Source organism: Rhizobium sp. CB3090 (assembly GCF_029714285.1).
GTDB lineage: Bacteria > Pseudomonadota > Alphaproteobacteria > Rhizobiales > Rhizobiaceae > Rhizobium.
Map to the genome: position 1 here is coordinate 2,844,243 of NZ_CP121662.1, position 57,671 is coordinate 2,901,913.

General features: G+C 60.8%; 46 protein-coding genes and 2 pseudogenes (2 of these 48 cut by a window edge). 15 read left to right on the top strand and 33 right to left on the bottom strand.

What is annotated here, in order from left to right; translation table 11 throughout:
• Nucleotides 1-1,075: the 3' portion of an FUSC family protein gene (locus QA646_RS13705; RefSeq protein ID WP_283055979.1), read on the top strand. The gene continues 65 nt to the left of window position 1, outside the view; 1,075 of the gene's 1,140 nt are visible here — the last part of the coding sequence; its start codon lies off the left edge, out of view; the stop codon is at nucleotides 1,073-1,075.
• Nucleotides 1,076-1,345: 270 nt separating this feature from the next.
• Nucleotides 1,346-2,149: a metallophosphoesterase gene (locus tag QA646_RS13710; protein WP_283055980.1), complete on the top strand. Its 804-nt coding sequence runs from the start codon at nucleotides 1,346-1,348 to the stop codon at nucleotides 2,147-2,149.
• A 56-nt stretch (nucleotides 2,150-2,205) separates the two neighbouring features.
• On the opposite strand, the gene QA646_RS13715 is transcribed toward QA646_RS13710, so the two are convergent.
• The 7 genes from QA646_RS13715 to QA646_RS13745 all read right to left on the bottom strand — a co-directional run bounded on the left by QA646_RS13715 (nucleotide 2,206) and on the right by QA646_RS13745 (nucleotide 11,724).
• Nucleotides 2,206-5,355, bottom strand: coding sequence for an efflux RND transporter permease subunit (locus QA646_RS13715; protein WP_283055981.1), 3,150 nt, complete (start codon nucleotides 5,353-5,355; stop codon nucleotides 2,206-2,208).
• Nucleotides 5,356-5,375: 20 nt separating this feature from the next.
• Nucleotides 5,376-6,533 (bottom strand): efflux RND transporter periplasmic adaptor subunit, encoded by a 1,158-nt coding sequence (locus QA646_RS13720; protein WP_283055982.1) that lies wholly within the window; start codon nucleotides 6,531-6,533, stop codon nucleotides 5,376-5,378.
• A gap of 74 nt (nucleotides 6,534-6,607) precedes the next feature.
• The gene (locus QA646_RS13725; protein ID WP_283055983.1) at nucleotides 6,608-7,216 is read right to left on the bottom strand and encodes a TetR family transcriptional regulator; all 609 of its coding nucleotides are present in this window, start codon (nucleotides 7,214-7,216) and stop codon (nucleotides 6,608-6,610) included.
• Nucleotides 7,217-7,433: 217 nt separating this feature from the next.
• The gene (locus QA646_RS13730) at nucleotides 7,434-7,865 is read right to left on the bottom strand and encodes an OsmC family protein (protein WP_283055984.1); all 432 of its coding nucleotides are present in this window, start codon (nucleotides 7,863-7,865) and stop codon (nucleotides 7,434-7,436) included.
• A 210-nt stretch (nucleotides 7,866-8,075) separates the two neighbouring features.
• A complete protein-coding gene (araH, locus tag QA646_RS13735; RefSeq protein ID WP_037135879.1) occupies nucleotides 8,076-9,041 on the bottom strand; it encodes an L-arabinose ABC transporter permease AraH in 966 nt (321 codons plus the stop codon).
• A 125-nt stretch (nucleotides 9,042-9,166) separates the two neighbouring features.
• Complete coding sequence (gene araG, locus QA646_RS13740; RefSeq protein ID WP_283055985.1) at nucleotides 9,167-10,672, bottom strand: L-arabinose ABC transporter ATP-binding protein AraG; 1,506 nt, start codon at nucleotides 10,670-10,672, stop codon at nucleotides 9,167-9,169.
• Between the two features lie 68 nt (nucleotides 10,673-10,740).
• Entirely contained in the window at nucleotides 10,741-11,724 is a 984-nt protein-coding gene (locus tag QA646_RS13745) for an arabinose ABC transporter substrate-binding protein (protein ID WP_283055986.1), read from the bottom strand.
• A 223-nt stretch (nucleotides 11,725-11,947) separates the two neighbouring features.
• On the opposite strand from QA646_RS13745, the gene QA646_RS13750 reads away from it, so the two are divergent.
• From QA646_RS13750 to QA646_RS13760, 3 genes are all read left to right on the top strand, one after another.
• Complete coding sequence (locus QA646_RS13750; RefSeq protein ID WP_283055987.1) at nucleotides 11,948-12,715, top strand: FadR/GntR family transcriptional regulator; 768 nt, start codon at nucleotides 11,948-11,950, stop codon at nucleotides 12,713-12,715.
• Between the two features lie 64 nt (nucleotides 12,716-12,779).
• The gene (gene dgoD, locus QA646_RS13755) at nucleotides 12,780-13,928 is read left to right on the top strand and encodes a galactonate dehydratase (protein ID WP_283055988.1); all 1,149 of its coding nucleotides are present in this window, start codon (nucleotides 12,780-12,782) and stop codon (nucleotides 13,926-13,928) included.
• A gap of 280 nt (nucleotides 13,929-14,208) precedes the next feature.
• Complete coding sequence (locus QA646_RS13760) at nucleotides 14,209-15,231, top strand: IS5 family transposase (protein ID WP_283055989.1); 1,023 nt, start codon at nucleotides 14,209-14,211, stop codon at nucleotides 15,229-15,231.
• 218 nt (nucleotides 15,232-15,449) lie between these two features.
• On the opposite strand, the gene QA646_RS13765 is transcribed toward QA646_RS13760, so the two are convergent.
• The 18 genes from QA646_RS13765 to QA646_RS13850 all read right to left on the bottom strand — a co-directional run bounded on the left by QA646_RS13765 (nucleotide 15,450) and on the right by QA646_RS13850 (nucleotide 34,757).
• Nucleotides 15,450-16,213 (bottom strand): IS5 family transposase gene (locus QA646_RS13765; RefSeq protein ID WP_283055990.1). Its coding sequence is split into 2 segments (ribosomal slippage): nucleotides 15,450-15,883 and nucleotides 15,883-16,213, totalling 765 coding nucleotides; the frame shifts between segments, so codons are not numbered across the junction.
• A gap of 203 nt (nucleotides 16,214-16,416) precedes the next feature.
• Nucleotides 16,417-18,072 (bottom strand): GMC family oxidoreductase N-terminal domain-containing protein, encoded by a 1,656-nt coding sequence (locus QA646_RS13770; RefSeq protein WP_283055991.1) that lies wholly within the window; start codon nucleotides 18,070-18,072, stop codon nucleotides 16,417-16,419.
• A 197-nt stretch (nucleotides 18,073-18,269) separates the two neighbouring features.
• Nucleotides 18,270-19,040, bottom strand: coding sequence for a 3-ketoacyl-ACP reductase (locus QA646_RS13775; RefSeq protein ID WP_283055992.1), 771 nt, complete (start codon nucleotides 19,038-19,040; stop codon nucleotides 18,270-18,272).
• On the bottom strand, nucleotides 19,037-20,554 hold the full coding sequence (locus QA646_RS13780) for a GMC family oxidoreductase (RefSeq protein WP_283055993.1): 1,518 nt from the start codon (nucleotides 20,552-20,554) through the stop codon (nucleotides 19,037-19,039). Before QA646_RS13780 ends, QA646_RS13775 begins: the two co-directional genes overlap by 4 nt.
• Nucleotides 20,551-21,669 carry a sn-glycerol-3-phosphate ABC transporter ATP-binding protein UgpC gene (ugpC, locus tag QA646_RS13785; RefSeq protein WP_283055994.1) on the bottom strand — a complete coding sequence of 373 codons (1,119 nt, stop codon included), beginning with the start codon at nucleotides 21,667-21,669 and terminating at the stop codon, nucleotides 20,551-20,553. Before ugpC ends, QA646_RS13780 begins: the two co-directional genes overlap by 4 nt.
• Nucleotides 21,670-21,673: 4 nt before the next feature.
• Complete coding sequence (locus QA646_RS13790) at nucleotides 21,674-22,555, bottom strand: carbohydrate ABC transporter permease (protein ID WP_283055995.1); 882 nt, start codon at nucleotides 22,553-22,555, stop codon at nucleotides 21,674-21,676.
• On the bottom strand, nucleotides 22,552-23,433 hold the full coding sequence (locus tag QA646_RS13795; protein ID WP_283055996.1) for a sugar ABC transporter permease: 882 nt from the start codon (nucleotides 23,431-23,433) through the stop codon (nucleotides 22,552-22,554). Before QA646_RS13795 ends, QA646_RS13790 begins: the two co-directional genes overlap by 4 nt.
• Nucleotides 23,434-23,662: 229 nt before the next feature.
• Nucleotides 23,663-24,913 (bottom strand): ABC transporter substrate-binding protein, encoded by a 1,251-nt coding sequence (locus tag QA646_RS13800; protein WP_283055997.1) that lies wholly within the window; start codon nucleotides 24,911-24,913, stop codon nucleotides 23,663-23,665.
• Between the two features lie 189 nt (nucleotides 24,914-25,102).
• Entirely contained in the window at nucleotides 25,103-26,611 is a 1,509-nt protein-coding gene (locus QA646_RS13805) for an aldehyde dehydrogenase family protein (RefSeq protein WP_283055998.1), read from the bottom strand.
• Nucleotides 26,611-27,384 carry an enoyl-CoA hydratase/isomerase family protein gene (locus QA646_RS13810; protein ID WP_283055999.1) on the bottom strand — a complete coding sequence of 258 codons (774 nt, stop codon included), beginning with the start codon at nucleotides 27,382-27,384 and terminating at the stop codon, nucleotides 26,611-26,613. The genes QA646_RS13805 and QA646_RS13810 overlap by 1 nt, the downstream gene beginning before the upstream one ends.
• Nucleotides 27,377-28,990 carry an acyl CoA:acetate/3-ketoacid CoA transferase gene (locus QA646_RS13815; RefSeq protein ID WP_283056000.1) on the bottom strand — a complete coding sequence of 538 codons (1,614 nt, stop codon included), beginning with the start codon at nucleotides 28,988-28,990 and terminating at the stop codon, nucleotides 27,377-27,379. Before QA646_RS13815 ends, QA646_RS13810 begins: the two co-directional genes overlap by 8 nt.
• A gap of 8 nt (nucleotides 28,991-28,998) precedes the next feature.
• Nucleotides 28,999-30,009 (bottom strand): Gfo/Idh/MocA family oxidoreductase, encoded by a 1,011-nt coding sequence (locus tag QA646_RS13820; RefSeq protein WP_283056001.1) that lies wholly within the window; start codon nucleotides 30,007-30,009, stop codon nucleotides 28,999-29,001.
• Complete coding sequence (locus QA646_RS13825) at nucleotides 30,006-31,049, bottom strand: LacI family DNA-binding transcriptional regulator (RefSeq protein WP_283056002.1); 1,044 nt, start codon at nucleotides 31,047-31,049, stop codon at nucleotides 30,006-30,008. Before QA646_RS13825 ends, QA646_RS13820 begins: the two co-directional genes overlap by 4 nt.
• Before the next feature lie 432 nt (nucleotides 31,050-31,481).
• Complete coding sequence (locus QA646_RS13830; RefSeq protein ID WP_283056003.1) at nucleotides 31,482-32,198, bottom strand: Bax inhibitor-1/YccA family protein; 717 nt, start codon at nucleotides 32,196-32,198, stop codon at nucleotides 31,482-31,484.
• A gap of 30 nt (nucleotides 32,199-32,228) precedes the next feature.
• Nucleotides 32,229-32,999 carry an anti-sigma factor gene (locus QA646_RS13835; RefSeq protein WP_283056004.1) on the bottom strand — a complete coding sequence of 257 codons (771 nt, stop codon included), beginning with the start codon at nucleotides 32,997-32,999 and terminating at the stop codon, nucleotides 32,229-32,231.
• Nucleotides 32,986-33,525 (bottom strand): sigma-70 family RNA polymerase sigma factor, encoded by a 540-nt coding sequence (locus tag QA646_RS13840; RefSeq protein ID WP_283056005.1) that lies wholly within the window; start codon nucleotides 33,523-33,525, stop codon nucleotides 32,986-32,988. The genes QA646_RS13835 and QA646_RS13840 overlap by 14 nt, the downstream gene beginning before the upstream one ends.
• Nucleotides 33,526-33,632: 107 nt before the next feature.
• Entirely contained in the window at nucleotides 33,633-34,385 is a 753-nt protein-coding gene (gene msrA, locus QA646_RS13845) for a peptide-methionine (S)-S-oxide reductase MsrA (protein ID WP_283056006.1), read from the bottom strand.
• 162 nt (nucleotides 34,386-34,547) lie between these two features.
• A complete protein-coding gene (locus QA646_RS13850) occupies nucleotides 34,548-34,757 on the bottom strand; it encodes a SlyX family protein (RefSeq protein WP_107109365.1) in 210 nt (69 codons plus the stop codon).
• Nucleotides 34,758-34,994: 237 nt separating this feature from the next.
• On the opposite strand from QA646_RS13850, the gene QA646_RS13855 reads away from it, so the two are divergent.
• From QA646_RS13855 to QA646_RS13875, 5 genes are read left to right on the top strand one after another with little or no spacing between them, the layout of a single operon-like run.
• Nucleotides 34,995-35,831 (top strand): metallophosphoesterase, encoded by an 837-nt coding sequence (locus tag QA646_RS13855; RefSeq protein ID WP_283056007.1) that lies wholly within the window; start codon nucleotides 34,995-34,997, stop codon nucleotides 35,829-35,831.
• Nucleotides 35,828-36,991: an ABC transporter ATP-binding protein gene (locus QA646_RS13860; RefSeq protein ID WP_283056008.1), complete on the top strand. Its 1,164-nt coding sequence runs from the start codon at nucleotides 35,828-35,830 to the stop codon at nucleotides 36,989-36,991. The genes QA646_RS13855 and QA646_RS13860 overlap by 4 nt, the downstream gene beginning before the upstream one ends.
• A complete protein-coding gene (locus tag QA646_RS13865) occupies nucleotides 36,984-37,907 on the top strand; it encodes a sugar ABC transporter permease (protein WP_283056009.1) in 924 nt (307 codons plus the stop codon). The genes QA646_RS13860 and QA646_RS13865 overlap by 8 nt, the downstream gene beginning before the upstream one ends.
• Nucleotides 37,904-38,740 carry a carbohydrate ABC transporter permease gene (locus QA646_RS13870; RefSeq protein ID WP_283056010.1) on the top strand — a complete coding sequence of 279 codons (837 nt, stop codon included), beginning with the start codon at nucleotides 37,904-37,906 and terminating at the stop codon, nucleotides 38,738-38,740. Before QA646_RS13865 ends, QA646_RS13870 begins: the two co-directional genes overlap by 4 nt.
• Nucleotides 38,741-38,772: 32 nt before the next feature.
• On the top strand, nucleotides 38,773-40,038 hold the full coding sequence (locus QA646_RS13875; RefSeq protein WP_283056011.1) for an ABC transporter substrate-binding protein: 1,266 nt from the start codon (nucleotides 38,773-38,775) through the stop codon (nucleotides 40,036-40,038).
• Between the two features lie 52 nt (nucleotides 40,039-40,090).
• On the opposite strand, the gene QA646_RS13880 is transcribed toward QA646_RS13875, so the two are convergent.
• From QA646_RS13880 to QA646_RS13900, 5 genes are all read right to left on the bottom strand, one after another.
• Nucleotides 40,091-41,077 (bottom strand): substrate-binding domain-containing protein, encoded by a 987-nt coding sequence (locus QA646_RS13880; protein WP_283056012.1) that lies wholly within the window; start codon nucleotides 41,075-41,077, stop codon nucleotides 40,091-40,093.
• 299 nt (nucleotides 41,078-41,376) lie between these two features.
• A complete protein-coding gene (locus QA646_RS13885; protein ID WP_283056013.1) occupies nucleotides 41,377-42,963 on the bottom strand; it encodes an aldehyde dehydrogenase (NADP(+)) in 1,587 nt (528 codons plus the stop codon).
• A gap of 159 nt (nucleotides 42,964-43,122) precedes the next feature.
• Nucleotides 43,123-43,899, bottom strand: coding sequence for an SDR family oxidoreductase (locus QA646_RS13890; protein WP_283056014.1), 777 nt, complete (start codon nucleotides 43,897-43,899; stop codon nucleotides 43,123-43,125).
• A gap of 28 nt (nucleotides 43,900-43,927) precedes the next feature.
• Nucleotides 43,928-44,848 (bottom strand): aldose 1-epimerase, encoded by a 921-nt coding sequence (locus QA646_RS13895; protein WP_349254253.1) that lies wholly within the window; start codon nucleotides 44,846-44,848, stop codon nucleotides 43,928-43,930.
• 358 nt (nucleotides 44,849-45,206) lie between these two features.
• Complete coding sequence (locus QA646_RS13900; RefSeq protein WP_283056015.1) at nucleotides 45,207-46,736, bottom strand: carboxypeptidase; 1,530 nt, start codon at nucleotides 46,734-46,736, stop codon at nucleotides 45,207-45,209.
• A gap of 213 nt (nucleotides 46,737-46,949) precedes the next feature.
• On the opposite strand from QA646_RS13900, the pseudogene QA646_RS13905 reads away from it, so the two are divergent.
• Nucleotides 46,950-47,680 (top strand): annotated as a pseudogene (locus tag QA646_RS13905) (dienelactone hydrolase family protein).
• Nucleotides 47,681-47,714: 34 nt separating this feature from the next.
• Here the strand turns inward: QA646_RS13905 and QA646_RS13910 are convergent.
• Both QA646_RS13910 and QA646_RS13915 read right to left on the bottom strand, forming a co-directional pair.
• Entirely contained in the window at nucleotides 47,715-48,401 is a 687-nt protein-coding gene (locus QA646_RS13910) for an isochorismatase family protein (protein ID WP_283056016.1), read from the bottom strand.
• Between the two features lie 185 nt (nucleotides 48,402-48,586).
• Complete coding sequence (locus QA646_RS13915; RefSeq protein ID WP_283056017.1) at nucleotides 48,587-49,627, bottom strand: MBL fold metallo-hydrolase; 1,041 nt, start codon at nucleotides 49,625-49,627, stop codon at nucleotides 48,587-48,589.
• Nucleotides 49,628-50,576: 949 nt separating this feature from the next.
• Here QA646_RS13915 and QA646_RS13920 point away from each other — a divergent pair.
• From QA646_RS13920 to QA646_RS13935, 4 genes and pseudogenes are all read left to right on the top strand, one after another.
• A complete protein-coding gene (locus tag QA646_RS13920) occupies nucleotides 50,577-51,707 on the top strand; it encodes a calcium:proton antiporter (protein ID WP_283056018.1) in 1,131 nt (376 codons plus the stop codon).
• 32 nt (nucleotides 51,708-51,739) lie between these two features.
• Entirely contained in the window at nucleotides 51,740-52,297 is a 558-nt protein-coding gene (locus QA646_RS13925) for a DedA family protein (RefSeq protein ID WP_283056019.1), read from the top strand.
• 171 nt (nucleotides 52,298-52,468) lie between these two features.
• Nucleotides 52,469-53,644 (top strand): annotated as a pseudogene (locus tag QA646_RS13930) (efflux RND transporter periplasmic adaptor subunit); the annotation flags it as partial.
• A gap of 127 nt (nucleotides 53,645-53,771) precedes the next feature.
• Nucleotides 53,772-56,930: a multidrug efflux RND transporter permease subunit gene (locus tag QA646_RS13935; protein WP_283056021.1), complete on the top strand. Its 3,159-nt coding sequence runs from the start codon at nucleotides 53,772-53,774 to the stop codon at nucleotides 56,928-56,930.
• Between the two features lie 80 nt (nucleotides 56,931-57,010).
• On the opposite strand, the gene QA646_RS13940 is transcribed toward QA646_RS13935, so the two are convergent.
• Nucleotides 57,011-57,671, bottom strand: the 3' portion of a protein-coding gene (locus QA646_RS13940; protein ID WP_283056022.1) for a hypothetical protein. The gene runs 149 nt beyond the window's last position; the window shows 661 of its 810 coding nt (coding positions 150-810); the start codon falls outside the window, past its right edge; the stop codon is at nucleotides 57,011-57,013.

The window sequence follows — 57,671 nt, forward strand, 5'->3', positions numbered from 1 at the left end:
TGATGCGCTCGGCTCGATCCCTGCTTACAAGAATATGGTCTCATGGATCGACCGTATCGACCCTGGCGTTCACCGGCGCATCAAAGGGCTACGGCTTGTCACAGCCTACGGGATCGCGGCCCTGCTCGGCACGCTTCACGATTTGACGAATCTTGCCGGCGCCGCTTCCATCAGTGTGCTCGCCGGCGGCATCGCGCTTTGGGCAAGCGTTTCGGAAGCGCGGACATCGCGTTTCGAATCGAGCCGGGATATCGCACTTCTCACCACCTTTGCGACCATCGGCGCATTGGTTATGGCCGTAAGTGCCCCCGTTCTCAACAGAGGCGGACTTCCCGGTGTAGAACTCATATTGGCAAGTGGTGCTTTCCTGGTCGGCTATCTCAAACGCTTTGGAGTTCTTGGCGGCGGGATAGGGTCGCAGATCTATATTGGCCAACTTCTCACCTATAGCATCGGCCTCACGGCATCGGACGTGAAGGCTATCCTGGTCGCAGGCCTGATTGCGACCGTCGCGGCAATCGTCCCTCGCCTGCTGAGCGGACCTGCCGAGCGGCCAGTTCTTCCGCCCACCATAGCAATGCCGAAAAGCGCCGAGTACGGCTGGTGCTCGCCTGAACTGATGACGGGATTGCAGGCCGCCATCGCCGCGATCGTCATCGTCGCAATGAACGACACATTCGGCCTTGAGGAATCCGCATGGGCCATCACGGCTTGCACATACACCGTGACAAATTCGTTCACCGGAACAGTCGAGCGCACCCGCGGCCGCTTGATCGGCACGATGATCGGCGTTCCCCTGGGCCTTGCCTGGCTGCCGATTGCCGCAGACGTTCAAATCCTGATCTGGATCATGGCGGCGATCTCTGTGATCATCTATGCCATGGCTCTGCCGGAGCGCTACGATGTTGCATGCGCCGCCTTCGCCTTCGCGCTGGTTGTCACCTTGGCGGCTAGCGGCGAATATTCGGCGTGGGTCCTTGCGGCCCGCATGTGGGAAACCTTCATCGGCGCTGTTGTCGGACTTGCATCGGCAATCCTTCTTTTGCCGGTCCGTAAAAGGTACTTCGAAGGATAGAGCCAAGCCTCTGTCGGCATAAAAATATTTCGACAAAGATCTCATTGAATTTCTCCTCCGCTGTCGGGCTCCCAGCCCGGCGCCGGCCGCATTGAGGCGTAACCGCTGCTACCGCCTTGTTTTTCTTAATCTGGGCGCAAATCCCGCCGCCAGCGTATCTTGCGCTATGTTCCCGACTGGACTACCGTTGCGTCACTGCCCTAAAAAGGCGAGTTTCTTGGAATATTTTCAAAAGATTATGCCGTTTGAACAGGCGGTATGCGGATGTCCATGAACGGACTAATCGATCAACTTTTCGGCAGGAGAGCGGCGAAACCCACGGAGCCGCGAGCCCGCATCGATCTGACAGCGGAAGGCTACACAGCCATCTATGCGCTAAGCGACATCCATGGCTGCTACGACGCTTTGATCGAAGCGGAAAGGTGCATCGTCGCGGATGCCGGCACGATTGCCGGCCGTAAGCTCTTGATGTTTCTCGGCGACTATGTCGATCGTGGTCCGCGATCGAACGATGTGCTGCAGCATCTGTGCGAACCGCCGCCTGCGGGCTTCGACCGCTACATCCTTTGCGGCAATCACGACGATGTTTTCCTGAAATTCCTGGAGGATCCGCGCGCCAACAGCCATTGGCTCGAGTTCGGCGCCATCCAGACACTCGCCTCCTATGGGGTCGACGCGGAATATCTGCTGCTCCAAGAGGGCAGGAGCATTGAAGAACTCTGCGAAACCCTTCTCCAGGCCATCCCGCCGGCGCATGTCGAATTGCTGCGCTCTCTGCCGGTCGCCATCACCTTCGGCCCCCTCCTCTTCGTCCATGCCGGCATCCGGCCTGCGATACCGCTCGACCAGCAGACAGACGAAGACCTGATCTGGATCCGCGACCCCTTCCTTTCCGAGGGCCCGCAATTGCCCTTGCTGGTGGTCCACGGCCATACGCCGGTCGCGCAACCCGCCTTTGGCAATCATCGCATCGGCATCGACACCGCCGCCGCCATGGGTGGAAGCCTGACGGTCCTCAAGATCGCAGGCGGCGAGTACACGATCTTGACGCAGACCTACGAACGACACCGCTGAAAACAAAAAGGGCCTCGGCAAAAACCGAGACCCTTTTCACGCTTTGCCCGCGCTTTTTATTCCGCAGCCATAGCCGGTGGCAGATGATGCACGACGTCGTCGCTCTGCTGCTCCTCGACCGGCGGCTCTCCCTTCTTTTTCGGCTCGCGGCCGAAGAAGAGTGCATAGCCCGCCGGGAGCACGAAGATGGTCAGCACTGTGGCGACCAGGATGCCGCCCATCATGGCGTAGGCGAGCGGACCCCAGAAGACGCCGCGCGAGATCGGGATCAACGCCAGCACCGCCGTCAATGCCGTCAGCATGATCGGCCGGAAGCGGCGGACGGCCGAACCGATGATCGCCTCCTTCCGGTCCATGCCCGCCGCGATATCCTGGTCGATCTGGTCGACGAGAATGATCGAATTGCGGATGATGATGCCGAGCAATGCGATAACCCCGAGGATCGCCACGAAGCCGAAGGGCGCGCCGCTGATCAAGAGGGCGCCGGCCGCACCGATGATGCCGAGCGGACCGGTGGCAAGCACCAGCATCGCCTTGCCGAAGTGCTGAAGCTGCGCCATCAAGAGCACGACGATGATGACCAGCATGATCGGCGCCTTGGCTGCAATCGAAGCCTGGCTTTCGGCGCTGTCTTCGGCACCGCCCTGGATCTCGATCTTGTAGCCTGCCGGCAGGCTGTTCCTGAGATCGGCCATGTCGTTGTAGAGCTTTGCCGTGACATCGTTCGACTGAACATTGTCGGGAAGCGTCGCCCTGACCGTGATTGTCGGCAGGCGGTCGCGGCGCCACTCGATGCTTTGCTCCATCACAGGCACGACCTTTGCGACCTGCGACAGCGGCACGAAACCGCCGGAGTCGGTCGGAATATAGATCGAGTTGACCGAGGTCAGCAGATGACGGCTGGCCTCCGGCTCCCGTGCGACGATGCCCACGGTCTCCTCGCCCTCACGATAATTGTCGAGGGTGACGCCGGACATCGAGGCCTGCAGCATCTGGCGGATGCGCTGCGAGGTGACGCCGAGTGCGCGGGCGCGGTCCTGGTCGACCACCAACTTCATCGCCGGCACCGGCTCCAGCCAGTCGTCATGGACGGCGCCCAGCAGCGGGTTCTGCATGAAGCGTTGCTTTACCTCATCGGCGATATGGCGAACCTCCTGCCGGTCCGGACCCATGACGCGCAGTTGCACCGGCCAGCCGGTCGGCGGACCCAGGAACAGACGGTCGACCTTGGCGCGGACCGAGGGGAAGTCGGCGGCAAGGATGCTGCGCAGTTTGACGATCAGCCGCTCGCGTGCCGGTTCGTCTTTCGCCATAACCAGCATCTGAGCATAGTTCGGATTGGTGAGCTGCTGGTCGAGCGGCAGGAAGAAGCGCGGCGCACCCTGGCCGACATAGGTGGCAATGAACCGCTTGTCGGGATCATCAGCCATGCGGGCTTGCAAAGTCTGCGCCTGGCGTTCGACTTCCTTGATGCTGGTGCCCTCCGGCAGCCAGAGATCGACCAGAATTTCCGGACGCGAGGACTGCGGGAAGAAATTCTGCGGGATGAACTGGAAGGACCACAGGCTGCCGGCGAAGGTGGCAAGGGTCAGAAGCAGTACGATGGCGCGATGGCGCACGGCCCAGCTTACAGACGACCGCAGGCGACGATAGAAACGCGTGTCGAAGACGTCGTGATGCTCACCGGCATGATGGCGCTGCTTCAGGATCATATAGCCGAGCCAGGGCGTGAAATAGACCGCCACGAACCAGGAAATCACCAGCGCGATACCGACGACGTAGAACAGCGTGCGGACATATTCGCCGGCAGTCGATGCCGCGAACCCCACCGGGATGAAGCCCGCCGTCGTAATCAGCGTGCCGGTCAGCATCGGAAAAGCGGTCGAGGAATAGGCGAAGCTCGCCGCATCGAGCTTGACCAGTCCCTCCTCCAGCTTGCGCTCCATCAGCTCCACCACGATCATCGCATCGTCGACCAGGAGGCCGAGCGCAATGATGAGGGCGCCGAGCGAGATGCGCTGCAGGTCGATGCCGAGCTCGTACATGATGGCGAAGGTCGCCGCCAACACCAGCGGAATGGCGATGGCGATCACCAGGCCGGAGCGCCAGCCGATCGACAGGAAGGAAACGATCAGCACGATCACCAGCGCCTCGCCGAGCGCATGCATGAACTCGCTGATTGCGTCGGTCACGACTTCCGGCTGGTTGGAGATCTGATCGACCTGCACGCCGACGGGCAGCGACGCCTCGAAACGCTTGTAGGTCTCTTCCACCGCCTTACCGACGTCGGTTACCTTGTTGCCATTGGCCATGACGACGCCAAGCTGGACGCTCTCGTGACCGTTATAGAGGAACTTGGCCGTGTAAGGATCCTGCAGCCCGGCAGTAACCGTTGCGATGTCGCCGAGACGCGTCACCTGGCCGCCGGCGGTCAGCCGGAGATTCTTGATATCCTCGATCTTGTTGACGTCACCCTCGACCGAGATGCGGACAGAGCGCGTGCTGGTATCGACGGAGCCGGCCGGATCGACTTTGTTCTGGCCGACGATCGCGTTCTGCAGGGCGGTCAGCGTCAGGCCGCGCTCGGCCAATACCTTGGAGGACACATCGATATAGATCTGCTCGGGCTGGTCGCCGATGATCACAGCCTTTTCGACGCCGGGCGTCGAAAGCAGCATGTCGCGCGCCTGGATCGCGAATTTCTTCAACTCGGGATAGCTGTATCCGTCACCGCTGATCGAGTGCAGGGTGATGAAAGTATCGCCGAACTCATCGTTGAAATAGGGCCCCTGCAGGCCGGCCGGCAGCGTATTCGCGATATCGCCGACCTTCTTGCGCACCTGATAGAAGGCATCCTTCACCTGTTCGGTGTTGGTATCGCCCTTGATCTGAACGGTGGTGATGGCAAAGCCTGCGCGGGTATAGGATTTGACCCAATCGAGGTGCGGCGTTTCCTGCAGCTTGCGCTCGATCTTGTTGACCACCTGGTCTTCCATGTCCTGCAGCGAGGCGCCGGGCCAAATGGTCTGTACCACCATGACGCGGAAGGTGAAATCCGGATCTTCCTTCTGGCCCATATGCGTAAGCCCGAACGCGCCGGCGATGATGATCAGCGCAAACAGGAAGCGCGCGATACTCGGATGGGCGATCGCCCAACGCGACAGATTGAAACGCTTCTTCTCGTCGGAGGTGCTGTTGATGGTCATTGTCCCGCCCTTCGATCGGTTTAGCGCACGATATCGGCAGCCACTGCTGCGGCGCTGCCACTGGTCTCTGCCGATGCCTGCTGCGAAGTCGGCACCTTGACCTTCATATCCTCGGCCATGAATTGCGTGCCGGCGGCAACGACGACATCGCCGGCCTTGAGACCATCGGCGACACGCACGCCGTCATCAGCGAAATCGGCAACCTTGACGCTATGGGCATGCACGGTGCCGGCACTGCGATCCACGAGCCAGACGATCTGCCGACCATCCTTCTCCGCAAGCGCGCTCAGCGGAATGGCGACGTAAGGCTGGGTATTGTCGGCCTCGGCCTCGATTGTCGCCGTCATGCCGAGTAGCACGCGCGGATCGTTCGGCAGACTGACGCGGACCGCAAAAGTGCGCGACTGCGCATCAGCACTTCCGGACACCTCACGCACCTTGCCGGGAAGCACCAGCGCATCGTCGGACCAGAAGCGCGCCTTCACGTCCTTGCCGACCTTGAATTGCGCAATATCCATTTCCGGAACGGCGATCTGCACTTCCTTCTCGCCGTCGACGGCGACGGTGATGACCGGCGTGCCGGAACCAACCACTTGGCCGACATCGGCATTGATGGTCGTCACGATGCCGTTCATATCCGAGGTCAGATCGGTATAGGCAACCTGGTTCTTCGCTTCCGCCAGCGCCGACACGGCGGAATCCCGAGTCGATACGGCCTGATCATAGGAAAGCTCGGCCTGTTCGAGCTGCGATTTCGGCGCGACGTTCTTGTCGAAGAGCTGCTGGGCGCGATTGCGGGCAAGCTCCGTGGTCTGCACCTGCTTTTCGGCGGCGTCGAGATCGGCCTGCGAGCGGCGCACGGCCAAAACGTAATCGGTGGAGTCGATGCGGGCGAGCACATCGCCGGGCTTGACCTTCTCGCCGATATCCACCTTGCGCTCGACGATCTTGCCGTTGACCCGGAAGCCGAGGTTCATATCCGTCCGTGCCCTGACCGAACCTGAATAGTCGAGCTTTCGCGTCGTATCCGCCTGGGCGATCTCCACCACCTTCACCGGCCGGATCACCTCCGCCGTTTCTTCCTTCTTCTCATTGCAGCCCGAAAGCGTGAGCGCAATGGTCGCGAAGAAGGCAGCGCCGGCAACGGATCGTATGGTGGTGGTCGTCAGCGAAACCATGTCGCTCTCCTTGATGAAACGGCTTTAGTCAAACGCAATGCAGAGGCACCCGGGATCATCCGATGCGTGTACTGCTATTTCTTTAACGCCCTGATGGCAAATTCGACGAGTTCGTCGGGCTCAGCCCGGTTGGTCTTGGCGAGACATTGCGCGACCATTTGCGGATGGCACAAAATAACCGTTGCCGCGCCGAAGCATTTCGAGGCAGCGACCGGATCCTGGTCCACAAACTCGCCGGCGGCGATGCCTTCGGCAATGATTTCAGCCATGAGATCGTGGATCCGGTCGAGGTGCTTTTCGATGACATGCCAATCGCGCTCGATGGCAACGACCACCATCTCATGCACCTTCTGTTCGTCGAGCATCGTCTCGAGCGTCATCTTGTGTTGGGCAAGAGTATAGGCACGCAGCCTCTCGGAAGCGCTGATCGGCTGGTGGCGGATGTCGTAGGCCATCTTGTAACTCTGCGCGAGCATGCGCCCGCAGATCGCCTGATGGATTTCCGTCTTGGACGCGAAGAACCGATAGATATTCGCGGTCGACATGCCGAGATCGCGGGCGATGTCGGCGACCGTCGTTTTGCTGTAACCGTAGTGGCGGAACAGCTTCTCGGCGGAATCGAGGATCCGCGTCACGTTTTCCTGACGTGCAGGATCAGCGTTGGCCGCAGAAAGATCGAGCATTGCGTTGCTTCCGAATTACGAGTGACGATTTTCAATTTTCGTCATTCGTAATTCATCATGACGCAAATGTCAAGAAAGCGCCCCGCAAAGCGAGGCGGTCGAAACTTGCCGATGAGTATTTCCGCGAAAAGGTATCCGGAGCCTGAGTGCGGGATTGCACATTTACGGCGGAAAAGCGCCGCACCATCGGCGCGGCGCTCCCCGTTGAAAGACGCTCTTAGGCGGCATGCACTTCTAGAGAGATCGGAACGGAAGCGAGCGCCTTGGAGACCGGGCAACCGGCCTTGGCTTTATTGGCGAGTTCGGTGAACTTAGCTTCGTCGGCGCCGGGAACCTTGCCGGTCAGCGTCAGGTGGATAGCGGTGATGGCAAAGCCGCCTTCGACGCTTTCGAGCGTGACCTTGGCGGTCGTTTCCATGCTTTCGGCGGTGAAACCGGCCTCATTGAGGATCAGCGACAGAGCCATGGTGAAGCAACCGGCATGGGCCGCACCGATCAGCTCTTCCGGATTTGTGCCGGGAACGCCTTCGAAGCGGCTGGAAAAACCGTAGGGATAGTGATTGAGCGCACCGCTCTGGGTCGAGATCTGACCCTTGCCGTCCTTCAGACCGCCGGACCACTGGGCCGAACCTGTACGATTGATCTGCATGCCGTCCTCCTAGTCGTTGATTGAACGCCGGAAAGAGCCCCTTGCCCTCCCCGCAATGGCCGATAGGAAGCAGTACCGAAGCGCGCGCTGGGTTCGTTGAACGCATAGCCGCCTGGAATGCTCTGGAACTGCCTCGACCGGCTATATAACGCTCTATCCGCCGAAGACGACCGCACCGTAACAATTAACCTGCAGGGCAGGCGCCTACCTCTACCCCCTCCTGCGGCCAGCCGCAGCCGAGCGAATATTGTCCAACGTCACGGCGATCAGCAGGATGGAGCCGAGCACGAGATACTGATAAAAAGCCGGGATATTGAGGAGATTCATCACGTTCTGAGCGATACCCATGATCAGAACGCCGACGATGACGCCGCTCATCGACGCCCGGCCGCCCGCAAGCGAGACACCGCCGAGAACGCAGGCCGAAATGACTAGCAGCTCCAACCCGATCGCCGCGTTCGGCTGGCCTGATGTTATCCGCGACGACAGCAGAATGCCGGCGATGGCACAGATGAAACCCTGCAGCGTGAATATCCAAATTCGCATTGTGGCAACGTTGACGCCCGCGAGCCGCGACGCCTCCGGATTGCCGCCGATCGCTAGCGTGTTCTTACCGAAAGTGGTGCGGTTCAGCACGAAGCCGAACAGGATGAACAGGATCACCATGATCCAGATCGGCGTCGGAATGCCGAGAAAGGTCGAAAGCGCCAGTTGGTAGAAATTCGGGTCGTTGATGCCGACGGCGCGGCCGTCCGAGGCGATCAGCGCCAGGCCGCGGACGATCTGCATGGTGGCAAGCGTCGCAATCAGCGCATTGATGCGCACCTTGGCGATGAGCACGCCGTTGACCAGGCCGACGATCGCGCCGCAAACGAGTGCCGCCAACAGCCCGAGAATGATGGAGCCGGTAACATTCGAGGCCATGACTGCGATCATGCCGCAGAAAGCGACGGTCGAGCCGACGGAAAGATCGAAGTCGCGTGACGCCAAGCAAAACATCATGGTGCAGGCAACGATGCCGATCGTCACCACCGATTGCAGCAGGCCGATCATATTGCGTTCGGTCAGGAAATTCGGAACCGTCAGCGACACGATGACGAAGGCCACCGCGAAGATGACGACGAGCCCCTGTTCGCCGAGGAGGATTTTTTTCAAGGAGGACTTCAAGGAAGACATCGTCACGATTTCCCTAGTCAGAATGCCCTAGAGCGGGATGCCGAAAAGTGTGTGCGGTTTTCGGGCGACATCCCGCTAACTTTTTGATTTAGAGCCGGATGATTTCAGGTCGATTCGACGTGAAATCATCCGGCCCTAGCAGCGTTTTTGTCCGGCAGTGCAGCGGTCAGAATCTGGTGCTCGTTGAAATCGGACCGCGCCACATCGGCGGCGACCTTGCCGCCGCACATCACGATGATCCGGTCGGAAATGCCCATGACCTCCGGCAGCTCGCTGGAGACGACGACGATCGCCATTCCGCCGGCCGCCAGCTCATAGAGGATTTCATAGATTTCCGATTTCGCTCCGATATCGATGCCGCGCGTCGGCTCATCGATGACCAGCACCTTGACGCCCTGTTCGGACAGCCAGCGGCCGAGAATGACCTTCTGCTGGTTGCCGCCAGAGAGATTGATAATGTCCTGCTTGCGCGACGGCGTGCGCACGCGCAGCCTGGCGATGAATTGATCGGCAAGGGCCGCCTCCTTGCGCGGGTTCAACAGGCCGAACGGAGAGAAATGCCGCCGCGAGGAAATGGCGATATTCTCCTGAATCGAGCGGCCCTGGATGATCCCATCGAGCTTGCGGTCTTCCGGGCAGAGCACCATACCGGCATGGATCGCTGCCTTGGGATTGTTCGGAGCGACCGTGACCCCATCGATGGCGACCGTACCCTGATGACGATGATCCGCGCCGAACAACAGCCGCGCCATCTCACTGCGGCCGGCGCCGATCAGGCCGAAGAAACCGAGAATTTCGCCCCTGCGGACGGAGAAATTGATCGGCGTCGGAAGTCTCGACCCGGAAAGCCCCTTGACCTCCAGCCGGACGGGCCCGAGCGGCCGCTCCCGCCAGCCCCAAATATTGCTGATCTCGCGGCCGACCATTTCGGCAATGATCTGCTCACGCGTTACTTTCCTGATGTCGGGATGATGTGCCGCAAGCTTGCCGTCGCGCAGCACCGTCAGGCTGTCGCAAAGCCGGAAAATCTCGTCCAGCCGGTGCGAGACGTAGAGGATGACGGTGCCGTTCGATTTCAGCCGCCCGATCAGGGAAAACAGGATTTCGCTCTCGCGCGACGACAGCGACGAGGTCGGCTCGTCCAACGCAATGACGCGGGCATCGACCATGACGGCCTTGGCGATTTCCACCATCTGCCGTGCGCCGATTGACAGCGACGACACCTTGGCAGCCGGATCGACATCGATGCCGATCTCCCGAAGCTTGGCCCGCACAGTGTCGATGAGCGTTTTGCCGTTGATGATGCCGGCCTTGGCCGGAAAGCGGCCGAGCCACAGGTTTTCGGCAACCGTCAGTTCCGGCACCAGTTGCAGTTCCTGGTGGATGACGGTAACGCCGGCGTGAAACGCATCCCGCACCGAATGATAATGCTGCTCTTCACCGTCGATGGCGATCGTGCCCGCATCCGCCGCCTCGTCGCCGGAAAGGATGCGGATCAGCGTCGACTTACCGGCGCCGTTTTCGCCCATCAGGCCATGCACCGCGCCCTTGACGACCGGGAAAGTGATGTTCGACAGCGCCTGAACGCCCGGGTAGCTCTTGGAAATGCCGTTGAATTCGAGAAAGGCCATGTTTCTCTCGCTGCTAAAGGACCCGGCAGCAAGGTTGCCACCGGGCCGTCATCATCCGCAGGGGATGACTATTCGAGACCGAGATCCTTGCGGACCTTCTGATAATCGTCGCGCAGCGCCAGCGAGCCGGAGGTCAACGTCAGCTTCGGCGGTTCCTTGCCGTTGGCGATCCAGTCGTACATGTTGATCGCGGTTTCGTAGCCGTGACGCTTCGGCGAGATGATGACCGTGCCGAAGAAGCCCGTCGGCTGCGGCTTCTTGAACTCGTTGATCGCCGAATCCGCGCCGCCGATGCCGACACCGATGACGTTGGCAGCGGGAATGCCAACCGATTCCGTCGCCCGCACCGCGCCGAGCACGGCTTCGTCGTTGAGACCGAAGGCTACCCAATATTTCACGTCGGCATGCTTGTTGAGCACGGTGGTCGCGGCATTCAGCGCTGCTTCCGTGTCCGTCTTGGCCTGCGGCGCATCATAGATGTTTGCGGCCGGGAAGCCGGCGCCCTTCAGCACCGAGATGGCGCCTTCGACGCGGTCAACGGCGGTCGGAAGCGCATCGTAGGAAACGCGGATCGCTCCGACATTCTTCATGTCCCAGCCGCGCTTCTTGATTTCATCGACGATCGCCTGGCCGACGGCCTCGCCGATCTTGGTGGCGGAGATGCCCATATGCGGCACGTCTTCCAGCGGCTTGCCGTCGGCACTGACGAGGCGGTCATCGACGGTCATCAGCTTGAGCTGGTTGGCTGCTGCCTTGGCGACGATGCCGGGGCCGAGCTTGACATCGGGCGTGCAGATGATGAAGCCCTGAGCACCCTGGGCGCCGAGATTGTCGATCGCGGCCTGAACCTTTTCGCCATCCTGCGCGCCGATCTTGACGAGCGTGAAGCCCTTTTCCTTGGCGGCGATGTCGGCGAACTTCCATTCGTCCTGGAACCAGGGTTCTTCCGGTTGCTTGACCACAAAGCCGATTTTCACATCTGCGGCGAAGGCGGAGGTGGCGGCGATGACCGCAACCGTGCCAGCCAGAATGGCTGCTTTGAAAAAGCGCATGTCTCTCTCCCAAAAAATCCGAAACGAAGAACCTGCCCTCCCTGGCAGTGTTCTTGAATTATGATAAATCATCATACCAGTCAATTGCCAATGTATGATGATTATAATAGTGTGACTTTTGGAAGGGATGGCCCGCCAAACGCGCTGATGCTTATCGCCATGCGGAATGAATTCCGCTAAGCAGAGGCTCGGCCGCGCGGGAGAGCGACTGCGGAGAAGGCAATTGGATTCGTTTGAACGGCAAGAGCATAGGCTGAACGAGGCGCCGGAGCGGCGTCCGCGCGTGCGCAAGAACGTCACGGCGGCGATTGCCGAGGATATCTGTTCCGAACGCTATCCTTCCGGCTCGCCCCTGCCGCGCGAAAACGATCTCTGCGACATCTACGGCGTCAGCCGCACCGTCATCCGCGAATCCCTGAAAATCCTGGAATCGAAAGGCCTTGTGCGCGGCAAGCCGCGCATCGGCACCACCGTCTGCGACAAGGACGACTGGAATATCCTTGACCAGGACGTGCTGGAGTGGATGGGGCCTTATATCGCCGAATTCGATATTCTCGGCTGCATCCTCGAGGCGCGGCGCACCATTGAGCCGGTCGCTGCCGAATATGCCGCCGAGCGCGCTACCGCCCAGGAAATCGCCGATCTCGAAAAGGCCTGGCGGCAGATGCGCGATTCCGGCGACGATCCGGAACGCTTCACCGAAGCCGACGTGATGTTTCATACGGTGCTGTTGAGTGCCAGCCACAACCAGGTATTCCGCCGCCTGTCTAGCGCCATCCATGCCGGCCTGAAATATGCGCTGCATGCCTCGAATGTCGCGGTCGACAGCCGCGACGAGGCCATCGCCGTCCATGGCGACCTGGTGGAAGCGCTGCGCCTGCGCAACCGCACCGGCGCGCGTGACTGCGCCCATCGCATGCTCGACCTCGCCGCCCGTGACCTCACTGCCGCCGAAAAAGCGATCGGACGGGCGGAGAAAAACAACACCTGAATAACCCCGAAATCCGCGGCTCGCCGCCGCTGATATGATCCTAAAGCCGAAACGGAAGCTTCCCATGAAAATCACCAAATTGACGACCTATATCGTGCCGCCGCGCTGGATGTTCCTGAAGATCGAAACAGACGAGGGCATCACGGGTTGGGGCGAGCCAGTGGTCGAAGGCCGGGCCTTGACCGTCCAGGCGGCCGTGCACGAACTGGAAGACTATCTGATCGGCAAGGACCCATTCCTGATCGAGGATCACTGGAACGTCATGTACCGCGCCGGCTTCTATCGCGGCGGCGCCGTCCACATGAGCGCCATCGCCGGCATCGACCAGGCGCTGTGGGATATCAAGGGCAAGGCGCTGGGTCAGCCGATCCACTCGCTGCTGGGCGGCCAAGTGCGCGACAAGATCAAGGTTTATTCCTGGATCGGCGGCGACCGCCCTTCCGACGTCGCCAACAACGCCAAGGATGTGGTGGCCCGCGGCTTCAAGGCGATCAAGCTCAACGGCTGCGAAGAAATGCAGATCGTCGACACCTATGACAAGGTGGAGAAGGCCGTCGAGACCATCGCCACCATCCGCGAGGCGATCGGTCCATATATCGGCATCGGCGTCGATTTCCACGGCCGCGTCCATCGTCCGATGGCCAAGGTTCTCGCCAAGGAACTCGAGCCTTACAAGCTGCTCTTCATCGAAGAGCCGGTGCTCTCCGAGAATCGCGAAGCTCTGAAGGAAATTGCCAATCATTGCTCGACGCCGATTGCACTCGGCGAACGGCTCTACTCGCGCTGGGACTTCAAGTCGGTCCTGTCGGACGGCTATGTCGACATCCTGCAGCCGGACCTTTCCCATGCCGGCGGCATCACCGAATGCCGCAAGATCGCGGCAATGGCGGAAGCCTACGACGTGGCGCTCGCGCCGCATTGCCCGCTCGGCCCCATCGCGCTTGCCGCCTGCCTTCAGGTCGACGCCGTCAGCTACAACGCCTTCATCCAGGAACAGAGCCTCGGCATCCACTACAACAAGGGCAACGACATCCTCGACTACATCTCCAACAAGGAGGTCTTCAAATATGCCGACGGTTTCGTCAGCATCCCGCAAGGCCCCGGCCTTGGCGTGGAAGTGGACGAAGCCTACGTCATCGAACGCGCCAAGGAAGGTCATCGCTGGCGCAACCCGGTCTGGCGTCATGAAGATGGCAGCGTAGCTGAGTGGTAAGTATTGCCGGGCTTTGAGATAGAGGGCGTCAGAGGAGGCGAATTTCGAATATGCTGCGCCTCTGATACCTCCCTCTGTCACTGTCGTGACATCTCCCCCACAAGAGGGGAGATTGTTAACCCGCAGTATCTCTTCGCCTCAAACGAACATAGAACCTGCAGCAACTGAGGTTTTTGTTTTAGCGAGGGCGAGCCAAATTCTCCCAACGATCTCCCCCCTTGTGGGACTATTGCAAAATTGGTTGGATATGATTCCCTGTTGTTGAACGGGGACGATTAGCATGGCGATGAAACGGACTGGTCAGTTCAGTTTTGCGGATGCGTTGATGCCGGCGAGTGGTGGCAATCAGCGTCTGGATCGGTTATCGGGACTTGTAAAATGGTACCGGTTCGAGAAGGTGCTGCAGCGGCTGCGCAATGACGCGGCTGCGGGCCGCCCGGCCTATCCGCCGCTGATCATGTTCAAGGCGCTGCTTTTGCAGTCGCTGTACGGCCTATCGGACATGGAGCTGGAGGAAGCACTGTACGATCGGCTGTCGTTCCGCCGCTTTGTTGGCCTAAGCTTGGGAGAAGCTGTTCCCGATCACACGACTTTGTGCCGGTTCCGCAACCATCTGATCGAGGCGCGACTTCTGGAGGTGCTGTTTGCGGAACTCGACAGTCAATTGGACAAAGCCGGGTTGATTCTGCGGCGTGGCACGATGCTGGATGCGACCATCATCGAGACGGGAGCCGCTCGGCCGCCGAGGGAGCGCCTGCCCGGACAGCAGGTTGGCGAACCAGCAGGAGATGACGATGACGTGGACACGGCGCCGCTGGTGAAGCTGAGCGACCCGGATGCCCGTTTCACACGGCGCAAGGGCCGGCAGGGCTCGTCTTACGGCTACAAGGCCCATGTCGGTGTCGATGAGGGCTCGGGCCTGATCCGCCGGCTGATCACCACCCCGGCCAATGTCAACGACACGGTCTGCGCCGATGATCTGATCTGCGGTGACGAACAGGCGGTATTGGCCGATAGCGCCTATCATACCCATGCCCGCGAGAAGAAGCTGAAGGCCAGAGGCATCAAGGCGCGGCTGATGCGCCGGCCCAACAAACATCACCGCACACTGCCGCCGAAGCTGCAACGCTTGAATGATCTGATCGCCCGCCGGCGCGCTGCCGTCGAGACGACTTTTGCCACATGGAAGCGCCGCATGGGTCTTTCGGTCATTCGTTATCGGGGACTAATCAAGGCGCAAGCCCAGGTGCTGATGACGGCAATCGCCTTCAACATGCGTCGCTGGGTGACGCTCAGCGCCTGAGCCAGGGCTCGGACTCCGTCCGCCGCCCACTCAAACCCAAAACAGCCACCCAAAATCAGCCCGCTAACCAACATAGCGGACCCCAAAACACGACCCTATCCCTCAAGCCGTGTCCTTTCACTCTATTATGCAACGGTCCCCTTGTGGGGGAGATGTCCCGAAAGGGACAGAGGGGGGGCCGCACTTTCCGAAAACTCTAGGCTGTGGTGACGATTTAACTATTTAAGCCAGATCATGATGCTTGCGATCTTGATGAAGCCGAGGAAGTTGGCGGCGAGTTTGTCGTATCGCGTTGCGATGCGACGCCACTGTTTGAGCTTGGCAAAGAAGCTCTCGATGCCCCATCGCTGTTTATAAGCAATGCGATCATAGCCATGCTGATACTTGCGATGACGACGCGGCGGGATGACCGGCTCGCCGCCTTGGTCAAGGATGATGTCGTGCAGGCTGTCGGCATCGTAGGCGCGGTCAGCGAGCACCTGGTTGGCAGGCAATCCCCGCACGAGATCACAGGCCGGCGCCATATCGTTCTGCTGGCCTGGGCCAAGGTGGAAACGAACCGGTAGCCCGAGTGCATCCACTACTGCATGGATTTTGCTACCAAATCCGCCACGGGAACGACCGAGAGCCTGGGCTTTCGTTCCCCCCTTTTACGGCGCCCGCCAGCCGCTTGTGCCTGCGCCCGGATCACCGTGGCATCGATCGACAGCCACTCCATGTCCGGAGCGGCTGTCACCGCTTCGAAAATCCGGTCGAATACGCCCTGTTCGATCCAGCGATAGTAACGTCGTTTGACCGTCTGATAGGGGCCGAAACGATCTTCAGGCAAGTCACGCCAACGTGCACCGGATCGGGCCAGCCACAAGATCGCATCGAAGAACCGGCGCCCGTCGCTGCGGGGGCCGCGTCGACCTTTGCGCCCGCCGGGAACGAACGGCTTCAGACGCTCCCATTGATCATCTCGAAGAATTTCACCATCCATCGCCGACCTCCAAAAGTCAGCGTTGAATCTGATTTGCTCCCAAAACGGAACCCCAATTCCTTAATTCGTCACTACAGCCTAGAGCAATTCCAGGAAAAGTGCGAAGCGGTTTTCCGTCCGGAATGCGTAAAAACAAAGAGATAGAGCGGGGAAGCGATTCCGTAAAACGCTGAACCGCTCTAAACTCTGCCAGTAGCGTTCTGTCAGCGCACCTCCGCCCGCGCCCGCGGCCGCGTATCATTCCTCTCCCAAGAGAAAATCGCCGGCGGTAGCGGATCGCGATTGCGGATGATATCCGCGCCCTTCTCGCCGACCATGATCGTCGGACCGTTGGTGTTGCAGGAGGGCACGCGCGGCATGACGGAGCTGTCACAGACGCGCAAGCCCTCCAGCCCCCGCACCTTCAGCTCGAGATCGACGACCGCCATCGCGTCCGTGCCCATTTTGCAGGTGCCGACGGGATGATGGTCGGTCTTGGCGTTGGCGCAGCCATAGTCGAACAATTGCTCCTCCGTCGTCAGCTTGCCGCCTGGTAGCCGCTCCGCCAGCACGAAGGGTTTCAGCGCATCCTGGCTCATGATTTCGCGGGCAATCCGCAGGCCTTCGAGCGACATCTTCACATCATGCGGATCGCTCCAATAGTTCGGATCGATCAGCGGAGCGGCTGATGGATCGGACGAGGAGAGCCGCACCGTGCCACGTGAGCGCGGGTGCAAATAGGCCGAATTCAATGTCACGCCGGCATTCTTCAGCCGCGCGACGCCGGCCTCGATGCCGGAGCCGAGGCCGAGATGAAACTGGATGTCCGGCGAGCGGGCATCGGGATCGGCGTACCAGAAGCCGCCGGTCTCGAAGAGCGACGAGGCGACGGGGCCGGAGCGGAAGAGCAGATATTGCAGGCCGGCCCAGAGCGTACGATGCAGCTTGGCGACATTGTCATAGGTGTGGTCGCCGGTGCATTCCGAAATGACGAAAAGATCGAGGTGGTCCTGCAGATTGCCGCCGACACCGGGAAGATCATGCGCCACAGGCACACCGACCGAGGTCAGATGATCGGCCGGGCCGATGCCTGATTGCAGCAGCAGCTTTGGCGAGCCGATGGCGCCGGAGGAGACCAGCACTTCCCGCCCAGCCCTGATAATCTCGACGCCCTTGTCCGTCGCCACTTCGACGCCGACAGCGCGACGGCCTTCGAGCACGATGCGCGCCACCCGCGCGCCGGTTCGGATCGTCAGGTTCTTCCGATCCTTGATCGGCGAAAGATAGGCAAGCGAAGCCGACGACCGGCGGCGATTACGCTGCGTCAACTGATAGAAGCCCACACCCGCCTGCTGTCTGCCGTTGAAATCGTGGTTGTAGGGAATGCCGAGCTCCTGGCCGGCGCGGATATAGGCGTCGCAGATCGGCAGCGCTGAGACCGGCATGGAAACGCCGAGCGGCCCGCCATAGGAATGATAGTCATCGGCAAAACGCTGGTTGTCTTCGGCACGCTTGAAGTAGGGTAGCACGCTGCGATAGTCCCAGCCTTCGCAACCATTCTCGCACGCCCAGAGATCGTAGTCGGCCGCATTGCCGCGCGTATAAAGCTGCGCATTGATCGAGGAGCCGCCGCCGATCACCTTGGCCTGCGTATAGCGCAACACGCGACCTTTCATATGCCTCTGCGGAACCGTCTCCCAGCCCCAGCTCGCCACGCCCTTGGTCATCTTGGCAAAGCCGGCCGGCATATGAAACAACGGATTCCAGTCACCACCGCCGGCTTCCAGCAAGAGGACTTTCACCGAAGGGTCCTCGCTCAGGCGGTTGGCGAGTACGCAGCCCGCTGGTCCAGCGCCGGTGATGATGTAGTCGTAGGTCATTCCCCGTCCTCAAATTGAATAGGTTTCCCGGCACGAGGTCGCGTTCCCCCTTCTCCCCTTGGGGAGAAGGTGCCCGCCCATCGACAAGCTCAGGAGGGCGGATTAGGGAAGTGGCGCGGCATACTCATTACGGTGCAACGCCCCCTCACCCGGCGCTTACGCGCCACCCTCTCCCCGATGGGGCGAGGGTAAGTCCCTCACAATCTCCCAATACCCAGCCCGCCATCCGCGGAAATCACCGATCCCGTGGCAAAGCCGAAACCGCCTTTGGCCAGCGCCGCGACGATGCTGCCGACATCATTAGCCTCGCCCCAGCGCTTCATCGGCACCAGCCCGCTGTCTATCAATGCGTCGTATTTCTCCGACACCTGCGCCGTCATGTCGGTACGGATGATGCCGGGGCGGACCTCGAAGACGGCAATACCGGTCTCTGCCAGCCGCAGCGCCAGCCCCTGCGAGAAAGTCGAAAGGCCGGCCTTGCTGATGCAGTAATCCAGCCGCTCCGGTGAACTTAGCGCTGCCGAGACAGAGGTGATGTTGATCACCGAACGCGGCGTCGGCGACATCTTTGCTGCGAGCATCGAACGAACGACGGCCTGGGTGAAAAACACCGTACCCCGCAGATTGACATCGATGATCCGATCGAAATTCTCCGGCGCCAACTCCAGGAAATCGCCGCGCACGACAGGGCTGATGCCGGCATTGTTGACGAGGCAATCGATCTCGCCCAAAGCCGCCCCGATCGCTTCGACGGTTGCCACGTGCCCCGAGAGATCGGCAAGATCCGACGGCAAATAGATCGCCTGCCCGCCGCTCGCCTTCAATTCCGCGAGCTCCGCCAGTGGCGGCTCCGTCTCGACGCCGGTGATCGTCAGATCGAAGCCGCTCCTGGCCAGCGCCTGCGCAATGCCGAAACCAATCCCCTTGCGGCCGCCGGTGACGACGGCGACCGGGCGCCTTGCCTTCATGACCGAAGCTCCTCCCGCACGATATGATCGGCGACGCGCAGCGCTTGAGCGGCTACCGTCAGCGCCGGATTGACCGCCGCCGAAGTCGGCAGAAAGCTGGCGTCGACAACGAACAGATTGGGATGATCGAAGGCCCTGCAGAAAATATCGAGCGGCGCCTCCGAGCCATCATTGCCGATCTTGACCGTGCCGCATTGATGCGACGGCGTGCGCTTGTCGAAGGGACGCGACAGCACGATCGGGAAACCGGCCTTGCGCAGTACGCCCTTCAGCTTTCTCACCAGATCGAGATGCGCCTGCCAATTGGTGCGCACCCATTGCAGCACAATCCGGTCGCCTTCGACCATGATCCGGCTTTCCGGCGACGGCAGATCCTCGCTCATGGCATAGAAATCGATGGCATGGGCGGAAAGCCTGTGCAGCAACCATTCCGGCACGGTCGGCATGTTCGCCTTGAGGATCGTGCCGGAAACACGCCCCAAAAGCTGGACATTGCCGAGCGGCGGTCCGCCTTCGCCATCCGAAAGATAGAAGTCGTTGAAGCCGAAGGTCTTCTGATAGATCGAATCGTTCCGATACCAGGGCGAAATCGCCAGCACGGCGGAGGAATTGTGGTTCATGAAGTTGCGGCCGACCTGATCCGAGCGATTGGCAAGCCCGCGCCGATTGGCATCGTCAGCCGATCGAAGCAGCAGCACCGCCGACTGCACCGCCCCGGCGGCAAGGATGACCAGCTTCGGCCGCACGATATGCGCCTCCCCATAGGAGGAATAATGCACCGCCGCGATTGCCCGGCCGTCACCTGCGGTTTGAAGCCGGGTGACGCGTGCGCCGGTCTTTAACTTGACGTTTGGATATTGCAGAGCCTTGGCAAGCGCCACGGTCTCCGCGTCCATCTTGCCGTCGGCGCTGTTCGGATGGGCGTCCCATGGCGTGCGGCCCTTGAGCAGCCACTTGTCGATATCGACACCCAACGGCAGCGGATGCGGATGCATGCCATTTTCCTTCAGCCGTTTGCGGACACTGGCGATCGCCGGCTCGTCGGGTACCGGTGGAAACGGATAGGGCCGCGAATGCGGCGGTTCCCATGGGTCATCGCCAAGGCTGCCGCGGACCTGATAGAGCTGTTCCGCCTCGCTATACCAGGGCTCCAGCTCCTCATAGGAAAAGGGCCAGGCCGGTGATACGCCGTCCAGATGCCGCATCTCCTCGAAATCCTCGCGCCGGTAGCGGATCAGCACCGCGCCATAGAATTTCGAATTGCCACCGACATTGTAATAGTTGCCGGGATTGAACCCCTTGCCGCCCTTCTCGTACCAGGTCTCTTTCGGGCGGAAATGACCGCGCACGAAGATCGCCCGCTGGTCGCGGTTTTCCGGCCGGTCCTCCAATCTCTCGCCGGCCTCGAGGATCAGTATGTTGGCGCCCGAGGCGGCAAGGCCGGAAGCAACGGTCGAGCCGCCGATCCCCGAGCCGATGATGACGATATCCGGTTCTTCCATGCCGCTGCTCATCCTATCCGAATTTGGCTCTGCGGATCGAAGAACACCGCCTTGTCGAGGTTGAAGGCAAGGCGCGTCGTCTGGCCGGCAGCGATGCGAGCGTCGGCGCGCAGCCGCGCCACGACGGATTTGCCGCCGAGACGGATGATCGCGAAAGTGTCCGAACCCGCCGGCTCGACGACCTCGATCAGGCAGTCACCCTCGGCAAGCGAATGGGCATTGCGGTCCGCACCGTCAAGGTCGGTCAATGCCTCCGGCCGGATGCCGAAGATCACATCCCTGCCCGCATGGGCACCGAGAGCAGCGCCGCTGCCGTTGACCGGCAGCTTCAGGGGGGCGGCACCGTTCGGCCGGTCGAGCGACACCTGCAATCCCGTCGGCCCGCTCTCGACCGTCGCCGTCAGCAGGTTCATGGCGGGCGAGCCCATGAAGTCCGCGACAAACGTATTGGCGGGGTGGTTATAGATTTCCGCCGGCGTTCCGAATTGCTGCAACACACCGTCCTTCAAGACGGCGATCTTGGTCGCCAGCGTCATCGCCTCGATCTGGTCATGTGTCACGTAGACGATCGTCGTCTTCATACGCTGATGCAGGCGCTTGATCTCGGTGCGCATGTCGACGCGCAGCTTGGCATCGAGGTTGGAGAGTGGCTCATCGAAGAGGAAAACCTGCGGATCACGCACCAGCGCCCGGCCCATGGCGACGCGCTGGCGCTGGCCGCCGGAAAGCTGGCTGGGCTTGCGGTCGAGCAGATGCCCAATCTGCAGCATGTCGGCCACTTGCTTGATCGCCTTCTCGCGTTCTTCCTTCGGAACTTTGCGGATTTCCATGCCGAAGGCGATATTGCCGGCAACCGTCATGTTCGGATAGAGCGCATAGGATTGGAACACCATGGCGATGTCGCGTTGCGATGGCGGCAGGCCGTTGACCGAGCGGCCGGCAATGGCGATGTCGCCAGAAGTGATCGGCTCCAGCCCGGCGATGGTGTTGAGCAGGGTGGACTTGCCCCAGCCGGACGGGCCGACGAGCACGAGAAACCCGCCCTTTTCGATCTCGATATTGATGTCCTTCAGGATCTCGAGCGATCCGTAGGATTTGCGCAGATTGGTGATTTTCAGGAAGGACATGGTCTTATCCCTTGACGGCGCCGGACATCAGGCCGCGGACGAAAAACCGGCCGGAGACGATGTAGACGATGAGGGTTGGCAGGGCCGCGAGGATTGCGCCCGCGAAGTGGACATTGTATTCCTTGACGCCAGTCGATGAGCTGACGAGATTGTTGAGCGCAACCGTCATCGGCGTCGAATAGGGTCCGGAGAACGAAGCTCCAAACAGGAAGTCGTTCCAGATATTGGTGAACTGCCAGATGACGGAGACGACGATGATCGGCCCGGAGGACGGCAGCAGGATACGCCGGAAAATCTGGAAGAAGCTGGCCCCGTCGATCTGCGCGGCACGCACCAGCTCGGTCGGAAACGCCTCATAATAATTGCGGAAATAAAGCGTGGTGAAGCCGAGGCCGTAGACGATATGGACGAGGATCAGTCCCCAGATGGTTCCGGCAATGCCGAAGAATCCGAGGATGCGCGCCATCGGGATCAGCACGATCTGGAACGGGATGAAGCAGGAAAGCAGCAGCATGCCGAAGAAGATTTCAGCACCGCGAAAGCGCCATTTCGTCAGCACGTAGCCGTTCAGCGCGCCGACCATGGTGGAGATCGCGACGGCGGGCACGACCATCAGGATCGAGTTGATGAAAAAGGGCCTGAGCCCCGTCGGCTGCACGCCGATCTGCGCCGTCGACCAGGCCGAAATCCATGGTTGGATCGTCCAGGTCTGCGGCAGGTTCAGCATGCCGCCTTGCCGGATCTCTTCGAGCGGCTTGAAGGAATTGACCAGCATCACATAGAGCGGCAACAGGTAATAGACGGCAAATAGGATCAGTGCCGCATAGATCAGCCCGCGGGTCAGCTTGCCGTGCGAGATGGCGTTTTGCGGATTGGGTCTGCTCATGTGCGTTTCCCTCCGCCGATTTCCGAATAGAGATAGGGAATGATGATGGCGAAGATCATCGCCAGCATGATGATCGCCGACGAGGCGCCGATGCCCATCAGGTTGCGGGTGAAGGTGTAGGAATACATGAAGGTGGCCGGCAATTCGGTCGCCTGCCCCGGCCCGCCGCCGGTCAGCGCGATGATCAGGTCATAGGCCTTGATCGCGAGATGGGCGAGCACGACGAAAGCCGAAAGGAATACCGGCCGCATCAGCGGAATGATGATGCGGCGGTAGGTGGTGATCGCCGACGCGCCGTCGATCTGCGCCGCCTTGATGATCTCGTTGTCGACACCGCGAAGTCCGGCAAGGAACATCGCCATGACGAAGCCCGAGGACTGCCAAACGGCGGCGATGACGACGCAATAGATCGCCATCTTCGAATCCTTGATCCAGGTGAAGGAAAAACTCTCCCAGCCCCAGAGATGCATGGTGTTCTCAAGCCCGATGCCGGGATCGAGGAACCATTTCCATGCCGTCCCGGTGACAATGAATGACAGCGCCATCGGATAGAGATAGATCGGCCTCAGCAGCCCTTCGGCGCGAATCTTCTGATCGAGCAGGATTGCCAAAGCGAGGCCGAGCACCGAGCAGATGACGATATAGAACGAGGCGAAGATACCGAGATTGGTGATCGCCCGCCACCAGTGCGGCAGCGCCCAGAGCTTGCTGTAGTTGGCAAAGCCGATGAGGTTATAGGACGGCAGCATCTTGCTGTCGGTCAGCGACAGGTAGCCGGTATAGGCGATGAAGCCATATACGAAGATCAGAATGACGACGAAGCTCGGGGCCAGCACCAGCTTTGGCAACAGCTCCTGCATTCGGCTGCGACTGTTCATGGGTCGAACACCAGTTTTAACGCGTCCCGAATGGACGCGGTTCCAAATATGCGAACTGCGAGCGGGGCAAGCACCCCCTCACCCTAGCCCTCTCCCCGAGGGGAGAGGCACCCGTGCCCTCGAAAGAGAAAGAGATCGAGGGACGACGGGAGGTGCACCCATCCCCTTCTCCCCTCGGGGAGAAGGTGCCCGAAGGGCGGATGAGGGGGGCGGCTTGCTCCGAACTATCCTACTTCGCCGCCGCAACCGCCGAAACGAGTTCCTTGACCGCATCATCCGACGACAGATCGCCATTGAATTCGCGGGTCACGACGTCATAGATCGCGTTCTTGACGGCGGCCGGATTGGCATGGCCGTGGGCCATGGAGCCCATCAGCGTGCCGTTCTTGTTGGCTTCGGCCAGATCCTTGATCGCCTTCTTGCCGCAATCGTCGAAGGCGGTATCCGGAACGTCGGTGCGGGCCGGAACCGAGCCCTTGACGACGTTGAAGGCCGACTGGAATGTCGGGCTTTCGATCGAGGACGCCATCTGCATCTGAGCCGGGACTTTGTCGGCGGACACCTTGAACATCGCGAACTGGTCGGAGTTGAAGGTTACCGAGCCCTGCGTTCCTGGGAAGCGGATGCAGACGAAATCCTTGCCCGGCACCTTTTTCGCCTTCAGGAACTCGCCCTTGGCCCAGTCGCCCATAAACTGCAGGCCGGCCTTGCCTTCGATGACCATGCCGGAGGCAAGATTCCAGTCGCGGCCGGAGAAGTTGTCATCGACATAGGAGCGCAGCTTCGTCATGCGGTCGAAGGCCTCCTTCATCTTCGGGCTGCCGAGCGTATCGGGATCGAGGTCGATGAAGGCCTTCTTGTAGAAGTCGTTGCCGAGCGAGAGCACGACGGCGTCGAAGATCGTCGCATCCTGCCAGGCCTGGCCGCCATGGGCGATCGGCGTGATGCCCTGCTTCTTGAAATTGTCGAGAAGCGCGATCAGCTCGTCCCAATTCGCCGGTACCTTTCCCCCGGCCTTATCCAGCGCCTCCTTGTTGATCCACACCCAGTTGGTGGAGTGGACGTTCACAGGCGCCGCGATCCAGTGACCGTCATATTTGGAGAACTTCTGCAGGGCGGCCGGGACGACCTTGTCCCAGCCTTCCTTGTTGGCGACCTCATCGAGATTGCCGAGCGCACCTTCCTTGGCCCAGTCGAGGATGTCGAAGCCGAGCATCTGCACGGCGGTCGGCGGGTTACCGCCGGTGACGCGGGCGCGCAACACGGTCATGGCCTCGGTTCCGCCACCGCCTGCGACCGGCATATCGACCCAGCCTATACCCTTCGATTCCAAATCCTTCTTCAGGACTTCCAATGCCGCCGCTTCGCCGCCCGAAGTCCACCAATGCAGGACTTCGACGCTTTCGGTGGCATGCGCCACGGTCACGGCACCCGTTATCAAAAGGGCAGCCGCAGCCACTGATGTCATCAATTTACGCATAGTCTCCTCCCGGTTTTAGATAGGTCCGCAACAGGACCTCCTCCCGCTGCTTTCCCTTGCTCTGCTCTCCTCCCGAAGAGCAATTCCGCCACGGCCTCCCAGCCGCGGTTACACATCTGAGACGTCACATCCCGCACTGCGCCAGGCGTTCACGACTGCTACTGGTTAGATGCGACAGGCACATTCATCTCACCTCGGCATCCACCAGCCGGTGCGTCGGCCGATATGCATGTTAAGCGTTTTTGTCTCGGTATAATCCTCCACCGCATGCCGGCCGAGCTCGCGCCCGAGTCCCGATTGCCGATAGCCGCCGAAGGGCAATTCCGCTGCGCCATCCATGAAGGTGTTCATCCAGATCGTGCCGGCCCGCACCCGCCGCCCGATCGTCAGGCACGTATCGAAATCGCGGCTCCAGACACCGGCGGAAAGGCCATAATCGATGGAATTGGCGATGCGGATCGCATCCTCGGTCGTGTCAAAGGTCAGCACGGAAAGCACCGGTCCAAACACCTCCTCCTTCGCCACCGCCATCTCCGGTTTGACATCCGCGAGGATGGTCGGTGCCATATATTGGCCAAAGCCGAAATCGATCTGGCTGCCGCCATGCGCTACTATTGCGCCGCTCCTTGCCGCGCCGGAGACATAGCCTTGAATCTTCTGCAGATGCTGCGGCGTGATGATTGCCCCGACTTGCGTGGAAGGATCGAGCGGGTCGCCGACCTTCACCTTTTCCGACAGGCTGGCGATACGCGCCGTGACATCCTCGGCGATATCACGATGGACGATCAGCCGCGAACCGGCATTGCAGCACTCGCCGGCGTTGAAATAGGCGCCGAACACCGCGGCATCGACGAACTCGTCGAGATTGGCGTCGGGAAAGACGATCTGCGGGTTCTTGCCGCCGAGTTCGAGCGAGACTTTCTTCAGCGTCTGCGCCGCGCTCGCCATGGTCAGCCGCCCAACACCGGTCGAACCGGTGAAGGAGATCATGTCGACGTCCGGATGGCTGGTCATTGGCGCACCGACATCGGCACCCGTACCGACGAGGATATTGACGACACCGGCCGGCACGCCGGCCTCCATCAGGATTTCGCCAAGCACCAGCGTCGAACCTGACGTCAGCTCGGACGGCTTGACCACTGCCGCGCATCCCGCAGCAAGCGCAAATGGTAACTTCTGACTTACAATAAGGAATGGGAAATTCCAAGGCGTGATGATCGACACGACCCCGATCGCTTCGCGCAGCACGACGCCCATCATGCCGTCGCCAAGCGTATTGTAGCTCTCGCCATGCAGATCCCGGGCAAGCGCGGCCGCATAGCGCCAGATATCGGCCGAACCGGCGATCTCACCGCGGACCTGCGTGATCGGCTTGCCGGCCTCGATCGCATCGAGGTAGGCGAGTTCTTCAGCCCGCGCCGAAATCATATCGGCAGCTTTCAGCAGGATATTGGAGCGCTCCGCCGCCGTCATGCGCGGCCAGGGACCGTGGTCGAACGCCCTGCGTGCAGCGGCAATCGCCTGATGCGCATCGTCCTTAGTCGCGGATTTGTAGCGGCTGACGGTGACGCCATGGCTCGGCGCCACGCGCTCGATTGTACCGGTCTCGACGCCTTCGACCCATTTGCCGTCGATCAGCATCTTGAAGTCACGCACTTTGACATCGGGCAGCGCCTGCGGCTTCACAAGGACCGTCATCACCATTCTCCCTTGAATTCGGCAGCGCGTTTGCCGGCAAAGGCCGCAACGCCCTCCTTGAGGTCGCCGGTCTTGGCGACCAGGATCGATCCCAACGCCTCTACAGCCGAGCCATTATCCTCACCATTGGCGGAGGCGATCATCAGCTTCGCAATCTCCAGCGCCGCCGGCCCGCGCGCGGCGATCCGTGCTGCGTAATCCCTGGCGGCGGCGAGCACCGTTCCCGTTTCGACGACGGCATCCACGAGACCGAAGCCGCGTGCCTCCTCGGCGGAAAACATCTCTCCGCCCAGCACCATGCGCCGCACGATCTGCGCGCCAAACCGTTTGGTAAGCCGCTGCGTACCAGACCAACCGGGCACCATGCCGAGGCTTGTCTCCGGCAGGCCGATCCTGATCTGGCGTTCCGCAATGCGGATATCGGCCGCCGCCGCCAGCTCCAGCCCTCCGCCAAGCGCATGACCGTTCAATGCCGCGATCACGGGCATGCGGAGTGTTGCCAGCCGCTCGAAGACACGATGACCGAAACGCACCCAGGCATGACCGAACTCGTTGGCCGCCATGCCACCCCAGGCGTTGACGTCGCCGCCGGCCGAAAAAGCCTTGCCTTCGCCGGTGAGGATCGCGACCCGCACGGAACCATCAGCCTCCACGTCGTCACAGGCAGTCGCCAGTGCCTTCAGCATGTCGATATCGAAGGCGTTGAGCTTTTCCGGCCGCGAGATGGTGATTATCGCGATGGAACCTTCAACGGAAACCTTGACCTCACCCATGGCGTGCCCCTTCCAGAACACGGCGCGCTTTCGCAGGCAGCGTCAGACCGATCGGCGCCTCATGGAACAAAGCCGCATCCATCACCTTCAGCCGGTCGGAGACGAGCAGCGGGAATTCCGACTGATCGAGAATATGCGCCTCCAAATCGACGCCCGGCGCGATCTCCGTCAGCAGCAGGCCATCCGGGGTCAGCTTCATCACGCAGCGTTCGGTGACATAGGTGATATCCTGCCCCTGCGCGACGCCGCGTGGGCCGGAGAAAGTGACGTGTTCGACCGCATTCACCAGCTTCTTCAGCTTGCCTTCCTTCTCGATGATCAGTCGGCCATCGCCGACACCGAGCTTCGCACCGGCATTGAACATGCCGGAGAAAACGATCTTCTTCGCTCGCGCCGTGATATCGACGAAGCCGCCGGCACCCGCCGTCACATGCGGCCGGAAGCTGAGCCTGGAAACATTGACCGAACCGTCGCGGCCGATCTCCAGGAAGGAGAGAAGCGAAGCGTCGAAACCGGCGCCCTGAAAATAGGTGAACTGATAGGGCGACGGCATAAAGGCATCGGCATTGGAGGCGCAGCCGAAGGCAAAATCGAGCAGCGGCACGCCGCCGACCGCCCCTTGCTCGATCACCCAGGTGACCGCACCATGCAACCCCTCTTCCATGAGGATGCGCGGCACATTGGCCGAAATGCCGAAGCCGAGATTGACTGCACTGCCGGCTTGCAGCTCCTGCGCCACCCGCCGGGCGATGACTTTCTGAACGTTGAATTCCGGCACGCGAAAACTGTCGAGCGGCCGAAAGATTTCGCCCGAGATCGCCGGATCATAAAGCGTCTGAGTCGTCTGCTTCTGATCCGGATCAACGACGATGTAGTCGACGAGAACGCCAGGGATACGCACGTCATGCGGTTTCAGCGAGCCTTCCTTGGCAAAGCGCTTGACCTGCGCGATGACGATGCCGCCATTGTTGCGGGCGGCAAGCGCCTGATCGAGCCCGCCGAGATAGGCGCCCTCGTGCTCATAGGTGAGATTGCCGCGTTCATCGGCGGTCGTAGCCCGTATGATCGCCACCTGCGGCGCGATCGCCTTGAAATAGAGCCAGTCTTCACCCTCGAAGCGGATACGCTTCACCACCGGCTCAGCCGCGCCTGCCGCATTCATGGCGCAGCCCTCGCGTTCCGGGTCGACGAAAGTGTCGAGGCCGACCTTGGTCAAGACGCCGGGACGTTTGGCGGCGGCCTCACGATGCATGTCGAAGAGAATGCCGGACGGAATATTATAGGCCGCGACATCGTTGTTGCCGATCATCTGCCATATCAACGGCGGTTCCGAACTGGACGGCCCGGACGGATAGGAGCCGCCGATGATCGTCTTCAGGAGACCCTTCTTGGCGATGTGATCGACACCCCTGATGCCGCTCATATCGCCCGCGGCGATCGGGTGCAGCGTCGTCAAGTCACGCGGATGGCCGGTCGCGTCGAAACGCTCGCCGATCGCCTTCAGCATCAGGTCCGGGCACCCGAGGCCGCTCGAAGATGAGACGGAAACGATGGCGCCATCAGGGATCAGGGCAGCCGCCTCGGCGGGAGTGATGTGCTTGTTCATTGCGATGCTCAAAGTCCTGGATCGATCTTGGCGGCTTCGCCGGTTGCGGCCGATTTGACGACGGCAAGCCCTGTTGCCAGCGACCACACGCCATCCTCGCCGGTGGCTGACGGCTTTCCCCGGCCCTCGATAGCGGCATGAAAGGCAGCAAGCGCAATCTCGTAAAGATTGCGGTGATCAAGCGGCAGCTCGGTTTCGCCATTACGGTCGCGCAGGAAGACATGACCGACAGGCCGCTGTGTCATGACATTGCGGCCAATCAGCGAGCCGTCGGTGCCGTGCACCTCGAAGCCGGTCTCCGCATATTTCGTGGTAAAGCCATCGTGGAACTGCGCGATGACGCCGGATTTGAAACGCAAAGCCCCCATGACGGCGTCCTCAAGCCCCGCTTTGCTCATACCGCCGCTCTGACCAAGCGCGATCGCTTCCACCGGATCGTCGTTCAGAATGAAGCGCAGCGTGTCCGCATCGTGAACGGTGATATCGAGAATGACGCCACCGCCCGCTTGCGGCTTGTCCAGCCGCCAACCCTGCAAATGCGGCGGCAGATAGACGGCGTGGAAAACCCGGGCGCTTAGCGGCTTGCCGATCCGGCCGGCTACGATTGCCTCCCGCATCGCGCGGTGGCTGGCGGCATTGCGCAGATGATGGTTGGTGCCCATGATCACACCGGCACCCTTTGCCGCCTGTACCATGAGCCGCGCATCGTCCAGCGTCAGCGCCAGTGGCTTTTCGCAGAGCACATGCTTGCCGGCCTTGACCGCTGCCAAGGTCTGGTCGCGATGCAATTCATTGGTCGTGGAGATGTAGACGGCATCGACATCGGGATCGCTCACGAGATCGGCCACATCCGTCACCGATTTGGCAATCCCGTTCTCAGCCGCATAGGCCTGGCCGCGCTCCGCGTCCGTGCTCATGACGGAGACAACATCTCCGCCGGTCGCGCGAATTGCGCCGATCATCCACTCGCGAGCGATCGTGCTTGCGCCGATCAAGCCCCATTTGACACCTCCGCTCATGACACGACCCTCCTAGCCGTTGTATCCAGCCCAGCCCCGCAGCTCTGGCGCACCACCAACCGCACGGCGCTGACGATCGCCTCTGCCTCCACCTTGCCGGAATTGATCTGCTTCAGGAGCAACTGAGCCGCGCGCCGGCCCATGCCCTGCGGATCCACCGAAACCGTCGTCAGCGCGGGTACCGCACTCTCGGCCTCGATCACATCGTCGAAACCGACCACCGCAAAATCGACGCCCGGCTCCATCCGTCGTGCCCTCAGGCCATCGCAGACGCCAAAGGCGACCGCATCGTTAAAACATACGGCCGCTGTCGGCTTGTGGGCGAGCAGCATGGCGCGGCCGACCGCTTCCACGCCGCCGGCGCGCGACGGCGCGGTGGCAACGACTAGATCGTCGTCGAAAGCCATTCCCGCCTTGGCCAACGCCTCACGATAGCCGCCAAGCCGTTCGGCAAAAACGGCGGTATTGGCAAAGCCACCCATGAAGGCAATGCGGCGATGACCGAGACCGGCCAGATGCTCCACCGCCGCCGATGCGCCGGCAAAATTGTCCGACACTAGCGATGAAACCTTTGCCCCGGGGATATTACGCACGACGATCACCACCGGAATGCCGGCATTGGTGAGCGACTTGAAATCGGCCGCTTCCGTGCCGCGCGCCGGCGAGACGATCAGGCCGGAAATGCCGTGCTCGCGCATCGAGGCGACGACCTCCCGCTGCCGGTCTATGCTCTCGCCGGTATTGGACAGAAACTGCACATAGCCGGCCGACTGCACGACCATGTCGACACCGACGGCGAGCTCGGCAAAGAAGCTGTTGGTGAGATCGTTGACGACGATGCCGACGATCTTCGACTTCGCCTGCCTCAGATTGGCGGCTCCGCGATTGTAGACGTATCCAAGCTCGCGGATCACCGCGTTCACCTTGGCTCGCGTCGTCTCATTGACCAGCGAACTGCCCTGCAGAACGAGAGACACAGTCGACTTCGACACGCCGGCGGCGTGCGCAATATCGATGACCGTGACCCGTCCCTTGCTCATCCGTCTCCCCGCGGGCTTCAAATCCTTTTATGCGGTGATTATTTGGAACGTTCCAAATTTTGTCAATGGGTAAATTCGGAGATGAATGAGCGCGCTCACGAACCTCATGGAAAATATGCAGTATATTTTGGTTGCGCCGCAAGAGAGGCATTGCCTGCTCGACTCTCGATCGTTCGAAATATCGCCATCGAAATTTGGAACGATCTAAATGATCAAGCTTTCCGGTAGATGGCACAGACGCCGATCCCATTCCCACGGGACTGCCCAAACATACGCCGAACATGCTGTTGCCTCGGAGCATGCTGTGCGCCCGGCTGGACGAGCGCGCCGCTTCCTGATCTCAAAAAAGTGCGCCTGCGGTATCGGCGCAGATACCGCAGGCGCGTCATGAGTCCCTTTAAACCCCCAGGGAGACGCAATCTCTTGTCAGCGTTACTCCCGCTCGCCCGTGAAATTCAGGAGAAGCTGGAAGATGTTGACGAAGTTCAGGTAGAGCGACAGCGCGCCGAAGACGGCCAGTTTCTGTGACGATTCCTGGTCATAGTTTTCGGCATACTGTTCCTTGATGTTCTGTGTATCCCAAGCGGTCAGACCGACGAAGACGACAATGCCGATGACCGAGATCGCGAATTGCAGCGCACTTGAACCCAGGAAGATATTCACCACACTGGCGATGATCACACCGAACAGGCCCATCATCAGGAACGAGCCGATATTGGAGAGATCACGTTTGGTCGTGTAGCCGTAAAGGCTGGTCGCGCCGAACATCGTTGCGGCGATGAAGAAGGTCCGCGCGATGCTGGTGCCGGTGAACACCAGGAAGATCGAAGCGAGCGACAGGCCCATGACGGCGCAGAAGGCCCAGAACATCGTCTGCGCGGCGCTCGCCGACATCGATTGAATGCGGAATGAGAAGAACAGCACGAAGGCGAGCGGCGCCAGCATGACGACCCACTTCAGCGGCGTCTGGAAGATCGGCACATAGAGCGCCGGCGTCGTGCCGACGATCAGTGCGACGATACCGGTCACGACAAGGCCGATGCCCATGTAATTATAGACGCGCAGCATATGCTTGCGCAGACCTTCATCGAAGAGCGCCTGCGAGCCGGCGGCGGCTCCATAGCCGTATCGCGGATTTGTCGGGTTCATAGTCGTTCTCCATCTTTCTTTGATACAAAACTAGTAGAGACTGCGGGCGAGCTTTTCGGCCTCGCCATCGAGTTCGGCAGTCTTGCCGTCACCGATCAGCGCGTAAGCAACCTCACCGATCTGCCAGTAGGCAGCCTGGATATCGTCACGCTTGGCATGGCTGACCTTCTGAACGGCAAAATTGCCCGGACGGACGGCAAACAGCGACAATTGACTGCCTTCGCCGGCATCGATCGTCATTTCGACGCTCGGACCGAAATCGGACGGATAGATCTGCGCATCGGTGACGCGCCAGCCTTGCGGCAGTTCCGGCAGGACGATCGCCGTCGATGCGCGGATTTCGTCCGGATTGTAGGCTGCATGCGCCGGCTGTGACTTCATCGTGTCGCGCAAGACCGTCGCCCGGTAGGCCCGCACGGCATCATCGACGAAAGCCGGCGCCGGAACGGATGCATTGACTTCGCTCGCGGTAAAGGCGCCGAAGGACGTATGCGCAACCCAGCCAGCCGCCATCAGCATGGCGACGGCGGCGACCCGCTGGAACGAGCCCAGTACCCGGCCATAAGCCAGCCCGCGCTCCAGCCGCCGCGCAGCTTCACGAGTTTCCGCTTTCGCCGCCAGCCCTTCGCCGGCCAGCGCCATACGCAGCTCGCCGCGGATGCTCATATCGGCCATGACCTTGGCGGCAATCGCGGGATGCTCCGACAGGTAGGATTCCACCTCGACGCGGCGCGCGACGGTCAGCTCACCATCGACATAGGCATCGAGATCTGCGTCGATGACGGGATCAATTGTTTTCATTGCCGCCTCCTTCGATGAGCCGAAGATGCGAAACCACAGGTGATGTATTCTCGAAATCCCTCAGGCTGGCGCGAGCGCGGGCGATGCGCGACATCAGCGTACCGACGGGAATGCCGAGTGCGGATGCCGCCTCCTGATAGGAAAGATCCTCGATCGCCACGAGATGCAGCGCTTCGCGCTGTTCTTCCGGCAGGTTGAAGAAGGCATTGCGTACCTGTTTCAGGCGCACAACATGATCCTGCGAGGCCGGCAGAGCCTGGTCGAATTCGGCGGCGGCCTCTTCATGCCGGCGATTGAGCGAGCGAACCTGGCGCAAGCGGTCGATGTGGGCATTGTGCAGAATCGAGAGAAGCCAGGTGCGCAGGTTCGCGCCACGCCGGAAAGAGGATTTTCGCTCATAAGCCTTGACCAGCGCATCATGCACCAGATCTTCTGCCTCATCCGCATTGCGGACGAGCGAACGGGCATAGCGTCTCAGCGAACCGAGCTGCCCCAAAACATCGAATGTTCGTCCTTTGCGTTCCATACCCCAATATACGGAAGCAGAGCCGATCCTATTCCATCGACCGGCAAATATTTTTGCCGGTCTCGCATTGTCATGGGCGATTTCCGCTCAGATTGCGGCGTTCTGGATCAATTCGCCGACGCATTCGCTTCGACCAAAACCGGATCGGCGCGATAGTCTTTCGGGAAAATGCGCTGCAGGTTCTTGATCTTCGGCAGGTCGTTGATGACGATGTAGGGATAGTTGGGATGTGTCGTCAGGAAATCCTGATGATAATCCTCGGCCGCATAGAATTGCCGTGCCGGCTCGATCTTGGTGACGACAGCCGCATCGAAAACCTTGGCGTGATTGAGCTGGTCGATATAGGCCTTGGCGACGTTGGCCTGTTCGGCATTGGTCGGGAAGATTGCTGAACGATACTGCGTGCCGCTATCCGGCCCCTGATAGTTGAGCTCCGTCGGATCATGGACGACGGAGAAGTAGATTTGCAGCAGATGCCCATAGCTGATCTTGTGCGGGTCGAAGACGATGCGCACGGATTCGGCATGGCCGGTATCGCCGGTGCTCACCATCTCATAGTGAGCCGCGTTCTTGTTGCCGCCGGTATAGCCCGACGTCGCGCTGATGACGCCGTTGACGTGCTGGAACACGCCCTGCACGCCCCAGAAACAACCGCCCGCAAGCACGGTGGTCTCCGTGCCGCCGGAACCCGGCTTCTCATCCACGGCCGGCGCCGGAATGACGCGCGCATCTTCGGCAGAGGCGCTGCTGATGAATTGGAACGCTACGCCGGCAAGTAAGACCGCACCGGCTGCAAAGGCCACCGGACGGGCAACACGCGGCAAGCGCCTGCGGATCGTATCTCTCGATGCACCGTTCATAATGATCTCCTTTCGGCAGAGATTATAAAATCTCTCGTCACCACGGGATACGGGAGCGCAGGGCATTTTGTTACGCACGGGCGCGTGAACACCGAAACGTGATGATGCGTTACTGCCGGATGTGCGGGCCGTGCGCTGATTGGGCTATGCCGGCAAAGCCGCTCAATAGTGCGGCGGCTTGGTGATGGCCGGCGCGTCTAGGCTCTGTTCTTCCAGCGTCAGGAAGCGTTCGGTCAGCCGGTCGAGCTTCTGCCGCGTCTGCTCGATCACTTTCCACTGCTCCGCCACCTGATCGGACAGCTCCTCGATCGTCTTTGCCTGATAGGCCACCAGTTCTTCGAGTGCGGTGATACGGCTTTGTTCGTCTGACATCTCTATTTCCCTTCGGCAGCGATCTATAGCATCCCGAAAGCAGACGTATAGTGTCTCAATCAGGCATATGACAGGCACCGGCGCCATTTGACGGTGATGTGACAAAACTGAAAAACAGATGAAAAGACCCGTTACCTAACTGACATCAGGGCATTCTAAACAGGGCGGCAGGAAGCGCCGGTTCTGAAGAAAATTTCCTCTGAAAGCGCTCTCCCTTAAGATTTTCGGAGACGCGCCTTGAAGATCATCCAGATCACCGACACGCATTTGAGCCCCAACAAGCCGCATTTCAACGGCAATTGGGAGCCGCTGACGAGATGGATCGAGGCAACTGGCGCCGATCTAATCGTCCATACCGGCGATCTCAGCGTCGACGGCGCCGACAAGGACGAAGACCTCCTCTTTTCCATGGAGATGATGCGGCAGGTTTCCATGCCGATGCTCATCATCCCCGGCAATCACGATGTCGGCCACCTGCCCGGTTCCTATCAGCCCGTCAATCCCGAGCGGCTGGCGCGCTGGCGCCGTCTCGTCGGCCCCGATTATTGGGCGAAGGATGTCGCCAATTGGCGGCTGATCGGCCTCAACAGCCTGCTGATGGGCTTCGAGGATGCCGAGGAACAGAAGCAGTTCGACTGGCTGCAGGACATGCTCGAAGGCCGTGGCGACCGCCGCATCGCCCTCTTCGCCCATAAGCCGCTCTTCGTCGATGCACCGGATGAGGGCGATACCGGCTACTGGAGTGTGCGCCCGGCGCAGCGCCGCCGGCTCTATGATCTGATCTCGGCCCATGATGTTGCCCTCTTCGGCAGCGGCCACCTGCACTGGACCTGGGAAGGCCGGTTCAACGACACGAAGCTGGTATGGGCACCGCCCGGCGCCTTCATCCTCGACAAGATGGAACGCGAAATGCCAGGCGAACGGCTGATCGGCGCCGCAATTCACGAGCTTGGCGAGACCGTATCGACCGAGCTCGTCGCCGTACCCGGCATGACGGCTTACTTCCTCGATGACGTCGTTATGGAAGTCTATCCGCAGGCAGCACCCAAGACACAGAAGGAGCCGACCGAATGAGTGCGCTTTCGCTTCGCCGCATCGCCAAATCCTTCGGCGGCAACGCCATCCTCAAAGGCGTCGACCTCGACGTAGAGCCCGGCGAATTCATTGCCCTCGTCGGGCCGTCCGGCTGCGGCAAGAGCACGCTGCTGCGCATCCTCGCGGGCCTTGATCATGCCGACAGCGGCGAAATTATCCTCGGCGGTAGCGACGTTTCCGGCGTCGCCGCGGCGGATCGCAATATCGCCATGGTCTTTCAGTCCTATGCGCTCTATCCGCATCTGACAGCCTCGGAAAACATCGCCGTGCCGCTCGCCATGCGCCGGCTGTCGCGCGTCCAGCGCCTGCCCTTCATCGGCTCGCTGATCCCCGGCCAGCGGGCCGCCCGCACCGGCATCATCCGTGATGTCCGCGAAATGGCCGTCTCGCTGAAGATCGATCACCTGCTCGACCGCAAGCCTGGCCAGATGTCCGGCGGCCAGCGTCAGCGCGTGGCGCTTGCCCGCGCCATGGTGCGCCGCCCCGCCGTCTTTCTCATGGACGAGCCGCTTTCCAATCTCGACGCCAACCTGCGCGTCCATGCCCGCGGCGAGATCGTCGATCTGCATCGCCGCGCCGGCGTGCCCACGGTCTACGTCACGCACGATCAGGCCGAGGCGCTGTCGATGGCCGATCGCGTCGCCGTCATGATCGGCGGACAATTGCTGCAGCTCGCCTCTCCCCGGACGATCTATGACGATCCGGCTCATGTCGAAGTCGCCCGCTTCGTCGGCCAGCCGCGCATCAACCTTTTGCCGGCTCTGGCTGAAAACGGCATCGTCGCCTTCGGCGGCATCCGGCTTGCGCTCGAAGACGGCAGCATTGCTGGCAACAACGTGACGCTCGGCATCCGCCCGGAATTCGTACGGCTCACCCAGGGCCGCCAGGATGCGCTCGCAGCCCATATCGAGCGCATGGAGTTCCTTGGCTCCGAAGTCATCCTTTATGCCAAGCTCGACGCCATCGGCGAAACCATGGTCGTCAAGCTCGCACCGGCCGAAGTCGCCGGTCTTTCCGCCGGCATGCCCGTTGCGCTGACCCTGACGGCTGAACAGGCCCTGGTCTTCGCCGAAGACGGTCGCCGCCTGCGCGCGAGGCCCACGACCGTCGACGCCGCCCGGGAGAAGGCGCATGGCTAGCATCGCCGCCACCTCCCTGCCCATGCAGTCGGCAGCGGCACGCGAACGCAGCGAGGCCCGCACGGCATTGCTGTTCGCCCTGCCCGCCATCATCCTGATCGTGCTCTTCATCCTGATGCCGATTATCGCCGTCGTCTTCCTCGGTTTCACGGATTTCCAGCTCGGCGACAAGAGCCTGCGTTTCGTTGCTTTTGAGAACTATGCGCACCTGCTGCACGATCGCGCCTTCGTGAAGTCCCTCTGGAACACGACGGTCTATACGGCGATCGTCGCACCGATCTCGATCGTACTCGGCCTCGGCGTCGCCTTGCTGATCGAGAGCGAAGGCATCGGCCGCAGCTTCTTCCGCACGGCCTACTTCCTGCCCGTCGCCTCGCTGATCGTTGCGATGGCAACCGTCTGGCAATATCTTTTTCACCCGACCATCGGGCCGATCAATGCGCTTCTGGCCGAGATCGGCGTGCGCGGCCCGAATTGGCTCGGCTCGTCGGCGACTGCGCTCTACAGCCTGTCGATCATCGGCGTCTGGCAATCGGTCGGCTTCAACATGGTGCTGTTCCTCGCCGGCCTTACCGCCATCCCGCGCGAACTCTATGCAGCGGCCGAAGTCGACGGCGCAAAAGCGGCGTGGGACCGTTTCTGGCTCGTAACTTGGCCGATGCTCGGACCGACGACGCTGTTCGTCACGACGATCAGCATCATCAATGCCGTCAAGGTTTTCGATACCGTCAAGATGCTGACCGAAGGCGGCCCGAACCATGCCTCGGAAGTGCTGCTCTTCACCATCTACCAGGAAGGCTTCGTCTATCTCCGCGTCGGCTACGCCTCGGCCATGACGACGGTGTTCCTCGCCATCCTCGTTGTGCTGACCTTCCTGCAATATCGCGTCCAAGACCGGCAGGTGCATTACACATGACCTCGACAGGCTTCACTCCCGGCCGCATCCTGCGCCTCTCGGTGCTGATGGCAGGCTCGCTCGTCTTCCTGGCACCCTACATCTTCATGATCTCGACCGCCGGCAAGGCGCAGGACGATATCTTCACTTCGGCGCTGAACCTCATCCCGACGCATTTCTTCTACGTCGAGAACATCACCCATGCGTTGAGCAAGGTGCCGATGGGCACGCTGCTGCTCAACGGCGTCCTCGTCTGCGGCCTGATCTTCTTTTTCCAGGTGCTGATCGCCATTCCCTGTGCCTATGCCATGGCGAAGCTGAAATTTCCGGCCGCGCGCACTATGATGGTGCTGGTCATGCTCGGACTGCTGATCCCGATCCATGCAACGGCGCTGCCGCTCTATGTCGGCTTCAACAGCCTGTCGCTGCTGAACAGCTATACCGCCCTGGTAGCGCCCTTCTCGATCTCGGTGTTTGCAATCTTCATGTTCCTGCAGTTCTTCCGCGCCATGCCCGACGATCTGATCCGCGCCGCCCGTCTCGACGGCATGTCGGAACTCGGCATCGTCGCCCGCGTCATCGTGCCGAACGCCTGGCCGGCGGTTACGGCCTTCGCGATCTTCTCTGTCGTTGCGCACTGGAACGACCTCTACTGGCCGCTGATCGTCATCAGCAAACAGGACTATGCCACGCCGCCGCTGGGCCTCATGTATTTCCGCGCCGCCGAAGCCGGCGACGACTACGGCGCGCTCATGGCGGCAACCCTGATCATCACCCTTCCCCTCGTCGCGGCATTCCTTCTCGCGCAAAAGCGTTTCGTCGAGGGCATCACCATGACCGGTCTCAAAGGCTGACCGGTTCGAAATTCGAAAACGGAGAACGAGCGATGAAGCATATCACCCAGATTCTCGCCGCTGCGGCCATTTCGGTGGTCGTGACGGTCCCGGCCTATGCCGAAACCACCCTGACGGTTCACTATCCCATGCCTGGCTTCTTCAAGAACGTGATGGACACGATCTCGAAGAAGTTCATGGAAGAAAATCCCGACATCAAGATCCAGTTCGCCGCGCCTTCAGCCACCTATGAGGAAGGCATTCAGACCATCCTGCGCCAGGCTGGAACCAGCGAAATGCCCGATGTCACCTTCATCGGCCTCAACCGCCTGCGCATGATGGACGAGCGCAACGTCGCCGTCGACCTCGGCCCCCTCGTCAAGAAAGAGGGCAACATGGCCGAGCAGGGCTTCTCGGACACGATCCTGAAGCTCGCTCAGGTCAAGGGCAAGCAGGTCGGCCTCGCCTTCGCAACCTCGAACCCGATCATGTACTACAACGCCGACCTGGTGAAGGCTGCCGGCGGCAATCCGGACAATCCGCCGAAGACCTGGGATGAAGTCATTACGCTCGCCGGCAAGATCAAGGCGCTCGGCAACGGCGTCGATGGCATCGACTTCCGCTGGCAGGGCGACGACTGGATGTTCTCCGCTCTCCTCTTCGGCGCCGGCGGCAAGATGCTGAGCGACGACGAGACCAAAGTTGCCTTCAATGGTCCCGAAGGCCAGAAGGCAGTCGATCTGATCGAGCGTTTCGTCAAGGAAGGCGGCATGCCGGTCTTCACCAAGCCTGCCGGCGAGCAGGCCTTCGCTGCCGGCAAGGTTGGCTTCGAATTCCAGACGACCGGTGCGCTCGTCAACACCATCAAGAATGTCGGCGCCAAGTTCGATCTGCGCACCGCCAAGATCCCGCTGATCGACCCGGTCAACGGCCGCCTGCCGACCGGCGGCAACGCCGTCGTCATTCTGACCCACGATCCGGTCAAGGAAGAAGCCGCCTGGAAGTTCGCCAAGTTCGCCGCCGGTCCCTATGGCGCCTCGGTCGTCGTTCCCGGCACCGGCTATGTTCCGAACAACGAACTCGCCGCCAAGTCTCCGGAATATCTCGGCGACTTCTACAAGAAGAACCCGCTGTTCCAGGCAGGCCTCAGCCAGATGCCGGTCATGATCCCCTGGTATGCCTTCCCGGGCGCCAACGGCGTCAAGGTTACCCAGACCATCGTCGACAACTTGTCGCGCATCGTCGACGGCTCCGCTAAGCCGAAGGAAGCGCTTGACGACGCCGCTTCCGACGTCGAAGGCATGCTGCCGCGTAGCTGATATTGATCTTATCGCAAAAGCCGCGCCGCTTCTCCTCGGAGAGGCGGCGTTTTCATTGGCAGCGAATGGTGAGATCGCGCACTGTTCCGCCCGGGCGCAGCCGGTACGGCACAGTCAGATGACGCGGCGGCGCAGCGTTTTCCGCCATGTCGAGCAACAGCGAGGCGGCCGCAGCGCCGATAGTTCCGTCCGGTATCTCCACGGTTGTCAGCGAAACTTCCGCCAATAAGCCGAGCGAAAGCCCGTCGAAACCCGCAACCGATATATCGCGCGGTATCGAAAGACCCTGGCGCCGAAGCGCCCCCATGACACCGAGAGCGAGAAGATCGTTGGAAGCGATGATCGCCGTCGGGTTCAGCCGCGAAACCGCATCCGAAAGATCGAGCTGTTCCAGGCTGCTCACGAAGGAAATTTCTAGGGCATCGAGAGGCTGATGTCCCGCCGCCTCCATCGCCTTGATATAGCCGAGATAACGCAGTTTCGCTCGATCTGATGCCGCAAAATGGCCGGAGATGAACAGGATACGACGATGCCCCTTCTGTAATAGATGATCCGTCAGGTCCTTGCCCGCACCGAAATTGTCGGTCGCGACGGCAGCAGTGAAGCGGGCGGTCGGCAAATTGCCGAGCAGGACGGTCGGCGGCAGGGCGGATGACAGAACCAGGCTGCGTTCGGGATCGCAAAGCGTGAGGATGAGACCGGTCGGCTGCTGCTGGAGGAGTGAGGCAACCGCATCCGCCTCTTGCGCCGGATCATAATTCGATTGCGCGATCAGCACGCTATGGCCGGCATGCAGTGCCCTGTTCTGGATACTGGAAAGCGATGCCGCAAAGACGGGATTGGTGATGCTGGGAATGAGCACGCCGATCGCCGGCCGGCCGTTACCGCTGCGGCTGCCCACGCGATAGCCGATCTCGGCTGCGGCGCGACGCACGCGGCGCACCATTTCGTCGCTGGCCGCGCCGTTGCGATTCAGCACTCGGCTGGCCGTCGCAACCGAGCAGCCGGCACGGAAAGCGACCTGCTGGAGCGTCGACATGATCTCATGCACCTCCGGCTTTCAGGTCCGGCGACAACGAAATAAAATCGAGCCACCGGAGTGGCCGGCTATTTATCCGAGGTCCGTGACAGTTATTTGAAGGATTTTTGTCTCTCTCAGCTCGTTCATTTCCGATGTTCAGCAAAACGCTCCGCGACGAGATCGATGAAGATCCGTGTCTTCATCGGCGCACTCGATTGGAAGGAAGGCTGCGGGTACGTCCTTCTCCCCGTCAGAACGGGGAGAAGGTAGCCGCCCTTCGACAAGCGCAGGCGGCCGGATAAGGGGCTCCTCAGCCCTCACTTGCCCCCGCGCACGCCGTCCAGCAGATGCGGCAGCGACTTGACGCCGTCGTCGCGAAGCTCGACCGGCAGCAGCCCTTCCGGCAAATCCTGGTAGGATACCGGGCGCAGGAAGCGGCGGATGGCGAGCGTGCCGACCGAGGTCGTGCGGCTGTCCGAGGTCGCAGGGAACGGGCCGCCATGCACCATGGCATGGCTGACTTCGACGCCGGTCGGCCAGCCATTGGCGAGAATGCGGCCGACTTTACGCTCCAGCACCGGCAGCAGCTTGGCGGCAACGGCATAGTCATCCGCTTCGATCTGCAGCGTCGCGGTGAGCTGACCTTCGAGTTTCTCCGCGACCGCGATCATCTGCTCGATATCCTTGCACCGCACCAGAAGGCTTGCCGCGCCGAAAACCTCGTGGCTCAAGCGCTCGTCGGCCAGGAAAGGCTCGACATCCGTCTCGAAGAAAATGCCGGGGCTGCGATTGACGCCTTCGGCCGGTGCGCCGTGAGCCACGGTCTTGACTGCCTCGTGCTTTGCCAAAGCGGCAACGCCCTTGTCGAAGGCGGCGTGAATGCCCGGCGTCAGCATCGGTGCGGGCGCGCGGCCGGTAAGGACGTTGCTGGCAGCCTGGACGAAACGGTCGAGGTCGGGGCTCTCGATCGCAAAAAGCAGGCCCGGATTGGTGCAGAACTGGCCGGCGCCAAGTGTCAGGGATTCGATGAAGCCCGTGCCGATCGCTTCGGCGCGAGCCGCAAGCGCTGCCGGGAACAGGAAGACAGGGTTGACGCTGCTCATTTCCGCATAGACCGGGATAGGCTCCGGCCTGGCCGCGGCGATGGCACCGAGCGCCAGACCGCCGGCGCGCGAGCCGGTGAAGCCGACCGCCTTGATATGCGGATTGCGCACCAGCGCGGCACCGGTCTCATTCGCGCCGGTCAGGAGCGAGAAGGTGCCTTCCGGCAGGCCGCAGGCAACGACGGCGGCGCGGATGGCGCGGCCGACCAGTTCACCGGTACCCGGATGGGCAAGATGGCCCTTCACGACGACAGGGCAACCGGCCGCCAGCGCCGAAGCGGTATCACCCCCCGCAACCGAGAAGGCGAGCGGGAAGTTGCTGGCGCCGAAGACAGCGACTGGGCCAAGCGGAATCTGGCGCAGGCGCAGGTCCGGACGCGGCAGCGGCTTGCGCTCAGGCAACGCCGGATCGACACGCAGGTCGAGCCATTCGCCCGAACGAACCACCTGCGCGAACAGCCGAAGCTGACCGACGGTACGGGCGCGCTCGCCTTGCAGGCGCGCGGCAGGCAGGCCGGTTTCTTCGGTCGCGCGCTCGATCAGCGCATCACCGATCTCCATGATATTGGTCGCGATCGTCTCCAGAAACGCGGCGCGAGCCTCCGGGCTGGTGGCGCGATAGATATCGAACGCTTTGCCGGCCAGCTCACAGGCGCGGGCGACGTCCGCCTCGCTGGCGATTGCGAAGGCTGGTTCCAGGTTCGCGCCGGTCGCCGGGTTGATGGCGCGCACGGATTTGTTGTCGCCGGTCGAATCCGCGCCGATCAGCAGATCGCCGCTAATCACAAAAGACTGTGTCATGGGTATTCCTTGATGATGCCAGGGCGCCGGGAGTTGCGCCCCTCAGAAGCAGATAGCAAGACGAAATGACAGATGTAAGATGATAACCGTCATCTAAATATCAAGCCTTGTCCGGGTAGATAAGGCGGCTGTGACCTTATGCACCCCGACGGCTCGAAATCAAGGATGCTGCTGCACGCTCAAGCCACCATCAACGGTCAGGCAGGTGGCATTCATGAAGGGGCATTCGTCGGAAATCATGAAGACCGCGGCAAGCGCGATCTCCTCTGGTGTGGCAATGCGTCCGTCCGGATGCAGCCGCAGCGTCTCCGCCTTGGCAGCTTCGGGGTCGGCAAAGCTGTTCCAATAATCGATGACCTTCTGCGTCGCGACATAGCCCGGCGCCAACGCGTTCACCCTGACGCCCTCGGCCGCATATTCGAGCCCCAGCGATTTCGTCATGCCGAGCAGGGCATGCTTGGCGAGCGGATAGGGAAAAGTATGCGGGATGATGGTGAAGGCATGCGTGGAGGCAATATTGAGGATCGCCCCGCCACCCCCTTCAATAATGCCGGGCAGCACCGCTTTGCAGCAATTCCAAGCGCCTTTGAGATTGATGTCGAAACAGCGCTGCCACTCCTCATCGGTCGTCGCCAGCGGCTCGGAGAAAACATTCACGCCGGCATTGTTGATCAGTGCATTGAGCCGACCAATCTCCCTGCCCGCCTGCGCCACTATGGCTTCGATCCTTGCGACGTCGGTTATGTCAGCCACAGCACAGCCGAGCATGGCCCCTGCCGCCTTCAAAGCCTCCGCCTCACGCGCCAACAAGGCACTATCCATATCGATGAGAAACAAGCCCGCGCCTTCCGCAGCACAAGCCTTGGCAATCGCAAGGCCGATACCCTGCGCTGCGCCGGTGATCAGGATACGCTTGCCCGAAAGACGGTTGCTCATGAGGGTCCCTTTCTTGAACCGGAAAGCGCTAGGCGATCGTTTCCGGGCGCAATTGCAGGCTGACCGCCATCGCCTCGCCCGGCTCCAGCACAGTGAGATCGCCGAGGTCTGGCAGGTTATGGCCGTTTGCCAGATGCGACATAGGCTCGAAACAGAAATAGTCGCGCTGGAAACCCGGATCGAAGCCGGCATCCGAAATGAAAATGAAATAATGCTTGAGCCGCCGATCCGCCGTCAGACGCAACCGCGCATCATGCTCCGGCCAGGCAATCTCTGCGACGCCGTTCCACCCTTCGAAACCGTTATTGACCCAGCGATGCGGCAATCCACGCGCCGTCGCGAAATCCAGGTCGCTGGGAATCTCCGCCGGCTCCCCCGGCAGCCAGCCCTCCAGTTCCGTCCAGAACCGCCGCGCCGGCGCCTTGAGCGTCGCGGCTGGTGTCAGGGGAAAATAGGGATGCCAGCCCAGGCCGAAGGGAAGCGCCTCATATCCAAGGTTCCTGACGTGAAGCTCCATGTCCAAGCGATCGTCATGAACAGCGAAGCGCTGCCGCGCCTCATAGGCGTAGGGCGTGCCATCGCCTTCACGCGAAAAGCTGAATTCCGCCTCGCTATCGCTTTGACTCAGGACAGCCCATTCGGATTGCCAGCCGTCTCCATGCAGATAGTGAGAATCCCAGTCCGTGTTAGGCTCAAAGACATAGTCCTTGCTGCGGAACGTGAAGCGATTGCCCTTCACCCTGTTGCCGAAGGGAACGAGCGGATAGCAAGCGGAGGAGAGCGCATCGGCGTCATCGGACCGTGCCTCGCGCAACAGCGGCAAACGTGTGCCGCCCCTTTCCCACCAGAGGCCAAGCATGATGCCGCCGCGCGTGGAAAGCCGCGCGGTCAGGCTGCTGCTCGTGAGCTCCACCACCGTCATTTCCAGCCCCTTGTCCTCCACGTACATGGGTGAACTCGGCGAGGACGGTAGGTTTCATCATATTTACTGTCAACATAGGTAGTATTTATAGACTGTCCGCCACGGGATTGCCGATCCCATCGTCCAGTTCTGCATCGTGGTGGTCATCGGCACATTCATCAGCCGCTACTGCTTCGCCACCGGCGCGCCGGACGGCTGATCGGACAGATCGCGTTTTTCATCAGCCTGGCGCGCTTCTGCTCTATCACGGCATCGTTCCCTACGAGCCAACCCGCCGCAGCCGCAGGACACGGTGACGCTGCGTCTCTTCACCGGCTTTGCCAAGATCGTCTGGTGGATCAACGGCGCCTGGGTGCTGGTCGCCTTCGTGCGCCTGTTCCTGATTCTAATTCGACTGCGCCGGAGGTATCGTCACGGGCGGCGCCGTGAAGAACGTCTTGGCGTCTGCGGTGAATTGCTCGCGCGATGTCGGCCGTGTGTAGAACATGTGCCCGCCGCGATAGAGCTTCAACGCCACGCGGTCGGTAAAGGCCGGCGGCAGGTGATCGAGTATATATTTGTTGACGCTGAAGGGCACGATGAGGTCGCTGTAGCCCTGCGCCACCAGCAGCCGGAAAGACGGAACTAAGGTCAGCATCTCCTTGAGGTCATCCGTCCCGCTTGCATGCAGGCGCGAACCGCCGTTATGGTCGCCCCAGTTCCAATGCTCGTTCACCGAACTCGACAGCAGATTGTAGGTCATGTCGGTATGAAAGCCGAGCTCGTCGCGCGCATAGCTTGAGAAGGCCCCGCCATAGGCGCGAACGAAGCCATCGAGGATCGGGTCGTCACTCCGGCCAGCCTCCGATTCCGGATAGGGATCCGGTGCCAGAAACGAAGCATCGTACGAGCTGACGATATCGGCGCCGTCACCATCGGAATGTTTCTGATACACCCCGCCGAGGAAGCCCTGGTTCTTGGCCACGATATCCTCGGGGATGCCAGTCAGCTTGGCCACGCGGTCATAGAAAGTACGGCCGGCGTCGCCGGTCGGAGGCGGTCCTGCGAGGGTCGACAGATATTCGTTCAACGCAAATTTTCGGGCATCCTCGACCCCCTGCTCGTTGAAGGCATTTTTCCGCTCCAATTCGGCGGCCGCCAGCGACGGCAATTCGAGCGCCGCGCCGAGCGCCAGATCGTTCGCTCCGAAGACAAGCCGCCCCTCGATCAGCGGCGACAGCATGACGATGCCGGAAATCAGGATGCCCTGGTCCTGCCGCAGGCTGGTCGCGACTTTTGCCGCGCGCAGCCCGCCATAACTTTCACCGAGAATATATTTCGGGGAGGCAGCCCGTCCATTGTGGGCGACATAAAGCGCGATCACCTTCGCAAGGCTCTCGGCATCTGCCCGCGTAGAGTAGAACTGGTTGACGTCGTCCGGCTTGACCGTCCGGCTCCAGCCGGTGCCGACCGGATCGATCAGGACGAGATCGGTGAAATTCAGCCAGCTATGGGGATTGTCGACCAGCTTGGCATTGGCACCGTCCCGCCCACTGGGACCAAAATCGAGAATGCGCGGTCCGACCAATCCGAGGCTGAGAAAGGCTGAGGCAGCGCCTGGGCCGCCGTTGAAGACGAAAGTGATCGGCCGACCGGCATCCCCGTTCTTGGCGACATAGGCGGTATAGAAGATCGCCGCGATGCGCTCGCCGTCCTGGCCGAAGAGATCGAGCGTGCCCGCCATCGCCGTATAGGGAATGCCTTTGCCATCGACATTCAGCACATGATCGCTGACCGCATCGGATGGCAACAGCGAGAGAACGCCGCCGCCCCCGCCGCTGGCAGAGCGGCCCTGCTCCGGCGGTGCGGCAAAGGCGAGTGTCGAGACGAGGGAAAAGACCAGCGCAAGGCTTGGAACGATCTGGCGAAAAGACATGGAAACTCATCCTCCATCGGCCCCGCGCATCGACGCCGTCGCTTCGGATAGTATTCCACCGACGGCAAAAGCGCGAATTCAAGAGATGTTGATCGCCGATATGCCTGTCACATCCCTTTGAAAGGAAAATGCCATTGAGCGCCTGCCAGCCATTTGCCACAGTGCCGCTCCCGGGAAACGAACGCTCTAGCCAAGACCCTAAGGGATCTGATGATGAAACAGGATATCGAAATCAATGCTGCCGATGGCATCGCGAAAGCCGCCGTCTTCCGCTCCGACAACGGCGCCTCCGCCACGCGTGGCATCATTTTCTACATGGATGCCATGGGGCCGCGCCAAGCGCTTTACGAGATGGCGCAACGGCTTGCCGATGCCGGCCATATCGTGCTGCTGCCCGACCTGTTCTATCGCTTCGGCGCCTATGGCCCATTCAACGGCAGCTCATTCGGTGATCCGGCCTCGCGCGAAACGATCATGACGATGATACGCGGCACCACGCAGGAAATGACCAAGCGCGATGGCGCCGCCTTCCTCGATGCGCTGATGGCGGCCGGCGCCACCGGCCCGGTCGGTACTGTCGGCTATTGCATGGGCGGCGCCCGCGCACTGACGGCGGCAGCAGCCTATTCCGACCGCATCGCAGCCGCTGCCACTTTCCACGGCGGCAATCTTGCCAGCGAGGCGGAAGATAGCCCGCATCGCCTAGCCGCCGATATCAAGGGCCGCGTCTATATCGGCGTTGCCGGTGTCGACAACAGCTTTCCGCCTGAGCATCCGCCCGCCTCGCCGAAGCGCTCCGCATCGGCGGCGTGGATCATGTGATCGAGAACTATGTCGGCATGGCCCACGGCTGGACCGTTCCCGACCATGGCGTCTACAACGAGACCGGCGCAGAACGACACTGGAAGCGCCTGTTGAATCACTTCCAAGAGACGCTGCTTTGACCCCAGCGACTTTTTCCCAAGCAGAAGACGGCCGTCAGAACTTGATCATGTCGGTCCTTGTCAGCGTCGTCTTCTGTGAAACGCCCGGCGCATTGGCCATGTGCCAGGCGACATATTGCTCGCCGTAAAGCTCCGTGGACGACATGCCGTCGACGGGAAGGATGATGTTCATCCCGTTCAGCGCCGCATCGGTTGCCGTATCGAGAACCGCGCCCTCGGACGCCGTGCCGGTGACGATCACGGTCTTGATGCCCTTGTCGGCGAGTATGCTGCGGAGATTGGTGCCGATGAACTTGTCGGGGCCGGACTTGACGATCGGGTCGCTTGCCAGCGGCGCAAGATCGGTGGCGATATCCTGGGGTTCACCCGCGCCGGCCAGGCTATAGACCACGAACACGTCCTTGGCGCGGGCCTCGTCCAGCAGCGTCTCGACCTTCGGCACGGAGGCGAGGCAACGCGGTTTGGTGTTCTTGTTGCATGGCCCCTTGGTCGGGTCCTGCGCGCCATTGAAATCGAGGATCAGCAGCGCCGTCGTCTTGGCATCCACCGTCACCGGCTTCAACACCGGCGCTGCCGGCGGCTTCACCTTCTGCCAGTCGTCGATGATGGTCTGGGCGGAGGCCGTCGCCGTGCCGAAGGGACCGATGGCCGCGCTCAAGGCAATGAAGCCAACGCCGAAAGCGAAAGCTGTCTTTGGCACCATGCTGCCGATATGTCTCATGAAATCGCTCTCCTGAACCCCACAGGTTCCAATGGCCCGACGCTGCAGTTTAGATAGGTCAAACCCCGGAGATTGATAACGAAACTCTTCGTGATGCCGGCGTTATCGGATGGAACATCCGAAGCCTTGGGAACGCGATGAGGCGATGCAGGCGGCTAATTTAGGAGCGGGCCTGCTCCTCCTGTCTATGGCGTGGCCACCGGCCCATTCGCTTTCTTCCATGCGGCGATGCCGCCCTCGATATGGCAGGCGGTTGTCAGGCCGGCGTCCTGAGCCGCTTGCACGGCCATCGCCGAGCGCTCGCCGAAGGCGCAATAGAACACGATCCGCTTGCCGGTGGCCGCCGCCAACTCATGCAGCATGCCGCCCGCGCTGATGTTTTCCAGCAAATCCGGATAGGGCGCATGCAGCGAGCCTGGGATCGTTCCATGCTTTTCCCGCTCGCCCTTCTCGCGGAGATCGACGATCGCAGTATCCGGACGGCCGCGCATCGCCAATGCCTCGGCCGCTGAGACGGCCCAGCCCTTGCGTGCGATCTCATCCTGATGAAGACCGACGTGGACATTGGCCGGCACGGCCACATCCATCATCTTCGGGTTGGGAAGTTTCAGATTGTTCATGAGGTCGGCATACTCATCCGCCGACCGAACCTTGAGGCGCGGATTGAACAGCTTCTCCTCGCCGATGGTCGAAACGGTATCGCCCTTATAGTCGTGGGCCGGATAGACCAGCGTCTCATCCGGCAATTTCAAAAGCTTGTTGAAGATCGAATCGTACTGCTGAAGCGGATTGCCGTTCTGGAAATCCGTGCGTCCGGTGCCACGAATGAGGAGTGTGTCGCCCGTGAACACCCGCCCCCCCATCAGGAAGGAATAGGAATCGTCCGTGTGGCCCGGCGTATAGAGCACGTCCAGGCTCAAACCTTCGATCGCCACACGGTCGCCTTCCGTCACGCGCATGGAAACGACATCGGCAAGGGTCTGCTCACCCATCACCGTAATGCAATGGGTGCGGTCGCGCAGCGCACCCAATCCGGTGATATGGTCGGCATGCAAATGCGTATCCACCGCCTTGACCAGCTTGAGGTCAAGCTCCCGCACGAGCTGAAGATAGCGATCGACTTTCTCGAGAACGGGATCGATGATGAGCGCCTCGCCGCCCTGCCGGCTGGCGATGAGATAAGTGTAGGTACCGGATACGCTGTCGAAGAGCTGTCGGAAGATCATCTGCGGCTCCCTTGCGCAAATCTTGCCCCGGATCAAATCTTTTCCTGGTTATAGTTATTGTACGTTTTAATAATTTAGGCAACGACAAACGATGAGAAGCTCTTCCCATTGAAAGCGCTGCGCTGATTCTTGGATTTCCTCTCGTAGGAAAGGCACTTAACTTAAGAGAAGGCGAGCAGAACTTTGAATGACATGACAAAAATGCTCGTCAGCGAATCTGTCGGAAAGACAGAATTACAGCGATCGGCAAAAGGAACCGCGCCACTTCAGCGGGAGACAGAGAGGCGCCTCAAGCGTATACCATAATACTTCTATGTACATTAATAGCAAAAAGCGCCCGCCTGCTAAGCGGCAGCAAGCGGGCGTCCAATATCCAACGAATATAAGTTAAACGATAATCAAATACCGTCAATAGCTAAATAAACTTTACCTGGATTTTAGCAGCAATCTGACAGTACGGATAACTGTTGCTATCATTCGACATATAGATGAACAGCATTGTGTACCGCCCATGAAAAAGCCCCGCCAATCGAATGGGCGGGGCAAGGGGGGAAAGCTCCCTCAGATATGAGAAGGGAGCGGCGGCAATAAATCAGGACTATTCGAACCGCACGAGGTCAGTTCCGATCAATGCGGTACGGTGCGCATGAAAAAGCTGTGGCAATCCTCGAGCTATTCCGGCGGGGCATCGCATCGCTCTTCGCCCTTTTTGCGGAGAAGACAACCGCCACATCAAGGGGCATGATCTACTCTACTATTCAGCTACCGGCATGCGCTTCGATCGGCTGACCAGTGGCTGATCTCGCGGAAAGCAGCAAACACGTGTAGAATTTTGAACTCAGGCGATACGCTTCACGCTGTTTGCGGGCATCTGGCAACGTGGGTTGGGGGACATGATGGCATCGACTGTCGCTTCGCAGCTACAATTTTCGGCAGAGCCGTCATCCCAATGACGGACAGTCTGGCATTCCGTCCGCGCGGGCTGACGCGTCTTTTCCGCGAGGAATGGTTTCTGGCGATCAGCGTTCTGACGTGCGTTGTCGTCCTTGGCTTCGAAGGCGAGCTATTTCAGCAATTGTCCAATCCCGTTTGGCTCGCATTCACTTTCTTCGGGCTTTTTGCCGCCGTGCTTGGTTCCGCACTCTCGGTTGTCCGGCATGCCGACCATCTCGCGGAACGGCTCGGAGAGCCGTACGGCACATTGATCCTGACACTCGCCATCACTTCGATCGAGGTGATGGCCATTTCGGCCGTCATGATCCACGGCGAGAACAATCCTACCCTTGCCCGCGATACGCTTTTTGCGGTGATCATGATCATCCTCAACGGCATGGTGGGATTATCGCTGCTGTTCGGCGGCTGGCGCCGACCGGAACAGTCGCATAACCTGCAGGGCGCCAACGCCTATCTCGGCCTCATTGTGCCGCTGGCGACGCTGAGTCTGATCTTGCCGAGTTTTCTATACAGCAGCGGAGGCCAGCATCCTTCCGCGCCGAGACAGATGGTGCTCGGAATCATCTCTGTCGGCCTCTACAGTGTATTCCTGATGCTCCAGGCGGGGCGCCATCACCATTTTTTTGCCGAAGAAGGCGAGGCCCCCGTCAAACCGGCCATCCGACCGGGTCGCAGGGCGATATGGCATCATACCGTTCTGCTGTTTGCCTATATGGGACCGGTGGTCTTCCTGGTCGAAGAACTCGCCAAGCCGATCGACTACGTGATCGAAACCTTGCGGGCGCCGGTCGCCTTTGGTGGCGTCGTCATGGCCGTGCTGGTTGCTACGCCGGAAGCCATCAGCGCCGTTCGTGCCGCCGCCGCCAACCATTTGCAGCGTTCAATCAATATCTTCCTGGGTTCGGTCCTCTCGACGATCGGGATAACCGTCCCGGCCATGCTCGCCGTCAGCTATCTCTATGCACATCCCGTTACCCTCGGGCTTGAAGGCAGCGATCTCGTGATGCTCGTTCTGACGCTTGTCGTCAGTATCATCACCTTCGCCAGCGGCCGGACCCATGTCATGCAGGGCGCCGTGCACCTCGTCCTTTTCCTGTCTTACGTGCTGCTCATCTTTCAGCAGTAAAGCTTACATCATCCCGGTCCAGGGCCATCCACATGACCATCGAGCTTCTGATCGCAAGATATGGCCTCCTGGCAATCTTCCTCGGGGCCGCCATCGAGGGGGAAACCATGGTGATCCTCGGCGGCGTGTTTTCGCATCGTCACCTCATGACCTATTGGGACGCGGCAGCGGCCGCCTGCGCCGGATCTTTTATCGCGGATCAGACGCTCTTTTTCATCGGCCGCTATGCCCGGCATTATCCACGTGTCCAGAAAATCATCGCGAAACCGGCGTTCGCGCGCGTCACACATCTTCTCGAGCGCCATCCCACCGGCTTCATCTTCTCCTTCCGGTTCATCTATGGTCTGAGGGCAATCAGTCCGGTCGCCATCGGTATGTCCGGTGTCTCGGCGATAAAATTCATCCTGATCAACGCTGCCGCGGCCTTGGTCTGGGGATCGCTCTTCACCGGAATAGGCTATCTGTTCGGACAGGGTATCGAGCAGGCTTTCGGCCATCTGCCGCTTCACCACCACGTCCTGATCGCGGCCGGGATCATCGTCGTCCTGCTTCTTATCATGATGTCAGTCCGAAAAAGCCGGCCTGCATGACGAACTTCGGCCCTCGGCGGTGCACCTCATACTAATTGCAGGCCAAGAGGCTATTGCAATTTTCTAAAATGCCGCTTCATAGTGTCACATGCCTTGATCCATCGGCACCGCTTGGCCGCCGACGAGGTGCGCATGAAGACTGGAACTCGCAGGTAATGGGGGGTGTCAGGAATGCGTGGGGGATTTTCTCAAGGTCTACAATTTTGCGTCGTGCTCCTCTGCACGATTTCCCTTCAAGCATGCGACGGCAGCAACAACACATATGTCGTGCCGCCGCCGCCGAAGGTGCGAATAGCGTTACCTTTGCAGCAGGCCGTCACCCGATATTTCGAGCTGACGGGCAATACAGCGGCAATCAATTCCGTCGATATAGAGGCGCGCGTCCAAGGCTTCGTCGAGTCGATCGACTATCGCGACGGAATGCCGGTGACAAAGGATACCCAGCTCTTCGGCATCCAGCGCAACACCTACCAGGCTCAAGTCGATCAGGCGCAAGCGACCCTTGCCTCCGCTCAGGCGTCACAGGTTGGCGCCAATCTGGAATACCAGCGGCAGCTCAATCTCAGCAAGCAAAGCGTCACGACGCAGACGGCCCTCGATAGCGCCAAGGCAACGCTTGATCAGGCGAACGCGACCATTCTCAATGCCAAGGCGAGTCTCGATCTTGCAGTGATCAATCTTGGGTATACGAAGGTGCTGGCGCCCTTCGATGGCGTCGTAACCGCCCATCTCGTCGATGTCGGCGCCCTTGTCGGCGTATCCGGCCCGACCAAGCTGGCAACCATCGTCCAGACCGATCCGCTCTATGTCAATTTCAACGTCAGCGAGCCGCAGGTGCTGATGATCAAGCAGGATCTGGCCAAGCAAGGGCACACGTTCAGGCAAACCGACCTGCCGACCATTCCCGTTGAAATCGGCCTGCAAGACCAGACCGACTATCCTTTCAAAGGTCATCTCGACTACGCCTCGCCGCAGCTTGATGCCTCGACCGGGACCCTGTCTGTGAGAGGCATCATCGACAACAAGGAACGCGCCCTTCTGCCCGGCCTTTTCGTACGCGTCCGCGTTCCCGTCGGGCACGATGACAAGGCGCTGTTGGTGCCGGATGTTGCAATCGGCAGCAACCAGCAGGGCAGCTACGTGCTGGTCGTCGGAAAAGATGAAACCGTCGAGCAGAAGCTGGTGAAAACCGGCCAGCTCGAAGGGCCTCTGCGTGTCATCCAATCCGGGCTTGACGCCAGCGATTGGGTGGTGACGGAAGGCATTCAACAGGCCATCCCCGGCAGCAAGGTGGCGCCGGAGAAAGTCGCGATGGACGCAGTCGCAACGGCAAGCGCATCAAACGACGTTGTGCCCGCAATCGATGCGCAGAAGGCAGACGCAGCCAAATCTGACGCGGCAAAGTCCGGTACAGCCAAGTCCGACACGCCATGAACTCGCTTTCGTTCTCACGCCAATATCCGAGGAGGACAGCATGATTTCGCGCTTCTTCATCGAGCGGCCGGTGCTCGCGAACGTTCTGGCGCTTGTCTTCGTCCTCATCGGCGCGGTCGCGCTCTTCCAATTGCCGGTCGCGCAATATCCGAACGTCGTCCCGCCGACGGTGCAGGTGACGACGCGTTATCCCGGCGCGAGCGCGAAGACCCTCATCGACACGGTTGCATTGCCGATCGAACAACAGGTCAACGGCGTGCAGAACATGCTCTACATGCAGTCGACGAGCGCCAGCGACGGCACCTATTCCCTGACGGTGACCTTTGCGATCGGCACGAATCCCGACCAGGCACAGGTCCTCGTGCAGAACCGTGTCGCCATAGCCATGCCCTCGTTGCCGCAAGCCGTTCAGCTTCAGGGCGTCACGACACAGAAGAAATCGACGTCCATTCTCGAATTCGTCAGCCTGACTTCGCCGGACAGCCGGTATGACAGCCTTTTCCTATCCAATTACGCCGTCATCAACCTCCAGAACGAGTTGGCCCGCCTGCCCGGCGTCGGCAATGTCTCGGTGTTTGGCGCCGGCCAGTATGCCATGCGCATCTGGATGAACCCGGATCTCCTGCAAGCGCGCGGCCTGACGCCTCAGGACATCATCAACGTCGTGCAACAACAGAGCCAGGAAGTGACGGCCGGTCAGGTGGGCATACCGCCGGTACCGCCCGGCCAGGATTTCCAATATACGCTCAACGTCAGCGGGCGGCTGAACGACGCCGCCGATTACGAGAATATCATCGTCAAGGTCGATCAGCAGAATGGCGGACGCATCACCCGCATTCGCGACATCGGCCGCGTCGAGCTCGGCGCCCAGACTTACAGCCAGTCCTTCATGCAGAACGGGCGGCCTGCGGCCGGCATCGGCATTTTCCAGTTGCCGGAAGCAAACGCGATTACTGTCGCGAAGGATGTCGCCGCGAAGATGGCGGAGCTCTCGAAGAGCTTCCCGCCGGGCCTTGCCTATCAGGTCCCGTTCGACACGACCAAGTTCGTGACCGCGTCGATCGATGAAGTCTACATGACGCTCGTGGAGGCTGGAATCCTGGTGCTCGTCGTCATCCTCGTCTTTCTTCAGGACTGGCACGCCATGCTCGTACCGGCGACGACCGTGCCGGTGACGATCATCGGCGCCTTCGCCGCCATGGCGGCTCTCGGCTTCACCGTCAATCTCTCGACGCTGTTTGCCATCGTTCTTGCCATTGGCATCGTCGTCGACGACGCCATCGTCATCGTCGAGGGCGTCACTCGCCATATCGAGGCAGGAATGCCGGGCAGACTGGCGGCCGAAAGAGCGATGGACGAGCTGTTCGGTCCCGTTATCGGCATCACGCTCGTCCTGATGGCGGTGTTCATCCCGGCAGCCTTCCTCCCCGGTCTGACGGGGCAGCTCTACAAGCAATTTGCACTCGTCATTGCCGCGACGGCATTGATCAGCGCCATCAATGCAATGACGCTCAAGCCGACGCAATGCGCACTCTGGCTGCGCCCGCCTGTGCCGCCTGAAAGGCGCAACTTCTTCTATCGCGGTTTCAACAAGGTCTACGATCGGGCGGAACATGCCTATGCCAGGCTGATCGGCGGCATGGTTCATCACAGCGGCATTGCGGTCCTTGTTGCCTTGGCGCTGATCGGCGTCGCCGTCTGGGGGCTCACGCGGCTGCCGACCGCTTTCCTTCCGGTCGAGGATCAGGGTTATGTACTGATCAATGCCCAGCTACCCGACGGCGCCTCAAAGGAGCGCACCGATGCCGTCATGGAACAGGTCGGCAAGATTGCCGGGCAGACACCCGGCGTCGACCAGGTCCTGACCATTAGCGGCATCTCCATCCTCGACAACAGCGCGAGCTTGCCGAATGCCGGCGTCGCCTATGTCGTGCTCAAGGATTGGGGTATCCGCGGCAAGGAAAAAGGGCAGGACCTGCTGTCGATCTACGAACATCTGAACGGCGCTCTGCAGAATATATTAACGGCGAAAACGCTGGTGGTCGTGCCTCCGCCGATCCAGGGCATCGGCAATGCCAACGGCTTCACCATGCAGGTCGAGCTCCGGAATGGGAATTTCGATTTTCCGCTGCTGCAGGGTCTGGCCGATACTATCGTCAAGAACGGCAATGCGCAGTCGGCGCTGCAGCGGCTCAGCACATCCTTTCGGGCGGATGTTCCGCAGCTCTCCGTCACCGTCGACCGCATCAAGGCGGAGACGCTCGGCGTGACCGTCGGACAAGTTTTCTCGGCGCTTTCGGGTTACGTGGGATCAAGCTACGTGACGCAGTTCAACAAATTCGGGCGAACCTTCCAGGTCTATGTGCAGGCATCTCCCGATTTTCGTGTTCGCCCCGACGACATCCGCAATCTGAAGGTCAAGGCCGGCGACGGCACCATGGTGCCGCTCGGCACGGTGGTCGATGTCACCAGCATGCAAGGCCCTTCCCTCATCAGCCTCTATAATCTCTATCCGACCGCCACGATTGTCGGCGGGGCCGCCAATGGCTTCAGTTCCGGACAGGCGCTCGATGTCATGGAACAGATAGCCGACCGCACGCTATCGCCCGGCTTGGGCTTCGAATGGACGGCGCTGTCCTATCAGGAAAAGGCGGTCGGTGGTCAGATCTATGTCATCTTTGCCCTTGCCATGCTTCTCGTCTATTTCGTGCTCGCCGGCCAATATGAAAGCTGGATCCTGCCTTTGGCGGTGCTGCTCGCGGTGCCGCTCGCCCTGCTTGGAACGGTGGGAGCGCTAAGCGCTGCCGGCGTCGCCAATAATCTCTACACGCAGATCGGACTGATCCTTCTGATCGCGCTTGCCTCGAAAAACGCCATCCTCATCGTCGAATATGCGCGGGAAAAACGCGAACAAGGCATGGAAATTCTGGACGCCGCGGTCGAGGCGGCGCGCCTGCGCTTCCGGCCGATCCTGATGACATCCTTCGCCTTCATCCTGGGTGTCGTGCCGCTCGTGCTCGCAACAGGCGCCGGCGCTTCCGCCCGCAAGTCGATCGGCATATCCGTCTTCAGCGGCATGATCGCATCGACCTGCCTCGCCGTGCTCTTCGTTCCCTCGTTCTATGTCGTATTGCAACGCGTCGAGGAATATAGAAAACGCCGAACGGTCAGGCAGCCGGTTTCACAAGCCGCGGACTGAAGGCTGGAAACTGCCTTGGTGCGGGCGTTATTCGGGCGCGATGCGGGCGGAGCCGGCCGCTCTGATGGAGAAACGGTGCCCTATAACCCGCTGGTCAACACTCTCTGGCATGTGGGAGACAGCCGCTGCATATTGTTCCGCAGGCAGGCAATGCCCCTGCCTCCGCCGAGCGGAACGGAGCGGCAAAAAGCGCGGAAGTCCGGCCCGCAGGTCCGACGCAGGACGATCAATTCTTCGCGCGGCGAGAAAGACGGCATCGCCGCACGCGCACCGGGCATCGCGGCCGCGCCACCTCCTGCCGGTGTCTGTGCGGCGCCAGCAGGCGCCGAAGCGCTACCTCCCAGAGCCGAAACCGCCTGCTGACAGGATGGAGAAAGACTTGCACTATGCTGCTGTAGGCAGGCAAGCGCCTGGGAGCCGCCCGGCGTCACACCCGAACATTGGGCCATGAAATCAGACCGGCAGGCCGATTTCACCGCATTGCGCTGCGCCTGTGTCGGCTGAACCGCTTGCGTTCCCGCGGCGGCTGCGCTGGATTGCGACGGCGCAGCTGCAGGCGTCTCGGCGGGCGCGACGGCACTGGACTTCTTTTTGCTCGTGTCCAGGGCCGATACCGCGCTACGGCAGGCGGAAGAAAGTGTCGCGCTATGCTGTTGCAGGCAGGTCAATGCTTCGACGCCGCCCGGTGTCACGCCGGAACATTGCTTTATGAAATCGGAACGGCAGGCCGATCTGATGGCA

Bases quoted from the DNA above. Each gene is read 5' to 3' on its own strand.
- QA646_RS13710 (WP_283055980.1), top strand. From the start codon at position 1,346: ATGAACGGACTAATCGATCAACTTTTCGGCAGGAGAGCGGCGAAACCC.
- QA646_RS13715 (WP_283055981.1), bottom strand. From the start codon at position 5,355: ATGACCATCAACAGCACCTCCGACGAGAAGAAGCGTTTCAATCTGTCG.
- QA646_RS13720 (WP_283055982.1), bottom strand. From the start codon at position 6,533: ATGGTTTCGCTGACGACCACCACCATACGATCCGTTGCCGGCGCTGCC.
- QA646_RS13725 (WP_283055983.1), bottom strand. From the start codon at position 7,216: ATGCTCGATCTTTCTGCGGCCAACGCTGATCCTGCACGTCAGGAAAAC.
- QA646_RS13730 (WP_283055984.1), bottom strand. From the start codon at position 7,865: ATGCAGATCAATCGTACAGGTTCGGCCCAGTGGTCCGGCGGTCTGAAG.
- araH (WP_037135879.1), bottom strand. From the start codon at position 9,041: ATGTCTTCCTTGAAGTCCTCCTTGAAAAAAATCCTCCTCGGCGAACAG.
- araG (WP_283055985.1), bottom strand. From the start codon at position 10,672: ATGGCCTTTCTCGAATTCAACGGCATTTCCAAGAGCTACCCGGGCGTT.
- QA646_RS13745 (WP_283055986.1), bottom strand. From the start codon at position 11,724: ATGCGCTTTTTCAAAGCAGCCATTCTGGCTGGCACGGTTGCGGTCATC.
- dgoD (WP_283055988.1), top strand. From the start codon at position 12,780: ATGAAAATCACCAAATTGACGACCTATATCGTGCCGCCGCGCTGGATG.
- QA646_RS13760 (WP_283055989.1), top strand. From the start codon at position 14,209: ATGGCGATGAAACGGACTGGTCAGTTCAGTTTTGCGGATGCGTTGATG.
- QA646_RS13770 (WP_283055991.1), bottom strand. From the start codon at position 18,072: ATGACCTACGACTACATCATCACCGGCGCTGGACCAGCGGGCTGCGTA.
- QA646_RS13775 (WP_283055992.1), bottom strand. From the start codon at position 19,040: ATGAAGGCAAGGCGCCCGGTCGCCGTCGTCACCGGCGGCCGCAAGGGG.
- QA646_RS13780 (WP_283055993.1), bottom strand. From the start codon at position 20,554: ATGAGCAGCGGCATGGAAGAACCGGATATCGTCATCATCGGCTCGGGG.
- ugpC (WP_283055994.1), bottom strand. From the start codon at position 21,669: ATGTCCTTCCTGAAAATCACCAATCTGCGCAAATCCTACGGATCGCTC.
- QA646_RS13790 (WP_283055995.1), bottom strand. From the start codon at position 22,555: ATGAGCAGACCCAATCCGCAAAACGCCATCTCGCACGGCAAGCTGACC.
- QA646_RS13795 (WP_283055996.1), bottom strand. From the start codon at position 23,433: ATGAACAGTCGCAGCCGAATGCAGGAGCTGTTGCCAAAGCTGGTGCTG.
- QA646_RS13800 (WP_283055997.1), bottom strand. From the start codon at position 24,913: ATGCGTAAATTGATGACATCAGTGGCTGCGGCTGCCCTTTTGATAACG.
- QA646_RS13805 (WP_283055998.1), bottom strand. From the start codon at position 26,611: ATGACGGTCCTTGTGAAGCCGCAGGCGCTGCCCGATGTCAAAGTGCGT.
- QA646_RS13810 (WP_283055999.1), bottom strand. From the start codon at position 27,384: ATGGGTGAGGTCAAGGTTTCCGTTGAAGGTTCCATCGCGATAATCACC.
- QA646_RS13815 (WP_283056000.1), bottom strand. From the start codon at position 28,990: ATGAACAAGCACATCACTCCCGCCGAGGCGGCTGCCCTGATCCCTGAT.
- QA646_RS13820 (WP_283056001.1), bottom strand. From the start codon at position 30,009: ATGAGCGGAGGTGTCAAATGGGGCTTGATCGGCGCAAGCACGATCGCT.
- QA646_RS13825 (WP_283056002.1), bottom strand. From the start codon at position 31,049: ATGAGCAAGGGACGGGTCACGGTCATCGATATTGCGCACGCCGCCGGC.
- QA646_RS13830 (WP_283056003.1), bottom strand. From the start codon at position 32,198: ATGAACCCGACAAATCCGCGATACGGCTATGGAGCCGCCGCCGGCTCG.
- QA646_RS13835 (WP_283056004.1), bottom strand. From the start codon at position 32,999: ATGAAAACAATTGATCCCGTCATCGACGCAGATCTCGATGCCTATGTC.
- QA646_RS13840 (WP_283056005.1), bottom strand. From the start codon at position 33,525: ATGGAACGCAAAGGACGAACATTCGATGTTTTGGGGCAGCTCGGTTCG.
- msrA (WP_283056006.1), bottom strand. From the start codon at position 34,385: ATGAACGGTGCATCGAGAGATACGATCCGCAGGCGCTTGCCGCGTGTT.
- QA646_RS13850 (WP_107109365.1), bottom strand. From the start codon at position 34,757: ATGTCAGACGAACAAAGCCGTATCACCGCACTCGAAGAACTGGTGGCC.
- QA646_RS13860 (WP_283056008.1), top strand. From the start codon at position 35,828: ATGAGTGCGCTTTCGCTTCGCCGCATCGCCAAATCCTTCGGCGGCAAC.
- QA646_RS13865 (WP_283056009.1), top strand. From the start codon at position 36,984: ATGGCTAGCATCGCCGCCACCTCCCTGCCCATGCAGTCGGCAGCGGCA.
- QA646_RS13870 (WP_283056010.1), top strand. From the start codon at position 37,904: ATGACCTCGACAGGCTTCACTCCCGGCCGCATCCTGCGCCTCTCGGTG.
- QA646_RS13875 (WP_283056011.1), top strand. From the start codon at position 38,773: ATGAAGCATATCACCCAGATTCTCGCCGCTGCGGCCATTTCGGTGGTC.
- QA646_RS13880 (WP_283056012.1), bottom strand. From the start codon at position 41,077: ATGTCGACGCTCCAGCAGGTCGCTTTCCGTGCCGGCTGCTCGGTTGCG.
- QA646_RS13885 (WP_283056013.1), bottom strand. From the start codon at position 42,963: ATGACACAGTCTTTTGTGATTAGCGGCGATCTGCTGATCGGCGCGGAT.
- QA646_RS13890 (WP_283056014.1), bottom strand. From the start codon at position 43,899: ATGAGCAACCGTCTTTCGGGCAAGCGTATCCTGATCACCGGCGCAGCG.
- QA646_RS13895 (WP_349254253.1), bottom strand. From the start codon at position 44,848: ATGTACGTGGAGGACAAGGGGCTGGAAATGACGGTGGTGGAGCTCACG.
- QA646_RS13900 (WP_283056015.1), bottom strand. From the start codon at position 46,736: ATGTCTTTTCGCCAGATCGTTCCAAGCCTTGCGCTGGTCTTTTCCCTC.
- QA646_RS13910 (WP_283056016.1), bottom strand. From the start codon at position 48,401: ATGAGACATATCGGCAGCATGGTGCCAAAGACAGCTTTCGCTTTCGGC.
- QA646_RS13915 (WP_283056017.1), bottom strand. From the start codon at position 49,627: ATGATCTTCCGACAGCTCTTCGACAGCGTATCCGGTACCTACACTTAT.
- QA646_RS13920 (WP_283056018.1), top strand. From the start codon at position 50,577: ATGACGGACAGTCTGGCATTCCGTCCGCGCGGGCTGACGCGTCTTTTC.
- QA646_RS13925 (WP_283056019.1), top strand. From the start codon at position 51,740: ATGACCATCGAGCTTCTGATCGCAAGATATGGCCTCCTGGCAATCTTC.
- QA646_RS13935 (WP_283056021.1), top strand. From the start codon at position 53,772: ATGATTTCGCGCTTCTTCATCGAGCGGCCGGTGCTCGCGAACGTTCTG.